This window comes from Microbacterium sp. Leaf151, from assembly GCF_001424225.1.
Lineage (GTDB): Bacteria > Actinomycetota > Actinomycetes > Actinomycetales > Microbacteriaceae > Microbacterium.
In genome coordinates this window covers 569,811-625,588 of the sequence record NZ_LMOR01000001.1, presented here as the reverse complement: position 1 = coordinate 625,588, position 55,778 = coordinate 569,811, and the positions used below count along the sequence as shown (strand labels likewise).

Sequence of the window (55,778 nt, the reverse complement as noted above, 5' to 3'; positions counted from 1 at the left end):
CGTCGCCGACGAGTATTACGACGCGCTCGACCCGCAGCGGGGCAGCGAATCGGCCGGCTGAGGGCGAGATCGGCGCGTCTTCTTGAGCCGTCTGAAAGCTGCGCCCGTCGCGCGCGGGGTGGGCGCCCCGACACCCCGCGCGGACGATCACCCCGTCACGGGCGGATGAGCACCTTCAGCGCTTCGCGCGCGTCCATCAGCCGATAGGCCTCGGCGATGTCGTCGAGCGGGAGCTCCCGGTCGAAGACCTTTCCGGGCTCGATGGTGCCGTCGATCACCTGGGGGATGGCGGCCTCGAGGTAGGCGCGCACGGTGGCGGGGCCGCCGGTGAGGGTGGCGTTCTTGCCGAACAGGGAGGCGAAGCCGACAGCGGCATCCTCGTACTGGGGAACGCCCACGCGCGAGATGACGCCGCCCGGGCGGACGATGCCGTACGCCTGCTCGTACGCGGGCATGTGTCCGACCGCTTCCAGGACGACGTGCGCGCCCTCACCGCCGGTGAGCTCGAGGACCTTTGCGATCCCCTCTTCGCCGCGCTCGGCGACGACGTGGGTGGCGCCGAACTCTCGGCCGAGATCCGTGCGGGCGGTGTGACGGCCCATCAGGATGATCGTCTCGGCGCCGAGCTGACGCGCGGCCAGGACGGCGGAGAGTCCGACGGCTCCGTCGCCGATCACGGCGACGGTCTTGCCCGCCTCCACGCCGCCGCGCACGGCGGCGTGATAGCCGGTCAGGTACACGTCGGAGAGGGTGAGGAGCGAGGGCATGAGCGCCTCGTCGGTCCCGGCGGGGATCGCGACGGCGGTTCCGTCGGCGTAGGGAATCCGCAGCATCTCGGCCTGCGTGGCCGAGGGGGCGCCGTCGAAGAATCCACCGTGCACGCACGAGGTGGTGATCCCGTCGCGGCAGAACGCGCAGGTGCCGTCCGACCAGGCGAACGGGACGATGACGGTGTCGCCGACGGCGAGGGTGGTGACGTCGGCGCCGATCTGCTCGATGACGCCGATGGCCTCATGGCCCATGTGGCGGCCTTCGGGGGTGTCGCCGAGGTCGTGGTAGGGGTGCAGGTCCGACCCGCAGACGCAGGCATAAGTGACGCGGATGACCGCGTCGGTGGGCTCTTCGATCGTCGGTTCGGGTACGTCGACGACGCGGACGTTACCGGCGGCGTACATGAGGGTTGCGCGCATGATGTTCTCCTTCATGGGTGGTGCAGGGGGCGGGTGGGTCGGACGTCGTGCATCGATGAAAGACGCTGTCAGTCGACGATCTCGACGGACACGGGGCCGCCCTCGAGGAGCGAGAGTTGCTCTTCGGTCGCGACGTACGTGCCGATGTGCAGGGTGGCATCCGAAAAGCCGATGCCGTCGGCGTCGTAGTAGAAGCCGAGGTTTCCCCACGAGGTGAAGTAGATGAGGTCTCCGTCCTCGGGGTCGGAGCCGGGCGAGCCGTAGTGGGCGAGCTCACGGGGGAGGTACGAGATCTTCTCCCGGCCGGCGAACTCCTCGAACGTCAGCTCCGTGGGGAGGAGGGAGAGGAAGTCGCGCACGCCCGGGCTGTCCTCCCCGACGGTGACGTCGACGCTCGTGCGGTCGGACGTGAACCGCACCACCGTGCCCACGATCTGCCCCGGTTCATCGGTGGGCGTCGGTGCCGGTGCCGACGGTGACTCGACGCCGGCGGCCGTCGGCGTGGCGGAGGCCGCGGGCGGAACCGACGATGCGGCGGTGGGGGAGCAGGCGGTGAGCGCCGCGGTCACGAGCGCGCCGACGGCGACGGCGAGCAGCGCACGACGTCGGTGTTCCCACTCCCTGCCGGTGGACGTGGTCATCGGCTGCGACCCTTCGCGGTCCCGGCGTGCTCGTCGTCGGTGAGGTGAGCGGCTGAGGCACCCGGCTGGGGTCGGCGAGCGAGCAGGAGGAAGGCGGCGCCGGCGAGGACCACCGCGACGGTGGTCACCACGCCGAGCGGGAGGATGCTGAGCGCCCCCGCCACCCCGACCAGGGGCGCGGCGATCCCCCCGAACCCGAACCGCACCATGCCGAGCAGTGAGGAGGCGGTGCCGGCCATCTGCGGGTAGTCGACGAGCGCGAGGGTGGTCGCGGGTGGCGACGAGATCGCGACCCCACCGGCGAGCAGGAACAGCGACACGATCACCACCCACAGCGGCATCCGGGTGAGTCCGGACGATAGTAATCCGAGCGCGCCGATGCCGGCGACCAGGATGCCGACGGTCAGGGTGCCGGTGACGCTCCAGCGTTCCGCGGCCCGGCCGGCGAGGTAGCCGAGGGTCATGAACCCCGCGGAGTTGAGACCGAAGGCGAGCGCGTACGCGAGGGGGGACAGCCCGTAGATGTCCTGCAGCACGAACGTCGACCCGGCGAGGTAGGCGAACAGGGCGCCGTAGAGGAACCCCTGGTTCAGGATCGCGCCGACGAACACCCGGTCGGAGAGCAGGGTGCGGAAGTCGCGCAGGGTGTGCGTGAGGCCGCCCGTCGCGCGGCTCTCGGCGGGCAGGGTCTCGGGGAACATCCGCAGGGCGATGACGAGGATGCCCGCGCCGATGAGAGCCAGGAAGACGAACAGTCCCCGCCAGTCGGCGACCGTGTTCAGGATCCCGCCTAGGAGCGGGCCGATGATCGCGGCGAGTCCGCCCACCACGGTGAGGCGGCCGTAGAAACGCACCAGTGCTCCACCCGTGTAGATGTCGCGGCCGGCTGCTTGGGCGATGACGATCCCGACCCCGCCGGCCAGACCCTGAACGAATCGCGCGGTGATCAGCAGTTCGACCGTGGGGCTGATCGCGCACAGCGCCGAGGTGACGATGTACGCGACGATGCCGAGGAGCAGGATGCCGCGTCGCCCGAACCGGTCCGACAGGGGACCCGCGACCAGCTGCCCGAGGGCGAGGCCGATCAGACAGGCCGTCACGGTGAGCTGTGCCACCGAGGTGGCCGCGCCGAGTTCCGCCGCCAAGGCGGGGAGGGCGGGGAGGTAGAGGTCCATCGAGATCGGACCGAACACCGTCAGCAGCAGGAGCAGAGTGGGCAGGATGCGGCTGAACTCCGTCCGCGAGGGTGAGATCTGTGCGGTCATGTCCTCCACGGTGCTCGCTCAGCACGCGGCCGGGGAGTCTCTGATGAGAGGTGTACCGGCAGGGAACCCCTCCTGAGCGAGGAGCGTGGGGTCCCCTTAGAGGGCATCCCTCCCGCGGGCGGGGCGACCTACCCTGGGGCACATGGACAATCGATCAGAGGTGCGGGAGTTCCTCATGACCCGTCGCGCCCGGGTGTCGCCGGATGCCGCCGGCATCCCCGCCGGGCCGAATCGCCGGGTCGAGGGGCTGCGGCGCAGCGAGGTCGCCGCGCTCGCCGGGGTCAGCGTCGAGTACTACTCGAAGCTGGAACGAGGGTCGATCTCCGGGGCCTCCGCGGCCGTGCTCGACGCGGTCTCGCGCGCCCTGCAGCTCTCGGATGCCGAGCACTCCCACCTGCTCGACCTCGCCCGCAACGCCGACGGCATCCCGTCGTCGGGCCGCAACCGCCGCCGTGGCAGCAAACCCGCCTCACCTCGGAACAGCTTGGAGTGGGCACTGGCATCCATCACCGATTCGGTGGCGGTGGTGCGGGATCAGCGGCAGAACATCGTCGCGTTCAACACCCTGGGCAAGGCGTTCTACTCGCCCCTGATCGGCGACGCGGGGCGCGTGCCGAACTTCGCGCGCTTCCAGTTCCTCGACCCGGCCGCGCACGACTTCTACCCCGACTGGGAGCTGTTCGCCGACATGTGCGTCGCCGTCATCCGCGCCGAAGCCGGCCGCGATCCGCATGACAAGGGCATCCAAGACCTCGTCGGCGAACTCTCGACGAGAAGCGAGGTGTTCCGCACGCTCTGGGCGGCGCACAACGTGCGCACCCACGGATCCGGTCAGAAGCGTTTCCACCACCCCGTCGTCGGCGAGGTGACCCTCGTCTACGAGGAGCTCGCGATCACGGCCGAGCCGGGGCAGGTACTGCTGATCTACTCCGCCGACCCCGGCTCGCCGTCTGCCGAGCGCCTGCGGCTGCTCGCGTCGTGGGCTGCTGAGGCGGCGGCGCAACCGGCGTCTTGACGGATGCCGGGGTGCCATCGTCGTCGCCCCCGGCGGCTGACGGCGTGCGTCGGTGTCCGCGCCCTGTCGGCGCTGCGACGGCCGCGCTACCCTGACGCCACCACCGCCCGCGTCGAGGGAGACCGCTGTGACCCAACCGCTCCGCTACGGCATCAACGTCACCCTCGACGGGTGCGTCCACCACGAGGCGGGCTTGCCTCCGGATGCCGAGTCGATGGCGTTCTGGACCGACGAACTGCGCCGCTCCGACTCGCTGCTCTACGGCCGCGTCACGTATGAGCTGATGGAGTCCGCCTGGCGCCGGCCGGAGTCGGGGGAGTGGCCCGACTGGATGGATGCCAGCGAGGTCGCCTTCTCGGAGGTCATGGACCCGATGAGGAAGTACGTCGTGTCGACGGAGTTGGATGCCGTGGACTGGAACGCCTCGCTCGTGCGGGAGGGCCTGGCTGCGGCTGTGCAGGAGTTGAAGGCGCAGCCGGGGAGGGGCATCTCGGTGGGTGGGGTGCAGCTGCCCACGGCGCTTGCGAACCTCGGACTGATCGATGAGTTCACGTTCGTCGTGCACCCGGTGGTCGCGGGGCGGGGGCCGCGGTTGTTGGAGGGGGTGCGGGAGCAGATGGTGTTTCAGCTCGTGGAGCGGCGCGAGCTCGCGTCGGGAGCGACGGCGCAGCGCTATCGCCCGGTGGCCTCGGCCTGACGGTCGGTCAGGACTTATAGAACCCCAGCGCGCACATCAGCTGGGTCTCGTCGTCGGTCGGCGGCTCGATGGCCGGCGGGACACGCAGCACCGCCGCCATTCACAGACGGATCCAGGCTGATCGACGACTCTGCGGGACGCCGTGTCGGCGAGGAGGAATGGGGCGGGCTGGGGCTCGGCGGGGTTGGCGCCGTCAGCCATCTCCACGGCGTGAATTTCGGCGAATAAATGCCCGCTTTGCAGGGTCCAGCTCGTCGGCCGATAGCTTTCATGAATGGCTACGATCACCCCGGCCCAACTTTCCATCGAGCTTCAAGTGCCGCAGAAACGAATCCGGGACCATCTGCGTTCGGTGTACGGGACTCTCGCGGAAGGTTCGACACGCTGGCTCTTGTCGGAAGAGCAGGCGGAGGGGATCCGAGAACGTTTCCGCGATGATCGCCGGGCAAGGCGGGGTGACTGGTTGCTTGAGCCGGGCGACACCGTCCGCAGGCGATCAATGCACGATGCATACGGCGGTCAGCAGCAAGGTGGGATCTCCACACCGCGGGGTCAGAACGACATCTTTATCTTCACGGACCCGGAGTCCGGAGCCAGGTACGGATACGACAAGTTTGAGGGGTTACGGGAGGACGGCTCCTACTCCTACACCGGCGAGGGGCAGTACGGACCACAGGAATTCGTGCGGGGAAACCGTGCGCTGCGTGACTGCGCCAAAGATGGGAAGACCATCCGGCTCTTCAGAACGCATGGAACGTCCGCCACGTACGTGGGTGCGTTCACAACAGGAACGCCCACTTATGAGATCGAAACGATTCCCGACGCGTCCGGAAACCCCCGCGCAGGAATCATCTTCAATCTCCTCCCGACAGTTGCGCGTGTGGAGCTCTTACCTGCGTACGGGGGTGGTTTGGGACCAGAGACTCTGATCGACTACTCGGCTGCACCGCGGTCGTGGACACCCCCTGAGTATGACGATGTGGTCGTTGCTGCGGCGGATACTGCTCCCGGCGACCGCCTCGTTTCGCGGATCGAGTTCGAACTGCAGGCCGCATTCGGCGAGTGGCTGAGAACGCAGGGGCTCTCACCGCGACGGCTTCCGCTCCGGGCAGGGAGTGCGCTGATCGAGCCAGACATGTTCGTCCCAGAACGCAACTGGATCGTCGAGGCGAAGAAATCGATCGCGCGAGGACACGTGCGGACGGCGATCGGACAGGTTCTGGACTACGCGCACGTGGCTCGAAAGGCGGGGCTGGATGCCACTCCCGTCATTCTTCTCCCGGGGCTCCCGGAGGAGGACCTCCGCGAGTTGATGCACACCGTCGGTATCACTTTGATACGGAGAATCGAGGACGGCTTCGAGGTATCTGCGCCTTAGGTTCCGCTCGCGATCAGTGTCTTCACGGCGGGCAAGTCTGGCTCCGCCCAATGCAACTGCTCAAGAACTTGGGCAGCTACCCACGCCAGGCGGTCATGATCGGTGCTCCGGGTGGGCCGGGGGCCTTCTAGTTCAGCGCGAAGGCAGGTCAACCGAATGACAAGATCGCCGACAAGCGTGTCGTCGGTCGTCAGTTCCCCCAGAACGCGAATGCCGACGGCCAGTTCTTCTTGAATCTCGCGGCGTAGGGCGTCGGCTGCGCTCTCTCCGTCCTCGACCTTGCCTCCGGGGAATTCCCAGCGTCCGCCCGCGGCTTTTTCCGGGCGGCGGCGGCATACGAGGAACTGGTCTTCATCCTGAATGACGGCTGCGACAACTTCGAGCACATTGACCATAGCAAGACCGTAGTCGCAGCTGCAGCGCCACGTGCTGTCCGCCTCGAGCCTCCGCGGCTGACTAGCGCGCGCCCCTCTTCATCGACGACAGCCCCAAAACATGACGCTGGTCGAGATCCGCGCCAAGTGCCGACGCCTGAAGCAGCGCGAGGGTCTGAAGATGGTGGTCATCGACTACCTGCAGCTGCTCACGAGCGGAAAGCGCGTCGAGTCGCGTCAGCAGGAGGTCAGTGAGTTCTCGCGCGCTGAAGCTGATGGCGAAGGAGCTGCAGGTTCCCGTCATCGCCCTCTCGCAGCTCAACCGCGGTGCCGAGCAGCGCGCCGACAAGAAGCCGGCGCTTTCCGACCTGCGTGAGTCGGGCTCGATCGAGCAGGATGCCGCCATGCTGGTGCTGCTGCACCGCGAGGCCGCGTACGAGAAAGACTCGCCCCGCGCGGGCGAGGCGGATCTGACCGTCGCGAAGCACCGCAACGGCCCGACCGACACGATCACCGTGGCGTTCCAGGGGCACTATTCGCGGCACTTCGCGGACATGGCGCCGGGGATGTGAAGCGACTGATTCTCTATGTGCAATTAGCCGCGCCACTGATTGTCATTACTCCGCCCGAGTCGTTGCACTGACCGGTGCGGGTTTGCCGGCGGTCTTAGCGGAGGGTGAATTCCGTGAGGCGGCGGGTCAACTGAGGGAGGTTTCGCCCGGTTTGGTTGGAGAGCGACAACGCTAACACTATGAAAGCTCGTCACCAGAACGGTCGGATCGTGGACGCGAACGAGATCGCTGACGGTGATCTGCTGAAACCCGGGCCCTGGTTTTGCCATACACCCGGCTGTCCGGTGCGGTATGGCCATCATCGTGTTGCAAGCTATGCGGTGGATGGCTCTCAGCGAGTGCTGCGATCGGGCACGTTCGCACATGGCGGCGATCGCAGCCACCTAACGAGTTGCTCCCTCAATCTTCGAGCCCAGAAGCAGCGGCTTCTGGCCGCGCACCCGGGAGTCTTCACTTCGGTCGGCGACAAGCTGCTACTGAGGTGGGGTGGACCCGTCAGAAAAGAACGGTTCAGCGTCGACCCGCCGGTGCGCAGAGCCGCCACGACTCGTGAAACCTATGCCGCAGTGATGGAAGCTGCCATCGATGTTACCGGGGTCATTGACCGCTCAGGCGGTGATGAGGGCGTCCTGAATGCTTACTGGGTAGTGCATCGGGGGATTCGATACACGTGGGCGGACTTCTGCTACGGGTCGGCCGCAGCGAGCCTGGCGCGCCTCGCGCCCAGCCTCGCGCAGGCGTTCAATGAAGCTGCCACAGGTCGCCCCCGATTTGTTCGCGCGCAGGTCGCAGACGCAGCCATAGAAACAAATAGCAATCGGGGGCGACTCAAGCTTCGATTCAGGGCCACGGACACTCTGGCGGATGGTCGTTATGTCCGAGGGTGGTTATTCGGGAACTCTGTAGGTCCGGCGGCCGATGCGCTGCGCGACTTGCGTAACGGCGATCGCTTCTGCGTACTCGGAGACAACTGGTTCCGCTTTGGGGATATCCCCGCGTTGAACGTCGATAATCTCGCACAAATTAGTCCCATGCCGGTGTGACCGACTGGTGTTCAGGCCGCGTACTTCACGCCGCCGATCGCCCATCGGCCGGAGTTCTGGCGCACAGAGCCGCCGGCGAACCCTGCTCAACGCCTCAACTCGAGCACGGCATCGCCCCGACGGTGACAGGGCGCCCGGATGCCGTGGCCGAGATGATCGAGGCGGTGGGCCTGCCGCGTGACGCGGTGGATCGCTTCCCGCACCAGTTCTCGGGTGGGCAGCGTCAGCGCATCTCGATCGCCCGCGCGCTGGTGTGCCGCCCGCGCATCCTGGTCGCCGACGAGCCGGTCGGCGCGCTCGACGTGTCGGTGCGCGCGCAGGTGCTCAACCTGCTCGCCGACCTCGTGGACGAGTACCGCCTCACCCTGATCTTCGTCTCGCACGACCTCCACGTCGTGCGGTACCTGTGCGATCGCGTCGCGGTCATGCGCAAGGGCGAGATCGTCGAGCAGGGTCCGACGGAGTCGGTCTACGCCTCCCCCCAGCAGGAGTACACGCGCGTGCTCATCGACGCCACTCCGACCATCAGCCACGTGCAGGAGACGCGATGACCGCGCAGCCCACCATCACCGCCCCGATCGAGATGACCGGCGCCGCCCTCACCGCCGGGTACGCGTCGGGGGAGTTCACCCCGGGGGATGCCGCGGAGTCGGTGCTCGCCGACATCGCCGCCCGCAACCCCGAGATCAACGCCTTCACCGACCTCGATCCCGCTCAGGTGCTCCAGGATGCCGCGGCTTCGGCCGCCCGATGGGAGCGCGGCGAACAGCGGGGACCGCTGGACGGCGTGCCGGTCACGGCGAAGGAGAACTTCGTGCGCGCCGGCATCCCGGCGCACGCGGGGGTCGCGGGCACCGCCGGCGTGATCCCCGAGCGCAATTCGCCCGTCGTGGAGCGCCTGCTCGAGCAGGGCGCCGTCATCGTCGGCTCGACGACCATGCCCGACTGGGGCATGCTCTCGTCGGGGGTGTCGAGCCTGTCGGGCATCACCCGCAGCCCGTGGAACCCGGAGTGGACCGTGGGTGGTTCCAGCTCGGGGGCGGGGGCCGCCGCCGCGGCCGGTTTCGGCGCCGTCCACCTGGGGACCGACATCGGCGGTTCGGTGCGCCTGCCCGCCGCGTGGACGGGGGTGGCGACCCTCAAGCCCAGCAACGGCCGCATCCCGCTCGACAACCCGTACTTCGGTCGCTCGGCGGGCCCGCTGGCCCGCACGGTCGCCGACGTGGTGCTCGGGATGCACGCCGTCGCCCGCCCCGACGAGCGCGACTACACCTCGCTTCCGGATGCCGACATCGACTGGCTCGACCTCGACACCGACGTGCGGGGTCGCCGCATCGCCGTGCACATCAATCCGGGTGCGGGCATGCCCGTCGACCCGGAGGTTCGCGCGGCCGTGCTGCGGGCGGCGGATCTCTTCTCGGATGCCGGAGCCGAGGTCGTGGAGCTGCCGGCGCTCATCGACGACGGCATCCTGCGCGACATCGACGACTTCTGGCGCATCCGCTTCTGGCGCACCTACCTGGGCCTGTCGCACGAGGCGAAGACCGCCGTGCTGCCGTACATCGCCGATTGGGTGCACCCCGGCTCAGACATGACCGGCCGCCTCGCCCTCGAGGCCTACGAGCCGTTCGGCGAGCTGCAGAAGCGCACCGTCGCGGCGACCTCGGCGTACGACGCGGTGCTGGCCCCGGTCGCCCCGGTGGCGGCGTTCCCGGCGGAGTGGCCGATGCCGGGGGGCTTCGACGCGAGTCTCGCGATGCCCCACATCGCGTTCACGCTGCCGTACAACATGTTGGGGCAGCCGGCGTCGTCGGTGAACTGCGGGTTCACGGCGGACGGGCGGCCGATCGGGTTGCAGATCTCGGGGCGGCGGTTCGCCGATCTGGAGACGTTGCGGTTGACGGCTTGGTACGAGGAGGCGCGGCCGGTGGATGCGAGGCCGGCGTTTCCGGGCTGATCGGGTTCTCTCGCGGAATCCGTCGGGCGTGCTTGCGTGCGCGACGCCTGACACGAACGAAAGCGGCGGTGCGGCGATGACTCAGTGCTTGGGACGACGGGGGAAAAGTGGTCGCCACGTGAGGGCGTCGTTGCCGGTGCGCCACAGAGCCGTGAGTGTCATCGTTGGCGTGTTGAATGGAGAGATGAGGAGCAGCCCCTCATTTCCATAGCCGAGAGCACGGCTGTCGGTCTTGTCGGAGTCGCTGTCGTGGATGAGGAGCTTCCCTACTTCCAGCAGCGCTTCCTGAAAATCGTCGACGCGGTCGGAAGGAAATTTGTCGAGAGCGCTGAAAATGGTGGGTATTTGCTCTGTGTCCCTTAGCGAAGACACGAGCGGGCTGATGCCGAGCTCGGTCAGTCTGCTTTTGATGTAATCGCGTCCGCCAGGAGTTCCAGCGGCAGTTACGATCCCGATCGGACGGGAACGCAGTAGGTCGAGGACGTCCCCCGAGAGCGCTGGTGGTCTTTCTTCATCAAGGTTCTCCGTAACAGACGCCCCAAACATGGCCTGGAATACGCTTGTGATGGAGCTCCCGCGCCCAATAAAGTCGTCGACAAATACTAACGGACGGCCGGACGTGATCGCTTCCGGCAGGGATAGCACGCTCGCATCAAATTCTCCGGCGATGTCCCCGCTGTAGTACGTGAGGATGGTAGACCCATCCTTCGCCTGGCCGATGGGAACAAATGCCGGACGGGAGAACTGTCCGCTATGTCCATTCAAGAAAGTCCGGATAGCGTTGGCAACGTCGAAGCGATCGATCAGATGGATGTTCTCCACCAGAACAAGTGCGAGTTCCGGATCGTCAAACTGCGCTACCCAGTCTCGGACGCGTTCCTCGCTAACGGAACCACCGCGCAGCCTCTCAGGCTCCTGTCCTCGCACGGGGCCCATGTATCCGGCTAGCCTTGTCGCGGCGGTGCGGATTCTTACGGTCGTTCCCGCTTTGCGAAGGAACTCGGGAAGCGGGCGAAGATCGCGAGGGAGATTGGTGTAGTAGCCTGCTTTGAAAAGCTCGTCTCGCAACTCGTCGGAATTTTCCGTACCGGCCTTGGCGTATGAGTGCATTGCTGGGGTGACGTGCACGCCGCGATCAACGCGGAAGACGACCTCCGTCGCCAGATGCACGAGAGCCGACAGCTCGCGGGGGCAAAAGACGAAACCCACGTCACGAGTGTTGATGTAGGCGTCGGCCCAGCCCCGAGTCTCTGCGCTTACCACGCCCATCGATATGAGTCGGTGATCATGGTCGATAAGGTAGGTGCGACTCTGGTCAGTATCGGTGGTCGTGGTTTTCTTCACAATCGGTGGGTCAATCCGAATGTAGGGGAACGGGTCGCCACCCGGGAACAAGGTTTCTAGATAGCTTGGTCGGTCCAACGCTTCAAGCATGGCTCGAACCTGGGCAACGATGGCATGGGTAATCTCCGCGCGGGACTCTCCGTCATCTGTGTCGCGTATGAGCAGTTCAATTGCGGAACGCTGCGCCGGATCATCCTTGTAAGGATCGGCGGGCATCTTCTGCGAGAACGCGAATGCTCGGACGAATAAGTCCCGCTCTCGAATGCGCCCCGCAAGATCCGCGGCCACCGCTACGGCAACCTCGGGCACGGCGCGGCCGGAACTCGCGATGAGGCCGTTGATTCGATCCGCATCGAGCGAGAGAAACTGGTCGTCATAGATGCTGAGCGGGATCAGCGGGCTGTATTCGTCGAGAACCACCCCAATTTGGCTGACAACCGCAGCTACCATCGCTTCGGTGGCACGCACTTTGTGATGACGGTAGATCTTATCGTGCATAAGACTGCGACCCAGTGACACTTCGTGAAGAGTGCTGGCGCCCGATCGAGCTACCGCTACTATTGTGTGTGGGCGCCCCGTCTCGTTTACGGCCCCAGCAATGCCTTCGGGCAAATCTGCCGTGGCGAGCGAGACTGCGCGAATTTTCTGTGTCAGACGGGTTACGTCTGTGACGACGGGCACGCCGCACATCATTGCGTCCCGAGTCATATAGTCGAGCTTGTCGCAGTCGAACGGTCCGCTTATAGCTTCGTGGATAAGTGGAAAATCCGAGTCGTTTGACTGACCGATGATGCAGTCTGAAATCCGGTCTGCCAGGTCTGGGTCTGCCGGCCGGCCGCCGATACGGAGTGCGTGCGCGAGCATCTCTCTGAAGGGGTCGCTACGCACCATATAGTACGCGGCCATTTCAGATAGTTGCGATGCCGTATCCTTTCCCATCTGCCGTTGGAAAGCGAGGATCAGGTTTTCGCAATTCTCATTACTCCGGAGCGCGTTCTCCACGACGTGTGACATGAGGCCGTGTCCGACGTCATGGCACAATGCAGCCATTCGGAGGCTCTGTTGCCAGATGTCGCCGAGGCTCCCGAAGTGAGGTTCGCCGGCGTGATTCGAGACGGCAGAGATCAGCCTGTCAACCTGGTGGGCGACGCCGATGCTATGTTCGAGGCGGGTGTGATTCGCCCCTGGGTAAACGAGTTGTGCCACCCCTAGCTGTCGAATGCGGCGCAACCGTTGGAGCATAGGACTGTCCAGAACGACGACTTCTGCGCTATCCAGCGCGATGGTCCCCCATACGGCGTCGTTGAATTCCTTTGCCTTGATCGAGCCAACCGACAATTCTCTCAGTCGAGCCAAGTAGGGAGCAAGGCACCCCGCGACAAACGCTTCGACTCGTTCTGAGTAGAGTGTTAGAGGCGCCGCATTCTCCACTGAAGTGCTCGCAACCGACGTGTCTTTACTCACCGGTCAAGCAGCGGCGTACGCCGACTTGAATCGGCGGGCCGCTTCGACGTAAAGGTCAGCGGACCCGGGAAGGTGGGCCAAGTACATTTCCGCGTCGGACGCACTGATCTTGAGGCGCATGTCCTGATACTCGGGGTTATCAAGACTGACAAGATCGCGCTGCACAGCGCGTGTGAGAGCGTCGCGGACATCAGGAGAGTCCCCGTAGACCCGGTTCAGGGTGAGCCAGAATCGGGGGCGAACTTTCGCCTCCACGGCTTTTGGTTCGAACTCGTTGAATGCGTCCACGACTGCGCGATAGAACGAGTTGCCTCGGATGCTCACGACTTTGATGTCGAGTTCTGCGAGACCAGCGATCAAGCCGGTCATGAAGTCGTCCAGGGTCAGGTCGGACTTGCTCATCAGTGCTCTCCAGATCGTTCTGCGTCAGCAGACGCGGTGAATCTATCGCGTGTTGGGGACTTGGTAGTACGTCACGCGCCGCATAGCTCTGCCCGCCACACCACGTCATCGCCTCACGGTAGTCGAACCCTCCGACATTCGCCATAAGTATAGCACTAAAAGTATGGTATGGTCGCGGCGTGCCAAACCGCCGTAGACGTGAGCAGAGCAAGTATCTGCAGCAGGCGGAACAGCTGTCCAAGCTGCTGCGAGAGTGCCGGGAGGGCGCGGGTCTGTCGCAGGAGGCGGTCGCGCGCAAGGCGGACCTGTCTGTGAATACCGTTCGCAACGTTGAATCTGGGCGAGCCGTCGAGCCGGGATACTTCACGGTCTTAGCTATTGCGCACGCGGTGGGTGCCGAGCTAGCTCGGGCTGGATTCAATGTCGAACCCAGATGACCTGCGGTCCCTCATCGAAAGGTACGTGTCGGGGGAGTTGGGCGCGGCAGGTGCCTCCGAGTTCGTGAATGTGCTGCCCGACTGTGGCGGGCGCCGGATGTCCTCTCGGATGCCGGGGCCGAGGTCGTGGAGCTGCCGCGTTCGTCGACGACGGCATCCTGCGGGACATCGACGACTTCTACCTCATCCGCTTCTGGCGCACCTAGCTGGGCCTGTCGCACGAAGTAACGATCGCCATGCTGTTGTGCATCGCCGAGTGGGTGCACCTGGGCTCCGACATGACGGGCCGCCGCGCGCTTGAGGCGTAAAAGTCCCTCGGCGACCTGCAGAAGCGAACGGAGCCGGCGACTTCGGCGTACGACGCTGTGCTCGCCCCGGTGGCGGCGTTCACCGATGAGTGGCCAATGCCGTGGCGCTTCGACGCAAGTAAGGTGACGTCGAACCTCGCGTTCACGCTGAAGTACAACATGTCGGGTCAGCCGGCGTCGGCATTGCCGGTGTTTCCGCGCTGAGGCTCGCCGGCGGATGGATGCCGCGGGCTCGCGTGACGGCGCCGGGTCGCGCATTCGTTGTTTGGTGCGGGTGCGGCGCTGGACGGGTCTGAGGTGTCCCTCGCTCATCGCGGGCGTGGCGTCGGCCGTGGTGAGCCACAGGGTTCGGCACCGGGGTGCCGCCCCCGGCGAGCCGGTCTCATGTGTCCGGATTACGAGTACTGGATGTGCACGATGCAGCTCGCGGGCACGTCCCCCGGGCAATCGGAGCCTCGCCGACTGCAGCGCTGCCGTCGGATACGCGATGGAAAACGTTCATGGGGCGTCGGCGGCTGCTCTCGCTGCGGCGGCGCTGCTTCGCGCCTACATCGGCTCGGGTCACGATCCCGCCTGGTGGGATGGCTGGCTCGCGACCCTAGGTGAGGGGCCGGACGAGCCGTTCGACACGACGGCCCGGCTGGCGCGCACGGACTCCGACACGGCCCCACGATCGGTTCTCGAACGGTTGCACGCGGACGTGGCGACCGACGCCGTCGACGACGGCGCGCTCAATCTCGACTACCTGGATCTGCTCGACCGTGTCCTTCTCGATCGGTACATGTCCGCGACCGAGACCGACGACCTCATCCGATCCGCCGCGGAGCCGAACCGGTCGAGCACCGCAGTTCGCCGTCTTCACCGCGCCTACTTCGACGGGCTGGTTTCTGCGGCCTGGGCGGACGACCAGCTCACCGCTGCCGAGTGGGCTGATATTCAGACGATCGGTGGCCTGCTCGAGATCGACGCAGACGATCGCGGGCGCCGCCTCGAGACCGGATGCCGCGACACCGACTCTCACCACCGGCTTCCGCCTGTCGCCGGGCGGCACCGTCGTCATCACCGGCGAGATACGCCGAGATCGAGCGTCGGGGTTCTGCATGCTCATCGAGCGAGGCCTGATCCCGAAGGACAGCATGGTGAGGAAGGCCTAGGTGCTCGTGGCCGCCGACGCCGATTCGATGTCGGGGAAGGCGCGACGGGCGCGTGCCTGGTGGATTCCGATCATCACGGAGGACGGTCTGGAGAGGTTGCTGGGACTGGCCGCCAGGTAGCGGCGCCGAGGCGCCGCAGCGTCCAGGGCGACGACCCAGCAACCCACGGCCGTTACGACGCAGCGCTGCCCGCGCGTTGTCTTGAAAACCCCAGCTCTGGACCCGTCTTGAGTGCTCCCTAGCTTGGCACATGCATCTGCACCCTTCAGCGCAGTGTTCGCGCCATGATGATCCTGCGCGATGATGGCTCGACGGCGTGGACTACGTGTATCGAAGCTACGGGCGATGTGATTCCGGCGCACCCGCCGCCTGCGAGGCGCCCGGGTCCTTGGACCAGCTGTGGGCCGCTTGGCCGGGGAGTGGCTTAGGAACTCAGAGCCCGGGGGACACTGAGACGAGCGCGAACGTCGCCTCGCGGGGCCCGCGTCCACACACCCTGATACGGTCGCAATCGTGACGAGTGAGCGTGTTCAGAGGGCTCTCGAGGAATTCGTTCGAGAGCGTGACTGGGCCCAGTTTCACGCTCCGACTAACCTGGCCAAGAGCATTGCGATTGAGGCGGGCGAGCTACTGGAGTGCTTCCAGTGGAGCGACGATGCGGACGAGGCGCAGGTGCGAGCCGAGCTTGCTGACGTCGTGACCTATTGCATGCTGCTCGCCGCACGGCTCGGGGTTGACCTCGACGAGATCGTGCTCGAGAAACTCGTCGCGACTCGGGAGAAGTACCCGGCCGATCGGGCCAGGGGACGGAGCACAAAGTATGACGCCCTTTGAGATTGAGCGCCTGAATTTCACGTCGGGCGCGATTTCGGATTGGGTGGCGGGTGACGAGCGTCGAAGAAATTGGCCCGTCGTGTATCTGCTTGATGGTGCCGACTCGGCTGGTGCCGGGGCCGTGTACGTCGGTGAGACGGTCAACGCTGCTGCACGCATACGTCAGCATCGCGCCAACCCCGCCAAGAACGAATTCCGACGCGTGCGCGTAGTCATCGACGACACCTTCAACAAATCGGCGTGCCTCGATCTGGAGTCTCACCTGATCCGCTGGCTCGCCGGAGACGGACAGTTCACGGTAATGAACGGCAACGAGGGGATCATCGATGCTCGGTACTACGAGCGCGACCTTTACCGGGACAGCTTCCGCGACATCTTCGAAAAGCTGCGTTCAGAAGGAGTCTTCCAGCGCAGTATCCCTGAAATCGAGAACAGCGACCTCTTCAAGCTGTCGCCGTTCAAAGTGCTCACGCCGGAGCAAGCGATCGCCGTCGAAGATATCGTGGAAGGGCTCCTGGCTGACATCAAGAGCGGAGCGTCTTCCGCGAGCGTGATTGAGGGACAGCCTGGCACTGGTAAGACCATTGTCGCGATCTTCCTGATGAAGCTCCTCGCGGACATCCGTGACCACGCTGATGCGGAAGAAGTCGAACCGGATTCGATGTTCGCCGACTTCTTCGTCTCCGGCAATCGCGAGTTGCTCGCGGGCCTTCGGATCGGTTTCGTAGTACCTCAGCAGTCCTTGCGTGAATCCATTAAGCGTGTGTTCAAGAAGACACCGAAGGTCACGGAGGCTCAGATCGTGACGCCCTTCGACGTGGGGTTATCAGATCAGCCATGGGATTTGCTCATTGTCGACGAGACTCATCGCCTGAACCAGCGCGCGAACCAGTCGTCGGGCGTTAACAACAAGCGGTTCATCACGATCAACCAGAAGCTCTTTCGCGTTGACGACCCATCAAAGTCGCAGCTGGACTGGATCCGCGCTCAGAGCCGGCACCAGATCTATCTGGTCGACGTTGAGCAGACTGTGAGACCGGCTGACCTGCCTCCGAGCGTCCTACGCTCGCTCGTGGACCAGGCACGGTCGACACATCGCCGGTACCCACTGTCCACCCAGATGCGCGTGCGTGCTGGCGCCGACTATGTGCAATTTGTTCGGGAGTTGCTGCGGGGACAGTCCAATGCGACGGAGGGCCCCGACTTCGGTGACTACGACCTACGGCTCTTCGACAACCTCGCTGCGATGCGACGAGAGATCCTCAATCGCAACGACGAGCATGGCCTTGCCCGACTGGTCGCCGGTTACGCGTGGGAGTGGAAGAGCAACCGCCACAAGGAAGCGTTTGATATCGAGTTGGACGGCGTGCGCCTCCGCTGGAACAGTCAAGCCAAGGACTGGATCAACAGTCCAGCATCCATCCACGAGGTTGGGTCGATTCACACCGTCCAGGGCTACGACCTCAACTATGCAGGCGTCATCATTGGCAACGACCTACGTTACGACCCAGGCTCCCGACGGCTTTACGTCCACCGCGCCTCGTATCGGGACGCCAAGGGCAAAGAGAACAACAAGCAACGCGGGATCGTCTACTCCGACGACGACCTCTTGGAATTCATCCGAAATATCTACGGCGTTCTACTGACGAGGGGCATTCGTGGCACGTATGTGTACGTGTGTGATCCGGCGCTGCGCGAGTACATGTCACATTATATTGAACGTCGTGTCACCCGCTAGCTCACCAGGGAAGCTCTCAGGGCGCACGGCCCGTCCGATCCGCCATGCCCTGACCGGCGTCGCGGGCCTCATCAGCGAGGAGCCGGTGCCCGAACTCCGGATCGTCGCGGCGCGGTACGCCTCCACCAACTCCGCCCGCGTGATGGGCTGGTTCAGCCACCGGTAGTACGGCTGGCGGGAGAGCGTGAGGACCCGGCACGTCACCGTGACAGGGATCCCGTCACAGGCGAGCTCTTTCACGAGCGGGTAGAGCCTTTTCCCGGGCCGATGCGCCTGCGACAGATACGCCGTCGCCCGGCGCAGCACCTCAACCTCCTGTTCGAGCAGTCCATTGCGCGAGGTTCAGATCGCCTCCCTAAAATTTTGCACCTGGATACCCGCACGGCGAAGCTCCCGATTGGCGCTCACACAGAACCAATCTTTCCATGCCATTTGCACTCGGCTTACACCGAGTGTTTGCACAGTGCGCTCGCGACGCGCGTCGGCCGTTAGGGCTATGCGCTGCTGTTTGCAGACCCCCGGCGCTCGCCACTCAGCTCTCCGTCGGCTCTGTTGCCTCGACTTGAATGCGCTGCCCAAACGCGCCCCGTTCTGGCGGAATCAGCGCGCGAATTTCGGGGTTGTCTAAGCCGGCGACCGCTTCCGCTACCCGTGGCGGTAACGCTTGCTCCATCGGCCCGACTCCTGTTTGCAAGCGACGCTTCAGCTCGAGGGTGGCGTCTAGGACAGGTCGACCGCTCCGGCGCGGAAAGCGATAGCGGTCTAGCAGTGCGCTGGGAACTATCACCTTATGTGCCACGATCGGATAGGCCGGGTCCGGGTCGACGCCGTCGGCCAGCAACAAACCCGCCGACCCCTTCTCGATCCAAGCGACGCCAAACTGTTCACTATCAATGGTCCAACCACGACCCCTGTAAAGCGATACCGCCGACCTCGGTATGTGTGCTGTCAAGACCAGTTCCCGCCTCGATTGTGCGTCGGCCTCGATGTGGTCAATCAGGTCGGAAGCAATTCCGCGACCTCTGTGGTCGGGAAGCACTCCGACGTACTCGAGATATCGCGCTCGCACGAAGGCCGTCCCGACCCCCTCGAGCGGCAATGGGTGGGCAAAAGCGAAGCCGACCGCCTCGTCTCCGTCCATTGCGACCAGAATCGAAGCCATCGCAGTCACCTCAAACTGGTCAAGGGGGAAGTCGGCAGCGAATACGGGATGAGCGCCAGGAAAGAGAGCTACCTCAAGCTCGAGCAATTCAGGCAAGTCCTCCGACGTGGCCGCGCGGATGCTATGTGACACGTGGAGCTCCTTCGTTGATTAGCTTCGCCACTGTACCCAGCCGCTGGCGGATGCGCACGACGCGGGCCCATGAGCGTCCGGATCCAGCGTTCAACCCACCGGCACTACTGGTGGTCAAGACGGCTCCCGGCGTCCGGCAACTGAAGGCTGACGCGAGCTGGCGCAGTGTGTCACCGGCGGCTCAACTGCCTGCTGTGCTGCCGCAGGCTGAACGCCGTGCGCGCGTCACGGCCGGACATGCGGCGTGCGGCGAGGATCTAGGAGGCATCGATCGCCCCGCCGCCGGTGAAGGGAACCTCGAGCGTGTTGCCAGGGATGGGGATGTGATGGTCGCTCACGCGACGGGTGGCGACCGGGGCAGCTTTTGGGCAGCAAGCAGGCCCCCCACCGCGATCTAACGGCGCGCAGGATCCGCCGTATCGCGTCGCATGTCTTGGCGAGCTGAGGCGGGCGTGCTCTGCGCGGCTCGCCACGGCTGCGCGTCATGCATCGCGCGTCGCCGTGTCGTACGCAACATCTCGTCGCGGAAAGGAATTTAGATGCGTAGTGTTGCTGACCATGTGTGCGAGCATCATCCGCAGGGTGACCAGGGAAGGCGACTGATGCGCGATGCAGACGTGCGGCTGGCACTTCACCAATGGCTGCGCGAGCAACACCACAACGAGAGTCACCAGACCCGCATCGTTGACGAACTGGCGATTGCTGGCCAAGTGCGAGTTGACACTGCAGTGTTGAATGGCTCCTTCGCCGGATTCGAGATTAAGAGCGCAAGCGACACCCTCCGTCGGCTTCCCCGACAGGTCGAGGTCTATTCGGCTGTCCTTGACTACGCGACCCTCGTAGTGGCACGTAACCATGCGGCCAAAGCCAGGAAGCTCCTCCCACGCTGGTGGGGCGTGATCGAGGCAGTTCCCATGACCGGCGGAGACCCTGTCGTCCTGCGGACAGTCCGCGAGCCACAGCCGAACCCTCGCGTGGAGCCGCGGCTGCTATGCACCCTTCTATGGCGGAGTGAAGCACTAGACGAACTGGAACTGCGGGGCATCGCGGCAGGTGTGCGCAGCAAGCCGAACCGTGTGCTTTGGGACCGGCTGTGCGACTCACTGGATTCCGCGGAGGTCCGCCAGATCGTACGCGAGCGCGTGAAGGCTAGGTCAGGGTGGAGAGCTGAAACGCTACCACTTCAATGTGCCTGACCGTGCCCCACTCACGCCATTTCCCGGGGTTGCCCGGAGTGGCAGAGCCGGCCACGACGGCTTCGATCCAGTCATCGGCTTGACTGCGCACGGGCGTTGCGTACTCCGCGTGACGAGTGAGTTCATCGAGCGCGGGGATGAGCGCCGCCCCACCTTTGCCCGACCCGCCCTGCCCCTTGAACAGTTCTCCCTTCGCGAGAAGGTAGTCATTAGTCACGGTGTAGCGCAGAGCCGCGCTAATGCTTATGAAGCGAGGGTCTACGCCGAGTTCAATGGTGTCCGGCTTGAGGACGAGGTTGTCGAAGAAGTCTGGTGTCGGCTGGCTCATCGACGCGAGTTTCGCACGGACGGCGCTGTAGATGCGCCACTCATCACGTGGGTACTCGGTCGTCCCGCGGGGCACACCATTCACATCTGGAAAGCCCGCGCCGCCGACTGTTATCGATCGGAATGGGCCGAGGGCGCGTAAGGAGGTCAATTCCGCGATAACTGCGACCTCGATCACGGCCCCTTCTGCGCCTTCAAAGTCGACGAACACATCGACCACGTTGGGGGCTACACCCAGGTCTCCGAGCAGCGTCGTGAGTCGGGCAGGGTCAATCGTGGTCCAGTCGATTTGACGGAGTCGGATACCGACGCCGGTTCCATGCGCAACGTGCAGGTTTGCCGCGGCCGCCTTCGCAGATGCGGAGGACGACGCCTCCACGAGCGGTGCGAGTTGAGTACCCACGACGCGCGTCTGCGCCGCTAGCCACGCCAGCGGGTGCTGGCCGTCGATGATCGGTTCCGAGTCGAGCATCGAGACGTCCACGTATCCGGACCCGCCGCCCCACACCGAGGCAAGTTTCTCCGGCAGAGGTGCCAAATGCGCCGAAATTGTCTTGCTGTACCGCTCTTTCTCGTAATCCCACGTACGTGGGGCGATTTGGAACACTGGCAGCAAAGCGCCGCTCGTTGTTCCGCTGACCCTCGCCAGCGCAGCGAGTTCCCCCGCGCGCGCGAGCGTGAATGGTCGGTATATCTTTCCCACTGCAGCCCCCCGGCCTCAAGCATCGTTGAAGGGGACACTACCGAGCATCTCCCACCCGAGAACGGCGGGAGCGAAGACGGCGTGTTGCGCGAACCGACGCGATGGCCCCGTGCTCGGAACCGAGGTACGCGGCGAGCTGGAGCCGAGCCGCCGCCATTCTTGGGATTCAGCGCTTAGTGCAATGCCGTGCGGGCCGTGCAGATCGTCACCGCCGACGGATCGCTGGTGCGCGCGAGCGCCCACGAGAACACCGATTTGTTCTGGGCGTGCGCGGCGGCGCGGGTTCGTTCGGCATCGTCGTCTCGCTCTAGATCGACATGCTGCCCCACGCCGACGTATTCGCCGGAATGCTGCTGTGGGACGCCTCGTTCACGCCGGCCGTGAGTCGCGCGTGGGCGGAGTGGACGGCAGCCGTCCCCGAATCCGTCACCTCGACCCCCAGGGTGCTGCACCTGCCGCCGCTGCCCGAGCTGCCGCCGTTACTTTCGGGGCGGTCAGTCGCCGTGATCGACGGCGCGATCCTCGAGACCGACGACCGTGCCGAGGAGCTGCTGCGTCCCCTGCGTGACCTGGCGCCCGAGATCGACACGTTCGGCCGCTTCCCGTCGGCCGCCCTCGTGCGCGTGCACATGGACCCGCCGCAGCCGACCCCCGCGGTCACCCGCCACCGGATGCTCACGTCGCTGCCCGAGGGGGCTGTTGCCGCGTTCGTGGCGGCATCCGAGGATCCGGGGCTCTTCGTCGCCGAGCTGCGCCACCTCGGAGGGGCGGCTGCACGCCCGGCGCCGGATGCCGGAGCGGTGTCGGCGGCCGTGGACGACCACATCGGTGTCGCCGCGCTCGTAGGGACCGCGTGTCCCCGGACGAAGAGTCGGATGCCGGGGATGGACGGTCGGGCGCGACCGCCGCGGCGGCGCAAGGATCGGAACATGACCACGACCGCACTCGTTCCGCTCGCTTCGACGGCCTCGATGAGGTACGGCGGGCTCATCGTCGTGATGCTGTTGAGCTTCTTTCTCGTGACGGCGGAGTTCCTGCCGAACGGGGTGCTCACCGAGATGGCGCTGTCGCTCGGGATCACTCCCGGCCAGGCGGGGCAGACGGTCACGGTCACCGCTCTCGCCGGTCTCTTGGTGGCATCGACCGTCGGGCTCCTGCTTCCGCGCCTTGATCGCCGCTCTCTGCTGATGGGGGCCGCGGCGGCCGCCACGGTGTCGAACTTGGTGGTCGCGCTGGTTCTCAGCCTGGTCGCGATCCTCATCGCCCGATTCCTGCTGGGTGCGGCCATCAGCGCGTTCTGGGCCATGTCGATCACCGTCGCCGCGCGTCTGGCGAGCCCGGACCGGATCGGTCGAGCGGTCATGTTCGGGTCGGCCGGAGTCTCGCTGGCCACGGTGGCGGGGGTGCCGATCGGAGTGGCGTTGAGCGAAGCGCTCGATTGGCGAGTTGCGTTCCTGCTCATCGGTATCGCCACGGCCCTTGTGGGCGTCGCCGTCCGCCTTGCGCTGCCTCCGGTCCCGCCCGCTGCGGCGTCGAGCCTGCGCCTGCTCGTCGACACCCTCCGCAGGCCCGGCGTGGGCGGCGGCATGGCCGGGCACGTGCTCATCGTGCTGGGGCACTTCGTCGCCTACACGTACGTGCGTCTCTCGCTGGAACGCATCCCCGACGTCGACGCCGGCACGATCGTGCTGCTGCTCGCGTTATTCGGGGTGGGCGGGCTGGTCGGTAACGTCGTCGTCGGGGTGATCGTCGACCGGGCATTCGGGCGGCTGGCGGTCGTCGGGCCGCTGGTGATCGCCCTCGCCATCGGGGTGGTCGTGCTGTTCCCCGCGACCGTCGCGGTGGCCGGGGCTGCGGCCGTGTGGGGCTTCTTCTTCTCGTCGTGGCTCATCATCGTCAACACGTGGGTCGGACACCGGATGCCCGACCGCCTCGAAGCAGGCGGCAGCCTCGCCGTCACCGGATTCCAGCTCGCGATCATGATCGCGGCCGGCGTCGGCGGCATCTTCGTCGACACGATCGGCGTCGTGCCCGTGGACGTCATCGGCATCGTGCTGCTCGTGGTCGGAGCCGCGTTGTTCGGCCTGTCGCTGAACGCGCGGCGTGCGCAGGCGGCGCTGGGTCGCTAGACAGACGCCCGCGACCGGGCGTCGGAGCGCCACGCCGAGGGTGCGATCCCGGTGTGGCGACGGAAGGCGCGGCTGAAGCCCTCGTCCGACGTGTAGCCGAGAGCCCATGACGTTTCGGAGACGGGAGTTCCGGCATCCAGAAGCTCTTTCGCCCTCCGCATGCGCACCTCGGTCACGAACGACGCGGGAGAGCTGCCGAACGCCTCGCGGAAGCGTGCCGAGAACACTGAGCGCGACATGGCGCCGAGGGATGCCAGGCTGTCGAGCGTCCACTCCTGCCCGGGGTCGTCGACCACGGCGGCGACGACCCGCGCGAGGAACGGATCGTCGGGTCGCGGCGGCCACGCCGTCGAACGGTCGCCCATCGCCCACGCACGCAGCGCCGACAGGAGAACTGTGGTCACCGTGAGGCGGCAGATCGTCTCATCTTCGGACCGGGGCCGGTCGGCATCCGGAGAAGGTGAGCCGAGGTGCGCGGCGAGGTGCGCCGCCGCGGGTTCGGCGGCAGCGAAGCCGCTGATGAACACGAGGCGGCAGGGCGCGCGTGTCGACGGTGGGCGTGATCGTCAACGGGATGACGCTCACCTCGGCGCTCGACTACGACAGCAGCTGAGGAGCGCCGCACCCAAGGGTCAAGAACGCGTCTCCGGCCAGCAGCGTTCGCGTTCCACGGGAGGCTTCGGTGGCGCCCGAGGTGGCATCCACCTCGCACGCCGAGCCCGGCGACGTGCGCCCGGTGATCTCTCCGGCGCGCACGAAGACGAGCGTCGCCGCACCCGGCGCGAGGGGGAGCGCGTCACCCGCCCCCAGGGAGAGCCGGCGCGCGTCGCCCGGCCTCACGTCCAGCGAAGCCAGAGCGCGTTCGAATGCGGGCTCGGTCGTCATAGGGGCCGGAACCGTTGGCGTGGTTCGTATTCCGGGTGGGGATCCGGCTAACCCGACGTTTCGCCCCCGGGGCCGTCGCGGTCGCTCGTACGCGACGTCGCCACAATGGCCACCCCCACGGCGAGCACGGCCGCGTTCGACCAAAAGATCGCCACGAGTCCGAAGGGGCCGGCGGCGAGGCCCACGCTCACCGGGATCAGCACCTGCAGCACGCGGTTGGCGGTCAGGCGCAGGCCGAGGGCGGCGCCGTGTACCGCGGGCGGGGTGATCGCGGTCGTCCAGGCCATGGTCAGGGGCTGGGGGAGGCCGAGGGCGATGCCGAGCGCGATCATCACGGGGATCGCGCCCCACTGGTTCGCGAAGGGCAGGGCGACGAGACTCGCGACGCCCATCAGCATCGCGACGATGAGCAGGGTGCGGCGGCCGAATCGCGCGACGATGCGGGCGAGACCGAGCCGGCTGACCACCGAGACGACGGCGCGCAGGGCGAGCAGCAGGCCGACGGTGACCGGGGCGATGCCCTTATCGACGGCCCACAGCGGCACGAAGGTGTAGAGCAGGTCGACCGTGACGAGCACGGCTCCGCTGACGGCGAGGGCCCGCCACAGCTCGGGGGCCTTCATCACCGCCGAGAGCGGGGCACGCGGGGCCTTCACGGTCGCGGCCCGGCGGTGCGCGTCGCCGCGGCGCAGGAAAAGGATCAGCGGTGTGGCGAGCACCGTGAAGGCGAGGCAGACGGCAAAGCCCGCGGTCGTGTCGGGCTCATCGCGCGTGGCGAGGGTCGCGGCGATGGTGACGGCCGGAGGGCCGATCAGCTGACCGATGGATGCCGCGGCGCTGAGGGTGCCGAAGCCGCTGTCCATCGAGCCCCCGCGACTCGCGTGCGCGACGAAGGTCTGCTGGCCGATCATCACGTAGAGGTGGCCCAAGCCGATGGTCAGGGTCGCGGCGAAGAGCAGCAGGACGGTCGACGGCAGGGCGAGCACGACGATCGCGCCGGCCGAGGCGATGAGGAGGCCGGCGAAGGCGACGGTGCTGCCGCCGACGCGGTCGCAGATGCGGCCCGCGGGAAGCGCCGCGACGATCGTCGGGACGGCGAAGGATGCCGCCAGTGCGGCGAGCAGCAGCGGATCCCCGCCCAGCTCGAGCGCCCGGTAGCCGACCATCAACCGGACGCCGACCCACGAGGCTTGCGACAGCGCCGCCTGGGTGCTGAGCGCAGCCCGCCAGGCGGGGCCGGTCACGGCCGGAGGGGGATCTCGTCGGTGCCGCCGAGCATGCGGGTGAGGCCGTCGATGTCTTCGCGCACGGCGTGGTACCGCTCGGAGTCGAGGTGATAGACCGCGAGCTGGAGCGCGTAGCAGATGGCCATCGGCACGAAGAGGGTGCGGTACTCGCTGTCGGCACTGCGGAGGGCCGCGATCAGGTGGTCGGGAGCGGGCCGGAACTGCGCGCCCGGCACGTCGGTGATGAGCAGGCTCCGTCCGCGTCGGCGCTGCGCCTCGGCGATGAGGGCGGGGAGCATGCGCGGGGTCTCGCGCAACGCGAAGCCGATCAGGATGCTGGTGGAGTCGAACGGCACGAAGCGCTCGGCGAGGTCTTTCGCCTGGGGCGAGAGGGTGACCACGACCATCCCCAACCGGCGGAAGCGGCGGGCGAGCAGTTCCTGCAGCGAGCGGGCGTCGCCGTTGGCGAAGATGTAGACGACTCCGGCGCCGGCGATGTCGCGAGCGGCCGCGTCGATCGCGGACTGGGGGACGAACTCCGACAGGCGCTCGAGGCCGGCTCGCTCGTCGGCGACGAAGGATGCCAGGTCGGCCCCGGACTCCTGCCGCATCGGTGCACCGGAGAGCGCGGGGTTCACCTCGTCGGCGCGGAGGTCGCGGCGCAGGTCGGGATACCCGCGGTAGCCCAGCTTCTGCGCGAGACGCACCACGGTCGACTCGTGCGTACCGGCCTGGGCTGCCACGTCGGCCGCCGTCGTCGACGACGTCGCGGCGCTCAACAGCACCGTCATGACCTTCTGCTCCGTGGTGCTCAGGGCGGCGGTGTTGCGAGTCGCGACGGCGCGGAAGCTCATGTTCTCTCCTTCGAGGCACGACGCCGATCGAGCGGGTCGGTTGTTGACAAGTCTGGACCATCCTGCAATCCTGTGCAAGTGCGCAAGTTCCGACAACGGTCTTGCACACACACCTAGCACGAAACCCGCAGAGAGGCGGATGACGATGGCGTCTGATGTGGTGCAAACCTCGTCCCCGACGAGGGCGCGGCAGTATCTGGAGTGGTCCGTCGTGGCTATCGGTGCCGTCGCCGGCATCGCGGTCATGGTGTCGGGCTTCGGCTACGGCCTGACGAACGTGACCGGGGTGGGCGCCGGGTTCTTCCCGGTCGTCGCGGGAGCCACGATCGCCCTCGGCGCGGTGCTCTGGGCGCTGCAGCTGCTCGGTGCGGCTGCTGCGCAGCGCCGCGAGGCGAACCGGTCGGAGCTCGACGCGCGGACGCCCTTCGAGGGCAACCGCGTCGACCCGCCCACCGACACCGCGATCGGCGTGCTCGTCGTCGACGGGATCGATGAGGAAGACGACGACATCGCCCTCCCCGACCGTCGCGGAGTGCTGCGCGTGGCCATCGTGGCGGGATCGCTCGTGCTCGCGGCGATCCTCCTGCCGGTGCTCGGGTACCTCCTCACCATGACGCTGCTCCTCTTCAGCGTGATGACCCTCGTGAGCGCTCGCCGCTGGTGGGTCGCCCTTCTCATCGCGGTCGGCGTCGCCGTCATCAGCCGGTTCGTCTTCGCCGACCTGCTCGGCACCGCCCTCCCGCACTCGAGCATCACCGTGCTCCGGATGATCGGCCTCTGACATGGAATTCGGCGCTCTCTTCCAAGGACTCCTCACCGTCCTCACCCCCGAGAATCTGCTCTTCGCCCTCCTCGGCTGCGTGCTCGGCATGCTCGTCGGCGTGCTGCCCGGCTTCGGGCCCGCCGCAGCCGTGTCGCTGCTCATCCCGGTCACGTTCGGGCTCTCGCCCACGACGGCGATCATCATGCTCGCCGCCATCCTCTACGGCGCGGCCTTCGGCGGCACGATCACCGCCGTCCTGCTGCGGATCCCCGGCGAAGCCTCGTCGGTGGCCACGACCCTCGACGGCTACGAGCTCGCCAAGCGCGGGCGCGGCGGCCCGGCCCTCGTGATCGCCGCGGTGGGGTCATTCATCGGCGGGCTGGTCGGTGTCGTCGGGTTCGTGCTCGTCGCCCCCTTTGCGCGGATCGCGCTGGAGTTCGGCGCCCCCGAGCTGTTCCTCGTGTCGTTCCTCGGGCTGCTGCTCATCACGAGCTTCGCGGGCAGCAACCCCGCCAAGGCGCTCATCAGCGCCGGCGTCGGCCTCGCGATCGCCACCGTGGGCCTCGACCCGGGCGTCGGCATCGTGCGCTTCGGATTCGACATGCCGCAGCTCTTCGACGGCATCGGCCTCGTCGCGATCGTCATGGGCGCCTTCGGCCTCAGCGAGATCCTCGCCCAGGCCCAGCGTGGCCCCGGCGGCATCGCCAAGCCCCTCTCGATCGGACGGCTCTACCCCACCCGCGACGACTTCCGCCGCTCGTGGAAGCCCTTCTTCCGCGGCTCGATCATCGGCTTCTTCATGGGCCTGCTCCCCGGCTCTCCCGGAGCCGCGACGTCGCTGGCCTCGTACGCCGCCGAGAAGCGCTTCTCGAAGAAGCACCGCTCCGAGTTCGGCCGCGGCGCCATGGAGGGCGTCGCCGGGCCCGAATCGGCCAACAACGCCCTCGCGGTCTCGTCGATGATCCCGCTGTTCACCCTCGGTATCCCGACATCGGCGACGGTCGCCATCATGGCGGGGGCGTTCACCGTCAACGGGCTCATCCCGGGACCGCTGCTGTTCCGTGACAACCCCGAGGTCGCCTGGGCCATCATCGCCAGCTTCTTGGTGGGCAACGTCATCCTGCTGATCCTCAACGTGCCCCTCGTGCGCGTCTGGATCGCCGTGCTCCGCCTGCCGTTCGCCTACCTGATGGCCGCGATCCTCGCGTTCATGTTCCTCGGCACTTACTCGATCAACGGCAGCACCTTCGAGATCTTCGTCATGGTCGCCGCGGGCGTGATCGGGTACGTCTTCCACCTGCTGCGCGTGCCGCTGACGCCGCTCGTGCTCGCGATCATCCTCGGCCCGATGCTCGAGGAGAACTTCCAGCGGTCACTCGCCCTCTCGCGCGGGGACTGGGGAGTGTTCACGAGCAGCCCGATCGCCACCGGCCTCCTCGTGGTCTGCGCCCTCGCCGTCGCGCTCGGAGCGAGCCGCCCCGCCCTCGCCGCCTTCGTGCGGTCGCGGTCGCGTTCCCGTTCCCGTGCACGTGTCGACGCCTAGTCCCGTCCCCGCACCCTCGTCATCCCGACACATTCGTCATCCCCACCAGAAGGAGAAAACAGCATGCGAATCCGCTCCCTGACCCTCGGCGCCGTTGCAGCCCTGGCTGCCGTGGCCCTCGTCGGATGCTCGTCCGCCACCGGATCGACCTCGAGCGGCGACGGCGCCGACGAGGCCTGGCCCGCCGCCGGAACCGACATCGAATGGATCGTCCCCTCGGCCGCCGGTGCCGGCAACGACATCCTGGCCCGCATCGTCGCGCCGGCCATGCAGGAATCCCTCGACGCCAACATCCAGGTCGTGAACCTCGAGGGCGGCAGCCAGGTCGTCGGCCTCAGCAAGCTCGCCACCTCGGCACCCGACGGGACGACGTTCGGCTACACGAACATCCCGTCCATCCTCGGTCGCTACCTCGACCCCTCGAAGAACGCCACCTTCGATCGCGAGAGCTTCCTGCCGGTCGGCTCGTTCGCCACCAACTCGGTCGTGATCGGCGTGGCCGCGAACAGCCCCTACAAGACCATCGACGACCTCTTCGACGCCGTCCAAGACGACCCCGGCACGATCACGGCGGGCACGGACTCGCGCGCCGGCGACGACCACGTCAACCTGCGGATCCTCGAGAATGAACTCGACCTGGGGTTCAACATCGTCCACTACAACAGCGGTGCCGACAAGGTGGCCGCGGTCATGTCGGGCGAGGTGAACTTCGCTCTCGGCGGGGTGTCGAGCTTCTACGGCCCGTACAAGTCCGGCGACATCCGCCTGCTGGCGATCGTCGACGACGAGCAGAGCGAACTCATGCCCGACGTGCCCACGCTGTCCGGCGAGGGCTTCGAGGTGGCGCCGATGAACAGCCGCTTCACCCTGTCGGTGCCGGCGGAGACGCCCGAGAACATCCGCTCCTCGCTGGAGGCCGCCCTCGAGGTCGCCGCGGCAGACCCCGCGGTCATCGAGAAGCTCACCAACGCCGCCACCGTCGCATCCTGGATGCCGGGAGCCGAGGTCGCGAAGCTCTGGGAAGAGCGCGAAGCCACGATCTCGCCCATCATCGACGAACTGCTGCAGGTCTCGCCGTGACCTCGGCCGTGGCGACGAACGTCATCGAGCGCGCTCCCCTCAGCGCCTCCGAGCGCGAGCGCCTCGCGCCCCTGGCCGCCTCGGCGGTCGTCGACTCGATGCAGCGCCTCGGGTCTCCGGATGCCGGCATCTCACCGACCTGGGTGGGTGCGCGTCTGGTGGGACCGGCGCTGACCGTGCTCACGGCGGCGGGCGACAACCAGATCGTCCACGCGGCGCTCGACGTCGTCCAGCCGGGCGAGGTCATCGTGCTGAACGGCTTCGGCGACACCACGAGGGCGCTGATCGGCGACCTCATCGCCGAGCGGGCCCTGAGTCTCGGGGTGGCGGGCTTTGTCGTCGACGGGTGCGTGCGTGACGTTGACGCCATCCGCGAGCTCGGGCTCCCCGTCTTCGCCCGCGGGGTGACGCCAGCCGGTCCCTACAAGAACGGTCCCGGGGTGATCGGCGGCGCAGTCGCGATCGGGGGAGTCGCAGTGCTCACGGGCGACGTCGTGGTCGCCGACGCCGACGGCGTCGTGTTCATCCCGCGCGCACAGCTCGACACGATCGTCGACCTCGCGGAGCGGAAGCTCGAGAGCGAGGCCCGGAAGCGGGCGAGCATCCGGGCGTCGGTGGGCTGAGCCCCACCGGGGCCGGCGTCACCGGACACGAGGAAGGGCCTCGCGCGAACGGCATCCACCGTCCGTGCGAGGCCCTTCGGCGCGAGTCAGCCCTGGAGGAACGGGTAGTCGGTGTAGCCGCGCTCGTCGCCGCGGTTCAGCGGGCCTGTCCCAGACCGATCTCGACCGGCGATGCTCACGCTGATCGCTCGGCGGAAGAAGATCTCACTACGGGCTCGCTGCTCCCCACCTTCGACATGTCCGCACGCGCCCTCACCGGAGGGGCGAGCAGAATCAGACTCGTCGTCGCGAGCAACAGCGCGGTCCACAGGCCATTTCCGGGGACTCCATCGGCGCTTCCCCACTGCACCCAGAAGGCCCCAGGATCGAGAAGCGGACATGCCATCGCGATCATCGCCACAGCCGCGAGGCCGACGGGAACGCGAGATACTCCGCGGAAGATGACGACGGCCGCGACAAGGGCTGTCAAGACGACCCACAGATCGAACACCGGAGCGGATGTGTACGAAGACATCGCTTCAGCGCATGGCGGGTTCACGTTCTCCCTGTCAGCGCCGGCGCACTCCGCCCAGTGCGTCGCAGACTGCCAGGTCAGCCACAGCGAACTTCCCATGAGGAGCGCCGCACAGGCGATGACAGTGAACCGACGAACCCGCGGACGAAGCCCCATGTTCAGGATGCTAGACGCTTCGATCACAGGACGATCAGCCTTTCGATCGGGTGAATTGGTCAGCACGAGCGCAGCGCAAGGATGCTCGCGCCAGCGTTGGCTCGGCTCAGATCGACCGCATTGAGGTTCACGCGCCAACCGCGGATGCGGCGGCCTACTCGCCCGCCGCTGAGACCGGGTCCTTCACGCTGGGCGAAGTGACGACCGGCTCCGAGTATGACTGGATGACCGTCAACGGCGCCGCCACCAGCAACTTCACCGAAGACCAGGACATGGTTCGCATCGATGTGATCGCCCGTGACGGCGGCGGGAAGATCGTCGGAGTCGACTTCACCTACACGGACCGAGTCCCCGCTGACGGCACTGCCGCGTGGAACGTCCCGTTGTGGCGGGTGCCGCTGGACAGCAAGGTCGAGGCATTCCCTCACCCCTGAGGGCTAGCTGCTTTCAGGCGGAGAGGGCCACAAGGGGCCGCCTTCGGGCGCCTTCTTGTGGCCCTTGTCGTTGATGGCCAATTGCGGTCGACTCCGGCTCAGGTTGTCGTGTAGGAACGTTTCACAGACTGATGCAAGGAGCGGGTCGGCACTTCGGGCTCGACCTGACTCGTCCATGGGGGCGACGGCATCCACGTGAGTCTGATCACAGGGGGCTCGATGTCAGTTGAGATTGTTCCATTCCGACGCAGTATCCGGCGCGACGGCTTCCGGTGCGGAAAGCCCGACCTCGACGAGTGGATCGAGCGGTACGCAGGACAGTCCGAGCGCAACGACACAACTCGCACGTTCTTGGCGCTCACAGATGATGACGAGCTTGTCGGGTACTACGCGACGAAAGCGTATGAACTGGATCTCGATGATGCGGCCTCCGTCTACGGCGTGGGGCGGCGGCGGTACCCCGTTCCCGCAATGCTGATTGCGCGTCTCGCGGTGCATGAGGACGTGCAAGGGCAGGGCATTGGAAGTTTCCTGTTGGTCGATGCTCTGCAGCGACTCATCGAGGTCTCGCGCTCCATCGGGTTCGAAGTCGTGGTAGTCGATGCCATCGACCGCGATGCATCCGTGTTCTACCGCCGTTCCGGCTTCACGGCCTTCGAGGACGACGAACTGCACCTCTTCCTCACGACGAAGCAGCTGAAGTTGACTTTCGAAACCGCGTGATGCACGCTGTACATACCAAGTGAGTACAAACGTGAGGCCCATCGTGGATATCCAAGAGACTGGTCGCTCTGAGCGCCTGAACATGCGCATCTCGCCGGAAGCGCTCGAGTTGCTGAGGGCAGCTGCCGCCAAGCAGCAGCAGGATCTGTCCGCCTTCGTGCTGGGAACTGCGATGGAGCGTGCACGCGCTGTTCTCCTTGAAGACCACGTGCTTCGCTTGAGCCCACACGCCGTGCTGCAGCTCGAGAAGGCGCTGGATGAAGAAGCCGCTGTCGTACCCCAACTCGCTGAGCTCGTTCGTCGTGTGCGTGGCGGCCATGATGGCGCGCCGGCACAGACCCGAGATGACACGTTTGCCACGCATTAATCCGTCATGCGCTGAAGCGGGTAACTGACGCTCTCGGATTTGTGGACAGATGCTGCGAGCAGCCGTATCGGGCGAAGGTAAGCGCGTTTCAACCGCCCACGGTCTGGAACGTATGTCGAAGGGCCTCGCGCGAACGGCATCCACCGTCCGTGCGAGGCCCTTCGACGCGAGTCAGCCCTGGAGGAACGGGTAGTCCGTGTAGCCGCGCTCGTCGCCGCCGTAGACGGTGGGCTGGTCGACCTGGTTCTCGTCGGCGCCGTTCTGCCAGCGGGTGACGAGGTCGGGGTTCGCGATCGCGGGGCGACCGACGGCGACCAGGTCGGCGATTCCCTCGTCGACGGCCGACACGGCCTCGTCGCGGGTGGTGATGCTCGAGAAGCCGGTGTTGACGATGACGGTGCCGCCGAACGCGCGGCGGAGGTCCTGGATCAGCTCGCCGGCGGGGTCGGCGTGCAGCACGCTCAGGTACGCGAGGCCCAGCGGCGCGAGGCCGGCGATCAGCGCCTCGTAGGTGGCGCGGGTCTCGGCGTCATCCTTCTCCCACACGTCCTGGATGTTGTGCGCGGGCGAGATCCGGATGCCGACGCGACCGGCGCCGATCTCGGCCACGACGGCCTCGGCGACCTCGATCACGAAGCGGGCGCGGGCCTCGGGCGATCCGCCGTATCCGTCGGTGCGCTGGTTGGAGGCGGGGGAGAGGAACTCGTGCAGCAGGTAGCCGTTGGCGCCGTGCAGCTCGACGCCGTCAAAGCCGGCATCCACTGCCTTGCGGGCGGCGGCGACGAACTCGTCGCGCACGGTGGCGAGTTCATCGGTCTCAAGCGCGTGGGGTGTGGCGTAGGCGACCTTGGTGCCGTCGGCCAGGCGGGTCTCGCCCTCGATCGCGATCGCCGAGGGGGCGACGATGCGGTCGGTGCCGGTGATGTCGGGGTGCGTGACGCGGCCGCCGTTCATGAGCTGCATGAAGACCGTGCCGCCCTCGGCGTGCACGGCGTCGGCGACCTTCGCCCATCCGGCGGCCTGCGCGTCAGTGACGATGCCGGGCTGACCCGGGTAAGCACGCGACTCGGCGCTCGGGAACACGCCCTCGGTGACCAGCAGGCCGATGCCCGCGCGCTGCGCGTAGTACTTCGCGACGATGGGTCCGGGGACGCCGTTGGCGTCGGCGCGGAGGCGGGTCATCGGGGCGAGCGACACGCGGTTGCGAACGTCGACATCGCCGACGGTGGTGGGGCTGAACAGGCTCACGGGGGTCCTTTCGTGGGGAACGGGGGCCACGCCATCCCAACGAGGGGTGGCGGCTGCCTATTCCACCGGGGTGGCCTGCGCGTTCTGGGTGGGTTGACGCGCGAGCGACATCGGCTTCGCCGCTGATCGGATTCAGAGGGCAGGCAGAACCTCGCCCGCGAGATAGTCACGGAGGCGTGGAACGTCCCGCGTGATTGTTCGCCACACACGGTGAGGGTCGAGATCGTCGTACTGACGTGCCGCGAAATTGCGCATGTCGATGATCTGCCGCCACGGTTGGCCGCCGAAGCGCTCGCGAACGGGCGTGGGGATCTTGGCGACGGCCTCGCCGATTCGAATGAGTCCCATCTCAGCAGCCCACTGCGCCTGGATGTCATCGAGGAAGTGCTGCTCCCCCTGCGAGACGATCTGCGCGATCACGTCGCACACCGCGACGACGCGCGCCGCGGCATCCCGAGTCTTCTGACGGTCGGCGGTCACAGCGCGACAGCTTCGCGCAGCACTCGCTCGCGGAACTCGCCACGCAGAGTGTCGGATGCCACGACATCCACCTCGACGTGGAGAAGGTCGGCGAGGGCGAGGCGTAACCCGATCTCGTCCAGAAGCCCGGCCTCGGGGGTGAAATCCACGAGCAGGTCGACGTCGGACGACCCGGTCGCCTCGCCGCGGGCGACGGACCCGAAGACGCGCGGGGCGGTCGCGTGATGCTCGGTGACGAGGCGGTGAATCTCATCGCGGTGACGGAAGAGCCGGTCGTTCAGATTGCCGACCAGGGCGCTCCGAATGCGGTCGAGGACCTCGGCGCTGGGCTGACGACGGCCGTTCTCGTAGGCGGAGATGTTGGGCTGCGGCACACGCGCGGCGCGAGCGAGCTCGGCCTGGCTCATGCCCGCCGCTTCCCGGCCCGCTCGGATGTTCACGGGACCAGTGTACGAGAGGGGTTATCGGGGGCGATATACCCACCCAACGCCTCGGCGCTAGTGCATCAGGGGAGGACGAGCACGTCGCCCGGGTTGATCTGCGTCTCGTCGGGGATGACGGGGTCATCGTCGCGGGTCAGTCCGCCCGCGTCGACGGAGAAGCGCTCGCTGATCCCTGTGAGGGTGTCGCCGTGCACCACGACGTACGACACGACCTTTCCGCCTGAAACGACGGCGAAGCCGTTCGCGCCGGGACGGGATCCGGGGTCGGCCCCGGGAGCGGCCGCCGGGAAAACCGAGAACTTGCCCGGGTTGGCGGGGTCATAGTCGTGCGTGGCCGGATCGTAATACTCGACGTTGGCGGGGAGCACGTCTCCGGGCTCACCGATCAACGCGCGGTAGTCGTTGGGGCAGCCTTCGGTGCCCTGGCACCGGAAACCCTCGGGGTAGATGATCCACGGGCCCGAGTTCTTCGCCCAGTCGGGGAGTTCGGGCGCGGCGGCCGGTTCGGCCGGAGCGACGGCTGCCGCAGCGCCGACCGCCTCGGCGGGGGCCTCGGGCTCCGTCGCGCCGAAGCCCGAGAAGGCGGGCACCACCAGAGCGACGAGGCCCACGATGACGACGGCCGACGCGGCGAAGGCGATTTTTGCGGCGCGTTCCATTCGTCCACCCTCGCACGGCGAGTCGGTGAGGCGCGATGCGGCATGCCTCCAAATCCGCGCGGGAGGAGGGTGGATCCCATCCCCTGGCATCCACCCCCTACGCCCGCCGCCCCCCACAGTCACCGGCCGCGCTTACGCAACGAGAGTGACGGCTGCCGGTTCGTGTGGAGCGACCTTCGCGGCGTGTCGACCAGCTCACATGGGTGAAGTTGCGGGTGAAACGAAGCCACGCTCGCGTCGACCCCTCGAGCACCCATCGGCGGTGAGTCGAGCACGTTCGCCGCCTGGCCGCCCGATTACTGCTGCAGGGCCACGCACGTTGACCCGTCCCGCCCGCATCACGCTTCTCACCCGGCGCCGGATCCAGCTTTGTCCCCCAATTAGCCGACGCAACGTCGGAGGTAGAACCCAACCAATCCAACGCCGTTGGAAGGACGCTCAAGCTCGAAGGAGAGAAATGCGAAAGAACATAATGCGATCCCGGGTCGGGGTTGTAGTCATCGCCGCGGTCGTAACAGTTTCGACTCTCATCGCCCCGCCGTCATATGCGGAAGAACAGGGCGCGGCGGACGCCGTCGCCAACCTCGTTCAAACTGCTGCTGCGGCGGCAACTGCGTCGCAGGATCCGAACCCCGCGATACTCACCACGGACGCAGCGGTCGACGTTCCGCGAGACCCGTACGCGAACGTGATCGTCGGGCAGCAAGGGGACCCCGTCCTCGAGATTCCTCTTCCCGATGCTGTGGATCTGGATGCGGGGGTGGAATCGTCCGACGGCGTTATGGTCTTCGCCGGCAGGGGGGATAGCCCGGACGTAACGGTGGAAGTGCTTCCGTCGGGCGCTCGCATCACGACGGTCATCAACAGCCACACGGCCGATCGGTCGTTCGAATATGCGCTGCCAGACGGGGTGACGGCGGAATTGCGCAGCGATGGCCGTATCGAACTGACCGAGCAGGTCGAGGTCGACAACGGCAAGGCGGAGATCTTCAAGATCGTCGGATATGTGGAACCCGCGTGGGCGATCGATGCAGCGGGGCGAGACGTCCCCACCTCCTACGAGATCGAGGACGGTGTGCTCACGCAACACGTGCAGACCGATTCCGCGACGACCTATCCGGTCGTTGCTGATCCGCAGTGGTCCGTGACGAGCTGGAACCAGGTGCGCGTCCGCTGGAACCGTGCCGAGACCGCGACAATCGCTGCGGGCGGGTGGGGCGCGACGGGAGCAGCCGGGGCGTGCGGCCTCGCGGGCTCCGCGCTTGCGGGTCCTCCCGGAGCAGCCATCGGCAGCGCAGCGTGTCTGGCTGCTGGCGGCGCTGCGGTGTACACCGCTGGAGTGGCGCAGAACTCCCGGCCCCAACGATGCCGGGAGATGTATGCGACGCTTGTATTCACAATCCAGCCGTCCTTCCTTCCTTGGTTCGGAACGTACTCCGGAGGGTCGTGCCGCTGATGCCCCCGACCTACCGCACCTCCCTCCGAATACGGCTGTCGCTCCTCTTCGCGCCCACCCGCCTGCTGCTCTGCGGCGCATCGTTCGCGTGGTTCGCGGGAGTGAGCGCGCTGTATATGGGCCGCGGGCAGGGGGCTGACGTGTGGGGGCCTTTGTCGGTGATCCCTCTGCTGACCTTCACGGCCTGGACGGTCGCCACCGACATGCGGTACCGACGAGAGGAAGCGGAACAACCTCCAACGGATACAGGAGATCGCAACAGCTGATCTCGACGGAGGGGAGCGGATGCCGACCTCCCGGCATCCGCTCCCCTCCCACCCCCGCTACGGCCGCCGCACCACCGCCGCCAGCGGCTTAAAGCTCGACGACCTCTCCGTCCGCCGTCCGAAGCGTGAGCCGCAACCCCGACTCCTCGCCCTCGATGACCTCGGCGACACCGTCGCCCAACCCGAAGGCGTTCAGGATGCCGATCAGCGGCGTCGGGTCGGGCTCGGTGCGGACGAGAGAGACGAGCTCGATCGTCGGGATGTCGCTCAGGCCGGGCTGCGCCGAGTGTCCCCAGTCGATGAGGAACGGGACGTCGATGCGGTGGTGCTCGCCGCGGGTGAGGCGCCATTCGAGCAGGGTTCCGTCGGGGGTGCGCCGCGACAGGTCGGTGACGTCGCCCGGGTCGTAGCCGTTCGCGCGGGCGGTGGCGACGGTCGCGTCGATGTCGTCGGGGTGCACCGCGTACGCCTGCACGCGCGGCTCGGTGAGCGCGTCGATGCCGAACGTGGTCGGTACCGCGGGCCGGGTGCGATCGGGATCGGGGCCGATCAGCTCGATGTACTGCGGGCCGCGCGAGCCGTCGACGGTGAGGGCGACGAGCGCGTTCGCCGTGCCGGTCGGGTGCGCGCCCCCCGGCGCTGCGACGACGCCGGTGCGCTCGGCGAACCAGTCGATCAGGGACGCGAGGTCGGGGCCGGCGATGACGACGTGATCGAGAAGGCGGGGGATGCTCATGACTGTCCTTGCTGTCGGGTGGGGACTTCGGGCTCGCCGAGCGACAGCATGAGCCGGTTCGCCCAGTTGAAGAAGGCGGCCCCGCCGATCACGTCGACGATGTCGACGTCGTCGAGGCCCGCTGAGCGCAGACGCGCGTCACCGCCCTCGCGTCATGGATCGCTCGGATACGGAGGGCCCGCCTCTGGCGGGTGAGGCTCGCCCCGATGCGCCGCCGCCCTACCGCATCCAGAACCCCAGCGTGCAGAGCAGCCGCGTCTCGTCGTCGGCGTCCGCCGGCGAGTCGATGGCCGGAGGGAACACGCCCCACTGCCGCCACTCGTCGGCGTGCGGGGTGACGTGCTCGTTGAAACCGTCGACCAGGTCGGGGGAGAGGTGGAACGGGATGCCGAAGTGCTTCGCAATCGAGTACGCCTGGAATGCGCGATAGGTCGCGAGGTGCGCGAACCCCTCGGCGGCGGGATAGTCGCCGTACGTGAAGTGGAAGGTCTCAGCGATGTCGCCCTTCTGCACGGCGGCGGTCGCGGTGTCGTTGAGGGCGTCGTAGGCGGCGATCGGGTCGTCGCCGAGCAGATCGGCGTCGGCGAACGGGTCGCCGTCGGCCGCCGCGCGACCGGCGATCACGTCGGGAATCCACGCTTCGTCGTAGGCGTGGCGCCCGAGGATGTCGCGCAGGGTGGGCGCCTCGTGCTGACTCCATTCCGGCGGCACCGGGGTGGAGAAATCTGCGGGATCGAGCTGGTCGACGACCTCGCGCAGAGCGGCATCGGAGTGGAGGAAGAGTTCGGCGGGGCTCATGGCGACGACGGTACTCCCGGCCACCGACACCGGCTAGAGGGGGCGTGGGCGGGGCGCCGGAGGGGCGCGGGCGCACGTGTCGGGCGGAGCGCGGGCGATGCGCCGCGGGGGCGCGCACGTGCCGCGCGGAGGACGAGGGAGGAGCGGAGGATGGATTCCGCGCACGCGTCCTCCCGCGGTCCCGTCTCCTCCGCTGGTCACGGCCCAGTCTTCAGCGCGACCCCACGCCGCGCATCACGACCCCGCCGTACCATGGGCCTCCCGCAACCGGAGGACCGCGATGACCGAGAACCCCCTCGCCCACCGACTCGACTACACGCTCGACGAGCTCGACGACTCCGCGCTCTCGGCATCCCCTCTCGCTCTTCTGCGGCGCTGGCTGGAAGACGCGGCCGACCTGCCGGAGCCGAACGCGATGGTCGTGTCGACGGTGGATGCCGAAGCCCGACCGACTTCGCGCACGGTGCTTCTGCGCGGGATCGATGACGACGGAGCGCTGTGGTTCTTCACCAACCGTGACTCGCGGAAGGGACGGGCCCTGGCCGCGAACCCGTCCGTGTCGGTCCTCTTCCCCTGGTACGCGCTGCAGCGCCAGGTCATCGTCCTCGGCACCGCGACGCCCCTACCGCCCGAGCGCGACGATGCGTACTTCGCCTCGCGTCCGCGCGGCTCGCAGCTGTCGGCCTGGGCGAGCCACCAGTCGGAGCCCGTGGCATCCCGAACCGCCCTCGAGGAGCAGATGGCCGAGGTCAGCGCCCGCTTCGGCGACGACCGGCCCGTGCCGCGCCCGCCGCACTGGGGCGGGTTTCGGGTGGAGCCTCGCGAGATCGAGTTCTGGCAGGGCCGGCCGTCCCGGCTGCACGACCGGATCGTGTTCTCGCGACCGGATGCCGCGGGGGAGTGGGCGGCGGTGCGGCGGCAGCCGTGACGCGCTTCTCGCGGGAAGCGGAGGAGGGCCGGTGCGGCCGTGAGCGATCTCTCCGCGCGGAGCGGAGGGCGCCGCGGCCGTGACCCGTTCCTCCGCGTGGAGCGGAGGAGATTCGGCGGGCGGAGGACCGGCACCGCGGGCGAGGTTCCTCCGCCCGCCGAATCTCCTCCCGTCGCGACCGTGAACGCAAGGGGAGGCGCCGAAAACGCCGCGAAGGACCCCGGGCCGTAGATTCGTGGCATCCGCATTCCCGCGGGAACAACGCGCGATCTCGATTTCCTTTGGGGTAAGGAGACACCATGGCGAAGAAGAACGCGGACAAACCCGACCTCGACCAGAAGGCCTTCGTCGAGGCGACGTCCGAGGCGAAGTCGCGCTACGGCCGGTTCAATCTCGCCATCGTCGGGAGTTCCGGCGTCGGCAAATCGTCGCTCGTGAACGCGGTGTTCGGTCGCGACTGGGCGAAGGTCGGCCGCGGCCTCCCCGTCACGCGGGGTGTGCAGTTCTACAGCGATGACTCGCTCGGCATCTGGGACGTCGAGGGTTTCGAGATCGGTTCGCCCGTTCCCCCCGACCAGCAGTTGCGCAACCACCTGAACGCCATCGCGGCGCACTCCGGCGATCACCAGATATCCGTCGTCTGGTACTGCGTGCAGGCCAACGACGACCGACTCACTCCCGCCGACATCGCCATGATCCGCGAACTCGACACGCGGGGTCTGCCGGTGATCCTCGTGCTCACGAAGGTCGATTGGATCAAGAACCCTCTCACCGGTCATCAGGGTGTCGCCAAGGACGTGCAGGCCTTCGTCGACTGGCTCAACGATCCGGTGGATGCCGCGACCGGCGAACGCCTGCACGTGCCCTACCGGCGCGTCATCCTCACCTCGACGCGAGACCGGCACGGGAAGGGGAAGGGGCACGGCCTCGGTGACCTTGTCACCGAGACGCTCGACCTCGCTCCCGAGCGTGACAAGGATGCCTTTCGCATCGCACAGCGCCTCAACCTCCCGTGGAAGCGCGAGATGGCTCGCCCGATCATCGCGACGGCGGCCGCGGCAGCCGCGGGAGCGGCGACCGTTCCGCTTCCTGTCTCGGATGCTTTCACTCTTGCGCCGATCCAGCTCACGATGATGGGGCGGATCGCCGCCATCTACGACCTCGAGGTCAAGACGATGCTGTCGGCGGGAGCCCTCGCCCAGTTCGGCGTGCAGGTCGCGGGACGGGCCCTGGCAACGAGCTTTCTGAAGCTGATCCCGGGCGCCGGGATCGTGGTGAACGCCGCGGTGGCGGGCGCCCTCACCGCGGCGACCGGGGAGAGCTGGATGAAGATCTGCGAGCTCCTGCACACGGGAAAGATCGACGTGCGCAAGCTCGACAAGGAGTGGGCCAAGTACGCGCCGAGCTTCATGGACGTCGCGCGGAAGCTGGTCGAGCGCCGCGTGGGCAGGAAGTAGCCGCCGCGCCACCACGCGATGGCCGCGCAGCGCCGAGGCCGTGATGAGCGGAGGGCGAGGCGCGTGCGGAGGATGGATGCCGCTGACGCGTCCTCCCGTCGTCCCCCCTCCTCCGCTGGTCACGGTGCTCGTGCCGTGCGTGGGGAGCGGAGGAGATTCGGCGTGCGGAGGATGGATGCCGCTGACGCGTCCTCCCGTCGTCCCCCCTCCTCCGCTGGTCACGGTGCTCGCGCCGTGCGCAGGGAGCGGAGGAGATCCGGCGAGCGGAGGATGGATGCCGCGGCTGAGGTCCTCCCTCCGCGGGATCTCCTCCTCCCCCCCCGCGACCGTCCGCGGTGCCCCGCCGCGCCCGCCGCGGCGCCCACCGCCGCCCCGACGCCTCCCGCGCCGTGGAACGCTAGAGGCACCATGACCGACACCACCCCCGCCGAACGCCTCCGCGCAGCCCTCGCGCAGTCCGACGCGTCGGGCCGGTTGCAGGCCGCGCTCGCCGCGGGGACGCGGCCGCACGACGACTACATCGTCGAGCTCGTGGCCCGGTGCGCGGTCGAGACCGACTTCTTCGTACGCGACATGCTGACCTGGGCGCTCACGCGGCACGACCCCGCTCGGGCCGTCGCGGCGCTGCTGCCCGAAGTGGGGTCGGAGATTCCACAGGCGCGCAGCCAGGCGCTCCACACGCTGTCGAAGATCGGCGATCCCGCCGCGTTCGCGGTGATCACGCCGGCCGTGCTGCGCGACAGGCACCCCGAGGTGGCGCGGGCGGCGTGGCGGACGGCATCCGGTCTCGTTCCCGACGACGCACACGAGTCGCTCGCCGAGGAGCTCGCGACCCAGTTCGGACGCGGTGATCACGACACCCAACGCAGCCTCAGCCGAGCGTTCGCGGCGATCGGATTCCGCGCCGAGGCGGTCGTCGAGCGGGCGGCCGCGTCGCCCTACGACGTCGTGAGCGCGCATGCCCGGGCCACCGCGATCGTGATGGACGACCCCGACACCGAGTTCGCCGAGGCGGTGGTCGAGGCGCGACGGGTCGTGGCGCAGCGGGCGCTGCCGGCCGAAGACTGAGTCGACCGCGCCGCCCGCGTGCCCCGGGTCAAGCCCCACCCTTTTCAGGAACCTCCAGACCGAGGAGGAGTACCTTCTCGGAAGGTCTGCGCGACTCCACGTGCTCAGGTCGACTCCAACGGTGTCGTCGATGATCACGCGGTCGCGCTCGCACACGACGAGGGGAGGCGACCATCACCAGCACGATGACCGCGCCCGTCGCACCCCCGAAGGCAGCCGCTCCCGGTCCCCTCGATCACGTCCGCAACCTGCCGTCGCTCACCGGCCTGCGCTGGGCGACGGCGATGCTGATCTTCGGCCACCACCTCATGGCCGTGAACTACTTCGGCGGCAACGCCGGGGTCGCGTGGGGCGTGCTGTTCGAGGCCGGGAAGACCGGCGTGACGCTGTTCTTCATCCTCTCGGGCTTCGTGCTCGCCTGGGGGTACCGCCCGCAGCAGACCGTCCGTTCGTTCTGGTGGCACCGCGTCGCGCGCATCTACCCGCTGCACGTCGTGGGTGTCGTGCTCGCTCTCATCGCCGCGGCGACCCTCGTGCCCGAGATCCGCACCGACGGCGCGGCGCCCCTCGTCGCCAACGTCTTCCTCGTCAACGGCTGGGTGCCGGATTGGTGGCAGGCCGGCAACCCCGCGAGCTGGTCGCTCGTGTGCGAGGCCTTCTTCTACCTGAGCTTCCCCTTCCTCATCCGCCCCCTCGTGCGGGCGTCGAACCGAATGCTCACGGTCGTGGCCGTGGCATCCCTCGTGCTCGTCGCGCTCGCCCCGCAGATCGCCGCCTTCGCGCCGGGCGTGCTGTCGTCGGCATCCACCCCCCTCCTGCGCCTGCCCGAGTTCGTCATCGGCATGACCCTCGCCGTGATGATGAAGCGGGGGGAATGGATGCCGTTGCGCCTCAGCCTCGCCGTGCCCCTGGCCGTCGCGGGCTACGCGCTGTCGGAGGCGCCGATGGTGCCGGGCACCGACATCCACCCGGGGCTCGCCGCCACCGTCGGGTTCTACGCGCTGCTGGTCGCATCCCTCGCGAACGCCGACGCGCGGGGACGGTCGACGTTCCTCGCCCGGCCGCTCTGGCAGGAGCTCGGACGCGTGTCGTTCGCGTTCTACCTCGTGCACCTGCTCGTCATCGCCTCGGTGTCGTCGGGCTGGCCCGAGGCGCACCCCGAACTCCCCTGGCGGCAGGCGGTGCCGCTCGCGCTCGCCGCCTTCGGCATCGCGCTCGCCATCGCGTGGGCGATGCACAGGCTGATCGAGATCCCCGCGCAGCGGTGGCTGCTGCGGTACGACCCCGACCGTGCTCGGCGTGACTCTTCTCGGCAGGCGGCGGAGGTCGGCGCAGCGCGATAGACGCATCGCTGTGTGCTGCGCCTGCATCGTGTCGCGGACGCCGACGCGCGAGACGGCCCGGCCGGGGCTCCGCATCCTTGAATCGCCGTCGCCCGCGTGGCTAGGCTCGCCGGATGTTCTCCGGACTCGCTGGACCGCACCTGCTCATCATCATCCTCACGTGGGGGCTGACCCTCGCCGTCATCGGCGCAGTCGTCTACCTCGTCGTCCGCCTGGCAGTGCTTCACGCGCTCAAGGCGCACACGCGCTGGGTCGACGGCGGGAAGCAGTAGCCCGCCGATCACCAGAACACCAGATGCGTCGAGAACAGGGGGATCGGCGCCGCTCCGGCCTGTTCCCGGGGCATCCCCTGTTCCCGTCGCCGCCGTGGCGACCCGCGACACGCCCGGCCCACCCCGCGTTCAGCAACGCTCCGATACGATGCCCCGTGCCCGAAACACTGCTGAATCCCGATCGCGAGGCCGGAGCCGTGGCATCCATAGACCCGCACGAGCTCGAGATCGCGCTGCGCGTCATCGACGCGGCGTCCTCGCTCGACCCCGAGGACCCCGCCTACATCGCCCTGCGTCGCCAGACCGGCAAGCTCTACAAGGACGTCAAGCGGCAGTCGCGCAAAGAGAAGCGTCAGCGCATCGCCGATGCGGACCGCGCGGTCGTCGCCGCCACCGCCACCGGAGCCGCCGATCGCATCGACGACGAGACCCGCGGCATCCCGCTGGCCGCCCGCACCTCGATGCCGTTCGCGGGCGAGCTGATCAAGGCGCGCGCCTGCTACATCTGCAAGCAGGACTACACCCTCGTCGACGCGTTCTATCACCAGCTCTGCCCCGACTGCGCGGCGATGAGCCACGAGAAGCGCGACGCCCGCACCGACCTCACCGGTCGTCGGGCACTGCTGACCGGCGGCCGCGCCAAGATCGGCATGTACATCGCGCTGCGGCTGCTGCGCGACGGCGCGCACACCACCATCACCACGCGCTTCCCCCGCGACGCCGTGCGCCGGTTCTCGTCGCTGCCCGACAGTGCCGAGTGGATCCACCGGCTGAAGGTCGTCGGCATCGACTTGCGCGACCCCGCCCAGGTGATCGGACTCGCCGACTCCGTGGCATCCACGGGTCCGCTCGACATCCTCATCAACAACGCCGCGCAGACCGTTCGGCGCTCGCCGGGTGCATACAAACCCCTGGTGGATGCCGAGTTGGCGCCGCTCCCCGACGGTCCGCTGCCCGAGCTGCTCACCTTCGGCCACACCAACGACGCCCACCCCCTCGCGCTCGCGCAGTCGGTGTCGGCGCACCCGATCCTCGCGTCGGCGGCGCGCACGGCCGACGAGCTCACCGCCGAGGCCATGGCCGCGGGCTCCTCGTCGCTCGACCGTCTGGCCGCGGGCACCGCGATCGACGCCGGCGGCCTCGTGCCCGACGAGGACCGCATCAACAGCTGGACGCAGCACGTCGACCAGGTCGAGCCGCTCGAGATGCTCGAGGTGCAGCTGGCCAACATGACCGCGCCGTTCCTGCTGGTCAGCCGCCTGCGCCCCGCGATGGCGGCATCCACGGCCGACCGCAAGTACATCGTCAACGTCTCGGCGATGGAGGGCGTGTTCGGCCGAGGTTACAAAGGCCCCGGCCACCCGCACACGAACATGGCCAAGGCCGCGCTCAACATGCTGACGCGCACGAGCGCCCGCGAGATGTTCGAGAACGACCGCATCCTCATGACGGCCGTCGACACCGGCTGGATCACCGACGAGCGCCCGCACTTCACCAAGGTGCGGCTGGCGGAAGAGGGCTTCCACGCCCCGCTCGACCTCGTCGACGGTGCCGCCCGCGTGTACGACCCGATCGTGCGCGGCGAGGCCGGCGAAGACCTGTTCGGCATCTTCTTGAAGGACTACCGCAAGAGCTCCTGGTGAGGTCGCGTTCCACCGCGGTTGAGTGTCCAGAACACGCCGCGCGGGCGGGGGCTTTGTGGTGTGTCCTGGACACTCAACCGCGGTTGGGCCGCGCGCGGGCGGTCAGGCGGGCAGGAAGTACTCGCGGGCGAGCGGGGCGATCTCGAGTCCGGATGCCGACGCGGCTGTGACCCAGCGGAGTTCGGCGATCTCGGCATCCGGGATCGGCTGCTGGTCGCCGATGTCGACGCGGAACACGTCGGCGACCACCTCGAAGCCGGGCTCGTTCGCGGCGCTCGCGGTGAAACGCCCGAGGGGCTCGAGGTGCTCGGGCGCGACGCGCAGGCCGACCTCCTCGGCGAGTTCGCGAGCAAGGGTCTCGGCGGGCGTCTCGTCGGGCTCGGGCTTGCCGCCGGGTTGCATGAACGCCGTGGTGCCCGCCTTTCGCACGACCAGCAGTCGGCCGTCGGCGTCGGTGATCACCGCGGCCGAGACGTGGATGCGGCGCGGGGGGATGGCATCCGGAGTCACATCGGCACGGTAGCACCCGCGCTCGCCGCGTCGAGGAGGGCGATGGCCGCCGTGCCGGGGCGGTCACGGGTTCAGAACCTCCTCTCGATCGGGCCTCACCGCGTCGGTGGAGACCGCCGCGGGCGGGCGGAACGCCTCGGAATGGATGCCATCGTGCGCAATTCATCGTGCATCGTTGTCGATTCCTTGCGCAGTACGGGCGTTTCACGGCATCCTCGACAAGGAGGTTGATCGCGTGATGACGAAGACGTTGGCGGCGGTAGTGGTGGCATTGGCTCTGGGGGCTCCCCTGGCCGCGCCGAATACGCCCGGAGAATCGACGGGCGACTCGTTGCTCATCTCGGTCGAGATCCCCGCCCGCACCGGCGCCCCGACGCCCCCGCCGACGACGGCGCCCACCGCGACCCCGTCTCCGACGGAGGTCCCCACCCCGTCGGCCCCGACGTCGACCGCGAGTCCTGCCCCGGCCGACCCGGGATCGGATGCGGCGAACCCCCGACCCGGTGCGCTTCCGGCCACGGGCGGCGAGATCGCCGTGGGCGGCGCTGTGGTCGCGCTCCTGGCGCTCGCAGCCGGACTCGCGATCCGCGCCCGTCGTCGCCGACGCGTTTGAGGCGAGGGGCGGCGGACCCACTGATTCGCCGTCGAGGTTCCGCGGAGGCCGCACAGGTGCCGAGGAATACACTGGATCCCATCCATTCCGCTCTTCGGGGACCCTCCGTGACCTCTTCCTCCACACCGCGCGCCTTCGACGTTCGCCACCTGCAGCTGGCGCGCGCCGCCTTCGCGGCGCTCGCGGCCATCATGGTCACGTTCTCGCCGGATCACTCCGCCGTCCTCGGGCTCGGCGTCTTCAGCGGTTTCGCGCTCGCGACGGGACTGGTCTTCGCGCTTTCCGCGTGGCTCGTGTTCCCGCGCGGGGAGCGCATGATCCCGGTGCTCCTGGCATCCGTCTCGATCCTTGCCGGCCTCGTGTCCAGCGTCGGAGCGTGGCGCACGACGGGCGTCTTCTTCGGCGTCGTCATCGCCTGGGCGCTCGTGTCGGGCCTCATCGAACTGCTGGGGGCCCTCCGCGACCGCAAGGCGGGGCGTGCCGCGGGCGTGCGCGACGGGGTGCTCATCGGCATCCTGAGCATTGTGCTGGCGGCTGTGCTGCTGCTCACCCCGGCGCAGTACGCGCTCCACTACGACATCACCGGTGCGGGGTCCTTCACGCTGACCGGCATCACCATCGCCGTGGGACTCTTCGGCGGATACGCGGCGGTCGTCGCCGTGTTCCTCGCGATCGCGGGCTTCTCGCCGCGCCGCCCCGAGCCCGTAGCGGCCGTATCCCCTGAGGAGGCCGCGTCATGACCGACAAGCCCACCACGCGCAAAGACCTGATGAAACCCGTTCAGCTGCTTGGGCTGGCCTTCGTCGCCGCCCTGTTCGCCGGCTTCGTCACGCTGATGTCGATGGGGTTCTTCCAGACGCGTCCCGCCAACGAGATCCAGAACGCCCTGATCGTCGCGCTCGTCGCCGCCGGTGCGACGTTCATCGTCGTGCTCGTGAGCGTCGCCCTCATGCTTCTCGCCGTCGACCCCGCCAAGGTCACCGCCACCGTCGATCGTCCGCTGCTCCTGCCCAAGGACGCTCCGGATGCCACCACCCCCGGCGCCCCCACGGCCGGCCCCGCTGCAGGGGCTGCGGCCACCGCGGCGTCCGAGCCGCCCGCGCGGCCGTCGGCCGAGAAGCCCGACGACGACGCGGCGCCGAAGGCCTGACGCCGGCTGCGCGCGCTGCGCTTGCCCTCGCGCGGTGACGGGCGGAGGGCGCGGCGCGGCGCGGTGCGTGACGCGCGAAGGGCTCGGCGCGGCGCGGTGACGAGCGGAGGGCTCGGTGCGGTGACGGGGGTACGGCGCGGCGCGGCGCGGTGACGAGCGGAGGGCTCCGTGCGGTGACGAGCGGAGGGCTTCGGGTGAGCGGAGGACTCTGCGGGGGGAATTCGTCCTCCCTTCGCCGTATCTCCTCCGCTCCGCACCAGTTCGCGTGGCTGTGTGTCGCGCCCGTGGCTCGCTCTGTTCCGTGATCGACCGCGCGCGGCGTTCAGGCTGCGCGCGTGCGCCCGGCGGTGACGAGCGGAGGGAATCCGGTGAGCGGAGGACTTCGCGAGCGGATCTGATCCTCCCTTGGCCGCATCTCCTCCGCTCCTCACCGGTTCGCGTGGGCTGTGTGTCGCGCCCGTCGCTCGCTCCGTTCCGTGACCAACCGCGCGCGGCGTTCAGGCGCGACGCGGTGACGGGTGAGGGACGCGGCGCGGCGTGGCGGTGATGGGCGGAGGACTTCGGGCGAGCGGAGGACTCTGCGAGCGGAGTTGATCCTCCCTTCGCCGCATCTCCTCCACTCCTCACCCGACCGGCACCGCGCCGGCCGCCCCGCGCACCGTCCGCACCGCTCCGGCACCGCCCGCACCGCTCCGGCCGCGCACCGCACCGCCCCGAGCCGGCCGCCCCGCACCGCTCCGGCCGTCGGCGTGGGGTCAGTCGCGCCGAGGGTCGATCATCGTCATGCCGGCCGGTGACGCGGAGTCCATGGTCGGCAGCAGCCGGGCCGCCTCGCCGAGGCCGACGACCCGCTCGATGAGCTCCTGCGGGCGCAGGGCACCGCTCTCGATGAGCGACAGCATCTCGGGGTAATCCACCGCGGCCATGCCGTGGCTGCCGAGCAGGTCGAGCTCCCACGCGATCACACGGGCCATGGGCATCGCGCTCATGCCGTCGGGCGTGGGCAGCAAGCCGATCTGCACGTGACGACCCCGTCGGCGGAGGCTCAGCACGGCGTCGCGCGCCGTCTGCGCGCTGCCCACCGCGTCGACCGAGACGTGGCTGCCACCGCCGGTGAGCTCGTGGACGGCAGCGGCGATATCCGACCCGGCCACGAGAGTGTGCTCGGCGCCCAGCCGTTGTGCTGCCTCGAGCGCCGCCGGCGTCCGGTCGACGGCGATCACGCGGGCCCCGAGGGCCGCGCCGATCATCACCGCGCTCAGACCCACTCCACCCGCGCCGACCACCGTGATCCACTCGCCGGCCTGCACGCGCGCGCGGCCGGTGAGCGCGCGGTACGCGGTGGCGAAGCGGCATCCCAGGGCCGCCGCCGCCTCGAACGAGACCCCGTCGGGGATGCGGACGACGTTGGTGTCGGCGGCCCGCAGCACCACCCGCTCGGCGAACGAGCCCCACTGCGTGAAGCCGGGCTGCTGCTGGTCGGGGCACACCTGCGCATTGCCGCTCAGGCACCACTCGCACGCCCCGCACCCCATGACGAAGGGGACCGTGACACGATCACCCACCTGCCACCGCTGAACGCCGGCACCGATCTCGACGATCACGCCCGCCAGTTCGTGGCCGGGGACGTGCGGAAGGGCGACGTCGTCGTGCCCGACCCAGGCGTGCCAGTCGCTCCTGCACAGCCCGGTGGCGAACACCTCGACGACCACGCCTCCGTCCGGGGCGCTCGGCGCCTCGACGTCGCGCACCTCGAGGGGTTCGGCCAGGGCATCCATGATCATCGCGCGCATGGCATCCATTGTCCCGCCCCGGTGCCGCGGTCGCCGTCCGGCGTCGGGAGGGAGCGCGCTCGGTACGCAGCACCCGCCCGGGTGCCGCGGTCGCCGTCCGGCCTCGGGGAGGGAGTGCGGTCGCTACGCAGCACCGCTCCGATGCTCCGGTCACCGTCGCCCTCCGGCGTCGGGAGGGAGCACGGTCGGCACCCATCAACCCGCTCCGGTGCCCCGGTCATGGCGGCCGTCCGGCAACGGGGGAGGAGGCGAAGCACGGTTGCCACGCAGCAACCCGCCCCGACCGGGGGGTGGTCGGGGCGGGTCGCGAGGGCGGGAGGACGAGGCGTCGGGTCGCCTCGCCCGCCGGTCAGCTGCAGCTACGCGCCGTGAACGGCACGCTCTGCTCTCCCTGGGCGCCGTCGACCGAGGTCTTCACCGTCACCGCACCGGCGACGATGGAGGCCGCGCGGGTCGACTGTGCGATGGAGGTGGTCGAACCGGGAGCCATCGCGGTGAGGGTCTTGCGGCCCCACTGCGAGGCGACCTCGACGGTCGCGGGAGTCGTCTCTTCGTTGCGCACTGTGATGAGCAGCGTCACCTTTCCGGCGATGCAGCGAGAGGTCACCGTGGTGGTGGCCTTCGGTGCCGCAACACCCTCGGGAACGACGATCTCGGGGATCTTCAGGTACGAACCCGGGGTGGCGAACGTCAACCGCAGGCCGGTCGCGGCCACCTGGGTGAACGCCAGGGTCGTCTCGCGGCCGTTCGTCACCGTCGGGGCGGCGCCGGTCAGGGTGACCGGCTTCCACTCGTTGGAGGTCGTGCGGTACTCGGCGGAGACGCCCGTGACCGAGCCCTCGATGTTGGTGAACTGCACCTTGTCCAGACGGTGTGTGGCGCTCGTCTCGAGGGTGAACGTCGCGGAGTCCTTGAACCCGGCGTCGGTCCACGTCGACCACTGCGTGTTCTGCCGGCCGTCGCAGGCGTTGCCCGCGGGCAGAGTCGCCCACTTCGTCTGGGAGAAGGATGCCGAGACGGTGGCGTCGGTGCCACGGCAGACGTTGGCGGCAAGGGCGTTGCCCCAGATCTCCACCTCGGCGATCGACTGCCACGTGTTGGCATCGCTCGTGAGGCGCAGGCGCAGAGCGCTGGATGCCGGCAGTCCCTTCCCGTCGAGAGTCACAACGGGCGCGGCTGAAGCGGCATCCTGAGCCAGGGTCGTAGCGACCGACGTGTCCTGCCAGGCGCCCGCGGCGTCGCGGTACTGCACCTGGATGCGCGACGGCCAGGTCGCGGTGGCGCCGTCCTTGTAGGTGTACACGGCGAGGGAGTCGAAGGTGCGGTTCGTCCCCCAGTCGAACTGGAGCCAGCTGTTGCGCGGGTAGCCGTTGCCCGTCCAGTCGTCCCAACCCTTGCCGGCGCGGTTGCCGTCGGTGATCGTGCCGACGAGGTCGTTCCGGCTCGAGGCCGTGACCGTCGCCTCGGGGGCGATGTTGGCGATGCCCGGCGTCGTCACGGTGATCGTGCGCTGGAAGGTGCGCCCCACCGTGAAGTTCGCGTCGGCGGCGAGGGTGCCGGTGAGCTTCTGGGGTCCGAGCACGCTGGTGTCGACGGTGCTCCAGGTCACGGCGACGGCGGAGGCGGTGCCGTCGGTGTCGACCGACACCGTGCTGGGCAGCTGCGGCGCCTGACCGCGGAGGACCGTTGTCGGCAGTGCCGTGGTGACCTTCCACGTGCCGTGGCCGAAGCCCTTGTCGTCCCAGTACGAGGCGTCCCACCCGGTGCCGTAGCGCGCGGGGTCCTCGGCCGCGGGGTTGTGCATCTCGAGGCGACCGTTCTCGCCCACCGTCAGCGGCAGCCAGACGTAGGTCGAGTCGGCCTCGCCCTCGTTCCAGCGATCGCCCATGTAGATGAACTTGCCCGGCTCGAGCTCGAACACGTTCGTCGTCTGCGAACCGAAGGTCGTCCGCCGTGCATCGCCGATCGAGAGCAGCCCGTCGCCGCCGTCGGGGATGGAGTTGTACAGAACCTTCTCGTTCACGTCGTTCGCCTCGATGCCGCGGATCCACGTGCCCATCAGGTTCTTCGTCGTGTAATACGTCTGCGGGTTGGGTGCCCATCCGGTGGCGCCGGAGGTGACGACGCTGTACGTGCCGTCGCGCTCGAAGATCGCGGGGGCCTCGAGGTGGCCGCACTCCTTGACGATCTGGAAGTCCTCACCCCGCACCGGCGCCTCGGGAGTGCCGTCGGCGAAGATGTAGGGGTAGCGGCCGTCCTCGGAGTACTGATTCACGTCGAGCGTGTCCGTGCCGGTGGTGTGGGTGACGTTCGTGTACGAGTCGTCGAGCTCGGCGACGTAGAGGCTGTAGTTCTCCTCCGACGAGTACGAGATGTACGCCTTGCCGTCGTCGTCCTTGAACACGGTCATATCGCGCGCCTGGCCGGGCACCGCGTACTGCGTGCACGCCTGGTAGTTCGAGCGGTTGGGCATGCGGAAGGCGCCCGTCATGCGGAACGGTCCGGCGGGGGAGTCCGACACGGCCACGGCGGCCATCGAGCGGGCGTAGGTGCTGCCGCCGGGCTCGATGCGCCCGTCGGCGTGCCACCACATGACCCACTGGCCGGTCTCCTCGTTCTGCAGCACCTTCGGCCGCTCGAAGATCGCCGTGTAGTCGGAGTTTCGCGTCGAGTTCAAGTGGTACGCGAGGGCATCGATCTTGTCGTTGCGAGGCTGGCCGGCATCGTCGAGGGTGTCGTAGAGGTCTTCGAAGTACGGCGTCAGCAGGTCGTCGCGCGTGCTGATGCTGCGCAGGGCGTCGCCGAGGTTGGTCCAGTTCTTGGCATCCGTCGACCGGTACACCGCGACGCCGGGGCTGTTCCAGTAGCCGTTGGTGCGGTCTTCGCCGTACCAGTAGTAGACGGTCTGACCGTTCTCCTCGGTCGTCACGACCTGGCCGCCGTGCGCCTGGATGTGCCGCCCGTCGGTGTCGTACCACTTCGGCTGGAAGTAGTCGGCGGCGCTCATACCGGGGTCGGCGAGGGACTGGAATTTGTCGTAGGTCACGGGTGGATCGATCCGGGGCACCCCGTCGTTCGGGTTCGTCGGTACGCCCGTGGCGGCGACCGCTGCTAGCGGGGATGCCAGGGCGGCGGCCAGAACAGCGGCCGTTGCGGCCGCGAGGAGGCGGCGTGCGGTCAAGGGGCGTCGATGCGTCATCGCGTCTTTTCCGATCCGCGCCGCGACGATGCGGCGCACGGGTGACCCGGGGGTCGGGGATGTTGACGTCAACACCCTACGGGGAGGTGCTGGCCCGCGTCCAGCCTCGTCTTGGCCGGCGCATGCGGCAGCACCTGCCGAGTGTCCAGGACGCGCCGCTTCGTCGTGCCGGGGGCGGCGTGTCTTGGACACTCAACGGGGGGAGGGGTGCGGGGGTGTGGGGCACGCGCCGGAGACCCGTCGAGTGTCCAGGACGCGCCGCTTCGTCGTGTCGGGTGCGGCGTGTTCTGGACGCTCAACAGGGCGAGGGCGAGGGCGAGGGCGAGGGAGCGGTGCGGGGGTGTCGGGCGCTCGACAGGGGGTACTCACGGGTGCGGGGCACGCGTCGGAGACCCGTCGAGTGTCCAGGACGCGCCGCTTCGTCGTGCCGGGGGCGGCGTGTTTTGGACGCTCAGCAGGAAGAGCGGCGCAGCGGCAGGCGCGCGCGACCCACCGGTCGAGCGACCGGGGGTGAGGCGCGCGCGACCCACCGGTCGAGCGACCGGCGGTGAGGCTGGCGCCACCGAGGGGTGAAGCGACCGGGAGTGAGGCTGGCGCGGCGCGCGGGGAGCGGACGGGCCTACAGCGCGTCGACCACTCGCGACGCCAAGCCCGCGTAAGCGGCGGGCGTCAGGGCGAGCAGGCGCTGCTTCGCGGCATCGCCGATGTCGAGTCCGCGCACGAACTCGGCCAGCTCGGGAGCGCCGACGCGGCGACCGCGCGTGAGGTCCTTGAGCAGCGCGTAGGGGTCGGTGATCTGCGAGCGACCGGCGGCGATCTCGGCGCGCACCACGGTCTGGATGGCTTCGGCGAGCACCTCCCAGTTCACGTCGAGGTCGGCGAGAAGCACGTCCTCGGCGAGCGAGATCTCGGTGAGACCGCGCTGGAGGTTGTCGAGCGCGAGCAGGGAGTGACCGAACGCGACGCCGATGTTGCGCTGCGTCGTCGAGTCGGTCAGGTCGCGCTGCAGACGGCTGGTGACGAGGGTGGATGCCAGGGTGCTGAAGAGTCCGCCGGCGATCTCGAGGTTCGCCTCGGCGTTCTCGAAACGGATCGGGTTGATCTTGTGCGGCATCGTCGACGATCCGGTGGCTCCGGCCACGGGGATCTGGGTGAAGTACCCGAGCGAGATGTAGGTCCAGATGTCGGTGGCGAGGTTGTGCAGGATGCCGCCCGCGTGACGCGCGCGGTCGTACAGTTCGACCTGCCAATCGTGCGACTCGATCTGCGTCGTGACCGGGTTGAAGCCCAGGCCGAGCGACTCGATGAACTCCCGCGTGAGCGCCGGCCAGTCGACGTCGGGCTCGGCGGCGACGTGCGCCGACCAGGTGCCGGTGGCCCCGGAGAACTTCGCGAGGTACTCCCCGGCATCCAGCTGGCGGATGACGCGCTCGAGTCGCCACGCGAAGACGCCGATCTCTTTGCCCATCGTTGTGGGCGTGGCCGGCTGACCGTGCGTGCGCGAGAGCATCGCGGCGTCGCGGTGCGCGACGGCGAGCTCGGCGAGGGCGGCAGTGACCGAGCGGAGCTTGGGCAGCCACACGCGCTCGACCGCGCGCTGCACGGTGAGGGCGTAGGCGGTGGAGTTGATGTCTTCGCTCGTGCAGGCGAAGTGTGTCAGTTCGGCGAGGCCGGTGAGCCCGAGGCTGTCGAGACGGTCGCGCACGAGGTACTCGACGGCCTTCACGTCGTGGCGGGTGACGGCCTCTTTGGCGGCGAGCCAGGCGATCTCGTCGGCGCCGAAGTCCTCGTACAGCGCACGGAGGCGCCCCCGGTCGGCGTCGGACACGGGCGAGGTGCCGAACAGGGAACGGTCGGTCAGGGCGAGCAGCCACTCGACCTCGACCTCGACGCGGGCGCGGTTCAGGCCCGCCTCCGACAGGTAGTCGCCGATCTCGGACACGGTGGCGAAGTACCGACCGTCGAGCGGGCTGAGGGGCTGCGGAGGCAGAGAGGACACGGGTCTCCCGGGGGTCGCGCGAACGGATCAGCCCGCGGAACGGATGGCGGGCTCGAGCTGTCGGAACAGGGCTCGGCTTGCGCGTTCGATCATACCGAGCACCTCGTCGAACATCGGGGCCCCCGCGTAGTACGGGTCGGGTACGTCGGGGGTCTCGGCATCCGGAAGGAAGGACTGCAGCAGCGCGATCTTGTCGGTGTCGTCGTCGCTCTGCGCCCAGCCGCGCAGCACCCGTTCGTGGCTGCGGTCGAGCGCGACGACGAGGTCGTTGCGGGTGAAGTCGGCGTACTGGAACTGCCGCGCGCGATGGGCCGCGCCGTCGTAGCCGAGGCGATCGAGGGCGGCGATCGTGCGGTGGTCGGCGCGCTCGCCGACGTGCCAGTCGCCGGTGCCGGCGGAGGTCGACGAGACGTGGGCGCCGAGTCCCGCGGTCTCGGCGAGACGGCGGAAGACCACCTCGGCCATCGGCGACCGGCAGATGTTGCCGCTGCACACGAACACGACGCGGAAGGGCGCGTCGGCACTCGCGGTCATCCCTCCATCATGGCGGGGACGCGTCGTGTCCGCACCCGTCGATTCCTGGCGGAGCACGCCGAGCCGCATCCCGGACGACGGATGCTGAGCGTGTCGAAGCCTCCGGGCACACGCGGGTTGCGGTCCCCTCGACGGGCTCAGGGACCTGGGTGGGCGGCATCCCGGACGACGGAGGCTGAGCCCGTCGAAGCCTCCGAGCACACGCGGGTTCCGGTCCCTTCCACGGGCTCAGGGACCTGGGTTGGCGCGCGGGTTGCGGTCCCGTCGACGGGCTCGGCGACCGGGGCTGGCGTGCGGATTGCGCTCCCTTCGGCTCGGGAACCGCGGACGCGGGGACTCAGCGGCGCTCGCGCTCCTCGCGGCGCGGGCGCAGGATGCCGCCGAGCACAGCGTTGATGATGCCGATCAGGAGTGCGGCGACCACCGTCAGCCAGAACTCGCCGGTGCGAAGGCCCCAGTCCCAGTTCTCGGTGATGACCGCCGTCAGCCACAGCAGGAAGCCGTTGATGATCAGCGAGATCAGTCCGAGCGTGAGGATGTAGAGCGGGATGGC

The 55,778-nt window shown here is 68.1% G+C and carries 55 protein-coding genes and 4 pseudogenes (2 of these 59 cut by a window edge); 32 read left to right on the top strand and 27 right to left on the bottom strand.

Annotated features, from left to right (window positions below):
• Positions 1–61, top strand: partial view of a cupin domain-containing protein gene (locus ASF76_RS02805; RefSeq protein ID WP_055952568.1) — the 3' end only. Its footprint begins 371 nt before the window's first position; only the last 61 of its 432 coding nucleotides appear in the window; its start codon lies off the left edge, out of view; it ends in the stop codon at positions 59–61.
• Positions 62–155: 94 nt separating this feature from the next.
• Here ASF76_RS02805 and ASF76_RS02800 read toward each other — a convergent pair whose 3' ends face one another.
• The 3 genes from ASF76_RS02800 to ASF76_RS02790 form a co-directional block, all read right to left on the bottom strand.
• Entirely contained in the window at positions 156–1,190 is a 1,035-nt protein-coding gene (locus tag ASF76_RS02800; protein WP_082484850.1) for a zinc-binding dehydrogenase, read from the bottom strand.
• A gap of 68 nt (positions 1,191–1,258) precedes the next feature.
• Positions 1,259–1,831, bottom strand: coding sequence for a cyclophilin-like fold protein (locus ASF76_RS02795; RefSeq protein ID WP_055952565.1), 573 nt, complete (start codon positions 1,829–1,831; stop codon positions 1,259–1,261).
• Positions 1,828–3,096: a multidrug effflux MFS transporter gene (locus ASF76_RS02790; RefSeq protein WP_055952561.1), complete on the bottom strand. Its 1,269-nt coding sequence runs from the start codon at positions 3,094–3,096 to the stop codon at positions 1,828–1,830. Before ASF76_RS02790 ends, ASF76_RS02795 begins: the two co-directional genes overlap by 4 nt.
• A 142-nt stretch (positions 3,097–3,238) precedes the next feature.
• On the opposite strand from ASF76_RS02790, the gene ASF76_RS02785 reads away from it, so the two are divergent.
• The 3 genes from ASF76_RS02785 to ASF76_RS02775 all read left to right on the top strand — a co-directional run bounded on the left by ASF76_RS02785 (position 3,239) and on the right by ASF76_RS02775 (position 6,186).
• The gene (locus ASF76_RS02785; protein WP_055952556.1) at positions 3,239–4,111 is read left to right on the top strand and encodes a helix-turn-helix domain-containing protein; all 873 of its coding nucleotides are present in this window, start codon (positions 3,239–3,241) and stop codon (positions 4,109–4,111) included.
• 127 nt (positions 4,112–4,238) lie between these two features.
• Positions 4,239–4,808 (top strand): dihydrofolate reductase family protein, encoded by a 570-nt coding sequence (locus ASF76_RS02780; RefSeq protein ID WP_055952551.1) that lies wholly within the window; start codon positions 4,239–4,241, stop codon positions 4,806–4,808.
• A 274-nt stretch (positions 4,809–5,082) separates the two neighbouring features.
• The gene (locus ASF76_RS02775) at positions 5,083–6,186 is read left to right on the top strand and encodes a hypothetical protein (RefSeq protein ID WP_055952548.1); all 1,104 of its coding nucleotides are present in this window, start codon (positions 5,083–5,085) and stop codon (positions 6,184–6,186) included.
• Here ASF76_RS02775 and ASF76_RS02770 read toward each other — a convergent pair.
• Positions 6,183–6,581, bottom strand: a complete 399-nt coding sequence (locus ASF76_RS02770) for a (deoxy)nucleoside triphosphate pyrophosphohydrolase (RefSeq protein ID WP_055952545.1) — start codon at positions 6,579–6,581, stop codon at positions 6,183–6,185. The genes ASF76_RS02775 and ASF76_RS02770 overlap by 4 nt on opposite strands.
• Before the next feature lie 68 nt (positions 6,582–6,649).
• Between ASF76_RS02770 and ASF76_RS02765 the strand changes: the two are divergent.
• The 4 genes and pseudogenes from ASF76_RS02765 to ASF76_RS02755 all read left to right on the top strand — a co-directional run.
• A pseudogene (locus ASF76_RS02765) lies at positions 6,650–7,132 on the top strand (DnaB-like helicase C-terminal domain-containing protein); the annotation flags it as partial.
• 179 nt (positions 7,133–7,311) lie between these two features.
• Positions 7,312–8,175, top strand: a complete 864-nt coding sequence (locus tag ASF76_RS16965; protein WP_156459099.1) for a hypothetical protein — start codon at positions 7,312–7,314, stop codon at positions 8,173–8,175.
• Between the two features lie 143 nt (positions 8,176–8,318).
• Positions 8,319–8,726: pseudogene (locus ASF76_RS02760) on the top strand (ATP-binding cassette domain-containing protein); the annotation flags it as partial.
• A complete protein-coding gene (locus tag ASF76_RS02755; protein ID WP_055952543.1) occupies positions 8,723–10,132 on the top strand; it encodes an amidase in 1,410 nt (469 codons plus the stop codon). The pseudogene ASF76_RS02760 and the gene ASF76_RS02755, both read left to right, overlap by 4 nt.
• A gap of 81 nt (positions 10,133–10,213) precedes the next feature.
• On the opposite strand, the gene ASF76_RS16960 is transcribed toward ASF76_RS02755, so the two are convergent.
• Positions 10,214–12,940, bottom strand: a complete 2,727-nt coding sequence (locus ASF76_RS16960) for a phosphoribosyltransferase-like protein (RefSeq protein ID WP_156459098.1) — start codon at positions 12,938–12,940, stop codon at positions 10,214–10,216.
• A 3-nt stretch (positions 12,941–12,943) separates the two neighbouring features.
• Positions 12,944–13,342 carry a hypothetical protein gene (locus tag ASF76_RS02745; RefSeq protein WP_055952535.1) on the bottom strand — a complete coding sequence of 133 codons (399 nt, stop codon included), beginning with the start codon at positions 13,340–13,342 and terminating at the stop codon, positions 12,944–12,946.
• A 179-nt stretch (positions 13,343–13,521) separates the two neighbouring features.
• Here ASF76_RS02745 and ASF76_RS17715 point away from each other — a divergent pair, with 179 nt between their 5' ends.
• From ASF76_RS17715 to ASF76_RS02720, 5 genes are all read left to right on the top strand, one after another.
• Positions 13,522–13,779 carry a helix-turn-helix domain-containing protein gene (locus ASF76_RS17715; RefSeq protein ID WP_200936069.1) on the top strand — a complete coding sequence of 86 codons (258 nt, stop codon included), beginning with the start codon at positions 13,522–13,524 and terminating at the stop codon, positions 13,777–13,779.
• A gap of 377 nt (positions 13,780–14,156) precedes the next feature.
• The gene (locus tag ASF76_RS17590) at positions 14,157–14,291 is read left to right on the top strand and encodes a hypothetical protein (RefSeq protein ID WP_268774176.1); all 135 of its coding nucleotides are present in this window, start codon (positions 14,157–14,159) and stop codon (positions 14,289–14,291) included.
• A 283-nt stretch (positions 14,292–14,574) separates the two neighbouring features.
• On the top strand, positions 14,575–15,483 hold the full coding sequence (locus tag ASF76_RS16955) for a hypothetical protein (protein ID WP_156459097.1): 909 nt from the start codon (positions 14,575–14,577) through the stop codon (positions 15,481–15,483).
• A gap of 271 nt (positions 15,484–15,754) precedes the next feature.
• Positions 15,755–16,075, top strand: a complete 321-nt coding sequence (locus ASF76_RS02725) for a nucleotide pyrophosphohydrolase (protein ID WP_055952523.1) — start codon at positions 15,755–15,757, stop codon at positions 16,073–16,075.
• Positions 16,062–17,813, top strand: a complete 1,752-nt coding sequence (locus ASF76_RS02720) for a DUF2075 domain-containing protein (protein WP_055952520.1) — start codon at positions 16,062–16,064, stop codon at positions 17,811–17,813. Before ASF76_RS02725 ends, ASF76_RS02720 begins: the two co-directional genes overlap by 14 nt.
• 67 nt (positions 17,814–17,880) lie before the next feature.
• On the opposite strand, the pseudogene ASF76_RS17710 reads toward ASF76_RS02720, so the two are convergent.
• Together ASF76_RS17710 and ASF76_RS02710 are read right to left on the bottom strand one after the other, a co-directional pair.
• Positions 17,881–18,140, bottom strand: a pseudogene (locus ASF76_RS17710) (IS3 family transposase); the annotation flags it as partial.
• Positions 18,141–18,345: 205 nt separating this feature from the next.
• Positions 18,346–19,107, bottom strand: a complete 762-nt coding sequence (locus ASF76_RS02710; RefSeq protein WP_055952514.1) for a GNAT family N-acetyltransferase — start codon at positions 19,105–19,107, stop codon at positions 18,346–18,348.
• 539 nt (positions 19,108–19,646) lie between these two features.
• Here ASF76_RS02710 and ASF76_RS17705 point away from each other — a divergent pair.
• Entirely contained in the window at positions 19,647–20,303 is a 657-nt protein-coding gene (locus tag ASF76_RS17705) for a sce7726 family protein (RefSeq protein ID WP_442922749.1), read from the top strand.
• Here the strand turns inward: ASF76_RS17705 and ASF76_RS02705 are convergent.
• Positions 20,257–21,333, bottom strand: a complete 1,077-nt coding sequence (locus ASF76_RS02705; RefSeq protein WP_082484803.1) for a beta family protein — start codon at positions 21,331–21,333, stop codon at positions 20,257–20,259. The two genes, ASF76_RS17705 and ASF76_RS02705, sit on opposite strands and share 47 nt — an antisense overlap.
• A gap of 317 nt (positions 21,334–21,650) precedes the next feature.
• Here ASF76_RS02705 and ASF76_RS02700 point away from each other — a divergent pair, with 317 nt between their 5' ends.
• Positions 21,651–23,462, top strand: a complete 1,812-nt coding sequence (locus ASF76_RS02700; RefSeq protein ID WP_235561217.1) for an MFS transporter — start codon at positions 21,651–21,653, stop codon at positions 23,460–23,462.
• Here the strand turns inward: ASF76_RS02700 and ASF76_RS02695 are convergent.
• The 4 genes from ASF76_RS02695 to ASF76_RS02680 form a co-directional block, all read right to left on the bottom strand.
• Positions 23,459–23,866: a helix-turn-helix domain-containing protein gene (locus tag ASF76_RS02695; RefSeq protein WP_162240798.1), complete on the bottom strand. Its 408-nt coding sequence runs from the start codon at positions 23,864–23,866 to the stop codon at positions 23,459–23,461. The genes ASF76_RS02700 and ASF76_RS02695 overlap by 4 nt on opposite strands.
• A gap of 193 nt (positions 23,867–24,059) precedes the next feature.
• Positions 24,060–24,347 (bottom strand): hypothetical protein, encoded by a 288-nt coding sequence (locus ASF76_RS02690; protein WP_055952504.1) that lies wholly within the window; start codon positions 24,345–24,347, stop codon positions 24,060–24,062.
• A 47-nt stretch (positions 24,348–24,394) separates the two neighbouring features.
• Entirely contained in the window at positions 24,395–25,591 is a 1,197-nt protein-coding gene (locus ASF76_RS02685; RefSeq protein WP_055952501.1) for an MFS transporter, read from the bottom strand.
• A complete protein-coding gene (locus ASF76_RS02680) occupies positions 25,588–26,427 on the bottom strand; it encodes a MurR/RpiR family transcriptional regulator (protein WP_055952498.1) in 840 nt (279 codons plus the stop codon). The genes ASF76_RS02685 and ASF76_RS02680 overlap by 4 nt, the downstream gene beginning before the upstream one ends.
• Positions 26,428–26,638: 211 nt before the next feature.
• Here ASF76_RS02680 and ASF76_RS02675 point away from each other — a divergent pair, with 211 nt between their 5' ends.
• From ASF76_RS02675 to ASF76_RS02660, 4 genes are all read left to right on the top strand, one after another.
• On the top strand, positions 26,639–27,208 hold the full coding sequence (locus tag ASF76_RS02675; RefSeq protein ID WP_055952495.1) for a tripartite tricarboxylate transporter TctB family protein: 570 nt from the start codon (positions 26,639–26,641) through the stop codon (positions 27,206–27,208).
• A 1-nt stretch (position 27,209) separates the two neighbouring features.
• Entirely contained in the window at positions 27,210–28,733 is a 1,524-nt protein-coding gene (locus ASF76_RS02670) for a tripartite tricarboxylate transporter permease (protein WP_055952492.1), read from the top strand.
• A gap of 63 nt (positions 28,734–28,796) precedes the next feature.
• Positions 28,797–29,813: a tripartite tricarboxylate transporter substrate binding protein gene (locus ASF76_RS02665; protein WP_055952488.1), complete on the top strand. Its 1,017-nt coding sequence runs from the start codon at positions 28,797–28,799 to the stop codon at positions 29,811–29,813.
• Entirely contained in the window at positions 29,810–30,436 is a 627-nt protein-coding gene (locus ASF76_RS02660; protein WP_235561216.1) for a methyltransferase, read from the top strand. The genes ASF76_RS02665 and ASF76_RS02660 overlap by 4 nt, the downstream gene beginning before the upstream one ends.
• 175 nt (positions 30,437–30,611) lie before the next feature.
• On the opposite strand, the gene ASF76_RS16945 is transcribed toward ASF76_RS02660, so the two are convergent.
• Positions 30,612–30,950 (bottom strand): hypothetical protein, encoded by a 339-nt coding sequence (locus tag ASF76_RS16945; protein WP_156459095.1) that lies wholly within the window; start codon positions 30,948–30,950, stop codon positions 30,612–30,614.
• Positions 30,951–31,303: 353 nt separating this feature from the next.
• Here ASF76_RS16945 and ASF76_RS16940 point away from each other — a divergent pair, with 353 nt between their 5' ends.
• From ASF76_RS16940 to ASF76_RS02640, 3 genes are all read left to right on the top strand, one after another.
• Complete coding sequence (locus ASF76_RS16940; RefSeq protein WP_156459094.1) at positions 31,304–31,540, top strand: hypothetical protein; 237 nt, start codon at positions 31,304–31,306, stop codon at positions 31,538–31,540.
• Between the two features lie 195 nt (positions 31,541–31,735).
• On the top strand, positions 31,736–32,263 hold the full coding sequence (locus ASF76_RS02645) for a GNAT family N-acetyltransferase (protein WP_156459093.1): 528 nt from the start codon (positions 31,736–31,738) through the stop codon (positions 32,261–32,263).
• Between the two features lie 43 nt (positions 32,264–32,306).
• Complete coding sequence (locus ASF76_RS02640) at positions 32,307–32,630, top strand: type II toxin-antitoxin system TacA family antitoxin (protein ID WP_156459092.1); 324 nt, start codon at positions 32,307–32,309, stop codon at positions 32,628–32,630.
• Positions 32,631–32,801: 171 nt separating this feature from the next.
• Here ASF76_RS02640 and ASF76_RS02635 read toward each other — a convergent pair whose 3' ends face one another.
• The 4 genes from ASF76_RS02635 to ASF76_RS02620 form a co-directional block, all read right to left on the bottom strand.
• Positions 32,802–33,878 carry an alkene reductase gene (locus ASF76_RS02635; RefSeq protein WP_055952473.1) on the bottom strand — a complete coding sequence of 359 codons (1,077 nt, stop codon included), beginning with the start codon at positions 33,876–33,878 and terminating at the stop codon, positions 32,802–32,804.
• Between the two features lie 132 nt (positions 33,879–34,010).
• Positions 34,011–34,358, bottom strand: a complete 348-nt coding sequence (locus ASF76_RS02630) for a HepT-like ribonuclease domain-containing protein (protein WP_055952471.1) — start codon at positions 34,356–34,358, stop codon at positions 34,011–34,013.
• A complete protein-coding gene (locus ASF76_RS02625; RefSeq protein ID WP_235561215.1) occupies positions 34,355–34,798 on the bottom strand; it encodes a helix-turn-helix domain-containing protein in 444 nt (147 codons plus the stop codon). Before ASF76_RS02625 ends, ASF76_RS02630 begins: the two co-directional genes overlap by 4 nt.
• Before the next feature lie 65 nt (positions 34,799–34,863).
• A complete protein-coding gene (locus tag ASF76_RS02620) occupies positions 34,864–35,460 on the bottom strand; it encodes a LysM peptidoglycan-binding domain-containing protein (protein WP_055952468.1) in 597 nt (198 codons plus the stop codon).
• 457 nt (positions 35,461–35,917) lie between these two features.
• Here ASF76_RS02620 and ASF76_RS02615 point away from each other — a divergent pair, with 457 nt between their 5' ends.
• Positions 35,918–36,916, top strand: a complete 999-nt coding sequence (locus tag ASF76_RS02615; RefSeq protein ID WP_156459091.1) for a hypothetical protein — start codon at positions 35,918–35,920, stop codon at positions 36,914–36,916.
• Between the two features lie 354 nt (positions 36,917–37,270).
• Here ASF76_RS02615 and ASF76_RS02605 read toward each other — a convergent pair whose 3' ends face one another.
• The 3 genes and pseudogenes from ASF76_RS02605 to ASF76_RS02600 all read right to left on the bottom strand — a co-directional run bounded on the left by ASF76_RS02605 (position 37,271) and on the right by ASF76_RS02600 (position 38,716).
• Complete coding sequence (locus ASF76_RS02605) at positions 37,271–37,918, bottom strand: VOC family protein (RefSeq protein ID WP_055952459.1); 648 nt, start codon at positions 37,916–37,918, stop codon at positions 37,271–37,273.
• Positions 37,915–38,028: pseudogene (locus ASF76_RS17390) on the bottom strand (alkylhydroperoxidase domain protein); the annotation flags it as partial. The pseudogene ASF76_RS17390 and the gene ASF76_RS02605, both read right to left, overlap by 4 nt.
• A 109-nt stretch (positions 38,029–38,137) precedes the next feature.
• Positions 38,138–38,716, bottom strand: a complete 579-nt coding sequence (locus ASF76_RS02600) for a hypothetical protein (RefSeq protein WP_055952456.1) — start codon at positions 38,714–38,716, stop codon at positions 38,138–38,140.
• Positions 38,717–38,996: 280 nt separating this feature from the next.
• On the opposite strand from ASF76_RS02600, the gene pdxH reads away from it, so the two are divergent.
• From pdxH to ASF76_RS02575, 6 genes are all read left to right on the top strand, one after another.
• Positions 38,997–39,644 (top strand): pyridoxamine 5'-phosphate oxidase, encoded by a 648-nt coding sequence (pdxH, locus tag ASF76_RS02595; protein WP_055952454.1) that lies wholly within the window; start codon positions 38,997–38,999, stop codon positions 39,642–39,644.
• 299 nt (positions 39,645–39,943) lie between these two features.
• Complete coding sequence (locus tag ASF76_RS02590) at positions 39,944–41,101, top strand: GTPase (RefSeq protein ID WP_055952450.1); 1,158 nt, start codon at positions 39,944–39,946, stop codon at positions 41,099–41,101.
• Between the two features lie 408 nt (positions 41,102–41,509).
• The gene (locus ASF76_RS02585; RefSeq protein WP_055952447.1) at positions 41,510–42,169 is read left to right on the top strand and encodes a HEAT repeat domain-containing protein; all 660 of its coding nucleotides are present in this window, start codon (positions 41,510–41,512) and stop codon (positions 42,167–42,169) included.
• A gap of 185 nt (positions 42,170–42,354) precedes the next feature.
• Complete coding sequence (locus ASF76_RS02580) at positions 42,355–43,512, top strand: acyltransferase family protein (protein WP_055952445.1); 1,158 nt, start codon at positions 42,355–42,357, stop codon at positions 43,510–43,512.
• A gap of 113 nt (positions 43,513–43,625) precedes the next feature.
• Positions 43,626–43,784 carry a hypothetical protein gene (locus tag ASF76_RS16930; RefSeq protein WP_156459090.1) on the top strand — a complete coding sequence of 53 codons (159 nt, stop codon included), beginning with the start codon at positions 43,626–43,628 and terminating at the stop codon, positions 43,782–43,784.
• A 155-nt stretch (positions 43,785–43,939) separates the two neighbouring features.
• Complete coding sequence (locus ASF76_RS02575) at positions 43,940–45,427, top strand: SDR family oxidoreductase (protein WP_200936068.1); 1,488 nt, start codon at positions 43,940–43,942, stop codon at positions 45,425–45,427.
• Between the two features lie 102 nt (positions 45,428–45,529).
• On the opposite strand, the gene ASF76_RS02570 is transcribed toward ASF76_RS02575, so the two are convergent.
• On the bottom strand, positions 45,530–45,937 hold the full coding sequence (locus ASF76_RS02570; RefSeq protein WP_055952442.1) for an NUDIX hydrolase: 408 nt from the start codon (positions 45,935–45,937) through the stop codon (positions 45,530–45,532).
• Between the two features lie 238 nt (positions 45,938–46,175).
• Here ASF76_RS02570 and ASF76_RS02565 point away from each other — a divergent pair, with 238 nt between their 5' ends.
• From ASF76_RS02565 to ASF76_RS02555, 3 genes are all read left to right on the top strand, one after another.
• Positions 46,176–46,550: an LPXTG cell wall anchor domain-containing protein gene (locus tag ASF76_RS02565; protein ID WP_055952438.1), complete on the top strand. Its 375-nt coding sequence runs from the start codon at positions 46,176–46,178 to the stop codon at positions 46,548–46,550.
• Positions 46,551–46,657: 107 nt separating this feature from the next.
• On the top strand, positions 46,658–47,290 hold the full coding sequence (locus ASF76_RS02560; RefSeq protein ID WP_156459089.1) for an acyl-CoA synthetase: 633 nt from the start codon (positions 46,658–46,660) through the stop codon (positions 47,288–47,290).
• On the top strand, positions 47,287–47,700 hold the full coding sequence (locus ASF76_RS02555; protein ID WP_055952436.1) for a hypothetical protein: 414 nt from the start codon (positions 47,287–47,289) through the stop codon (positions 47,698–47,700). Before ASF76_RS02560 ends, ASF76_RS02555 begins: the two co-directional genes overlap by 4 nt.
• A gap of 755 nt (positions 47,701–48,455) precedes the next feature.
• Here ASF76_RS02555 and ASF76_RS02550 read toward each other — a convergent pair.
• From ASF76_RS02550 to ASF76_RS02530, 5 genes are all read right to left on the bottom strand, one after another.
• The gene (locus ASF76_RS02550; protein ID WP_055952434.1) at positions 48,456–49,493 is read right to left on the bottom strand and encodes a zinc-dependent alcohol dehydrogenase family protein; all 1,038 of its coding nucleotides are present in this window, start codon (positions 49,491–49,493) and stop codon (positions 48,456–48,458) included.
• Between the two features lie 349 nt (positions 49,494–49,842).
• Positions 49,843–52,692: a discoidin domain-containing protein gene (locus ASF76_RS02545; protein ID WP_055953374.1), complete on the bottom strand. Its 2,850-nt coding sequence runs from the start codon at positions 52,690–52,692 to the stop codon at positions 49,843–49,845.
• A gap of 619 nt (positions 52,693–53,311) precedes the next feature.
• Entirely contained in the window at positions 53,312–54,691 is a 1,380-nt protein-coding gene (gene purB, locus ASF76_RS02540) for an adenylosuccinate lyase (RefSeq protein ID WP_055952432.1), read from the bottom strand.
• 27 nt (positions 54,692–54,718) lie between these two features.
• Positions 54,719–55,225, bottom strand: coding sequence for a low molecular weight protein-tyrosine-phosphatase (locus tag ASF76_RS02535; protein ID WP_055952429.1), 507 nt, complete (start codon positions 55,223–55,225; stop codon positions 54,719–54,721).
• A 337-nt stretch (positions 55,226–55,562) separates the two neighbouring features.
• Positions 55,563–55,778, bottom strand: the 3' portion of a protein-coding gene (locus ASF76_RS02530; RefSeq protein WP_055952427.1) for a phage holin family protein. 189 nt of this gene lie beyond the right edge of the window; only the last 216 of its 405 coding nucleotides appear in the window; the start codon falls outside the window, past its right edge; its stop codon occupies positions 55,563–55,565.

Excerpts from the sequence above, each read along its gene's own strand:
- ASF76_RS02800 (WP_082484850.1), bottom strand. The coding sequence starts at position 1,190 with ATGCGCGCAACCCTCATGTACGCCGCCGGTAACGTCCGCGTCGTCGAC.
- ASF76_RS02795 (WP_055952565.1), bottom strand. The coding sequence starts at position 1,831 with ATGACCACGTCCACCGGCAGGGAGTGGGAACACCGACGTCGTGCGCTG.
- ASF76_RS02790 (WP_055952561.1), bottom strand. The coding sequence starts at position 3,096 with ATGACCGCACAGATCTCACCCTCGCGGACGGAGTTCAGCCGCATCCTG.
- ASF76_RS02785 (WP_055952556.1), top strand. The coding sequence starts at position 3,239 with ATGGACAATCGATCAGAGGTGCGGGAGTTCCTCATGACCCGTCGCGCC.
- ASF76_RS02775 (WP_055952548.1), top strand. The coding sequence starts at position 5,083 with ATGGCTACGATCACCCCGGCCCAACTTTCCATCGAGCTTCAAGTGCCG.
- ASF76_RS02770 (WP_055952545.1), bottom strand. The coding sequence starts at position 6,581 with ATGGTCAATGTGCTCGAAGTTGTCGCAGCCGTCATTCAGGATGAAGAC.
- ASF76_RS16965 (WP_156459099.1), top strand. The coding sequence starts at position 7,312 with ATGAAAGCTCGTCACCAGAACGGTCGGATCGTGGACGCGAACGAGATC.
- ASF76_RS02755 (WP_055952543.1), top strand. The coding sequence starts at position 8,723 with ATGACCGCGCAGCCCACCATCACCGCCCCGATCGAGATGACCGGCGCC.
- ASF76_RS02745 (WP_055952535.1), bottom strand. The coding sequence starts at position 13,342 with ATGAGCAAGTCCGACCTGACCCTGGACGACTTCATGACCGGCTTGATC.
- ASF76_RS16955 (WP_156459097.1), top strand. The coding sequence starts at position 14,575 with ATGGAAAACGTTCATGGGGCGTCGGCGGCTGCTCTCGCTGCGGCGGCG.
- ASF76_RS02720 (WP_055952520.1), top strand. The coding sequence starts at position 16,062 with ATGACGCCCTTTGAGATTGAGCGCCTGAATTTCACGTCGGGCGCGATT.
- ASF76_RS17705 (WP_442922749.1), top strand. The coding sequence starts at position 19,647 with ATGCGTAGTGTTGCTGACCATGTGTGCGAGCATCATCCGCAGGGTGAC.
- ASF76_RS02700 (WP_235561217.1), top strand. The coding sequence starts at position 21,651 with ATGCTGCCCCACGCCGACGTATTCGCCGGAATGCTGCTGTGGGACGCC.
- ASF76_RS02690 (WP_055952504.1), bottom strand. The coding sequence starts at position 24,347 with ATGACGACCGAGCCCGCATTCGAACGCGCTCTGGCTTCGCTGGACGTG.
- ASF76_RS02680 (WP_055952498.1), bottom strand. The coding sequence starts at position 26,427 with ATGAGCTTCCGCGCCGTCGCGACTCGCAACACCGCCGCCCTGAGCACC.
- ASF76_RS02670 (WP_055952492.1), top strand. The coding sequence starts at position 27,210 with ATGGAATTCGGCGCTCTCTTCCAAGGACTCCTCACCGTCCTCACCCCC.
- ASF76_RS02665 (WP_055952488.1), top strand. The coding sequence starts at position 28,797 with ATGCGAATCCGCTCCCTGACCCTCGGCGCCGTTGCAGCCCTGGCTGCC.
- ASF76_RS16945 (WP_156459095.1), bottom strand. The coding sequence starts at position 30,950 with ATGTCTTCGTACACATCCGCTCCGGTGTTCGATCTGTGGGTCGTCTTG.
- ASF76_RS02620 (WP_055952468.1), bottom strand. The coding sequence starts at position 35,460 with ATGGAACGCGCCGCAAAAATCGCCTTCGCCGCGTCGGCCGTCGTCATC.
- ASF76_RS02615 (WP_156459091.1), top strand. The coding sequence starts at position 35,918 with ATGCGAAAGAACATAATGCGATCCCGGGTCGGGGTTGTAGTCATCGCC.
- ASF76_RS02605 (WP_055952459.1), bottom strand. The coding sequence starts at position 37,918 with ATGAGCATCCCCCGCCTTCTCGATCACGTCGTCATCGCCGGCCCCGAC.
- ASF76_RS02600 (WP_055952456.1), bottom strand. The coding sequence starts at position 38,716 with ATGAGCCCCGCCGAACTCTTCCTCCACTCCGATGCCGCTCTGCGCGAG.
- pdxH (WP_055952454.1), top strand. The coding sequence starts at position 38,997 with ATGACCGAGAACCCCCTCGCCCACCGACTCGACTACACGCTCGACGAG.
- ASF76_RS02590 (WP_055952450.1), top strand. The coding sequence starts at position 39,944 with ATGGCGAAGAAGAACGCGGACAAACCCGACCTCGACCAGAAGGCCTTC.
- ASF76_RS02585 (WP_055952447.1), top strand. The coding sequence starts at position 41,510 with ATGACCGACACCACCCCCGCCGAACGCCTCCGCGCAGCCCTCGCGCAG.
- ASF76_RS02580 (WP_055952445.1), top strand. The coding sequence starts at position 42,355 with ATGACCGCGCCCGTCGCACCCCCGAAGGCAGCCGCTCCCGGTCCCCTC.
- ASF76_RS16930 (WP_156459090.1), top strand. The coding sequence starts at position 43,626 with ATGTTCTCCGGACTCGCTGGACCGCACCTGCTCATCATCATCCTCACG.
- ASF76_RS02565 (WP_055952438.1), top strand. The coding sequence starts at position 46,176 with ATGACGAAGACGTTGGCGGCGGTAGTGGTGGCATTGGCTCTGGGGGCT.
- ASF76_RS02555 (WP_055952436.1), top strand. The coding sequence starts at position 47,287 with ATGACCGACAAGCCCACCACGCGCAAAGACCTGATGAAACCCGTTCAG.
- ASF76_RS02550 (WP_055952434.1), bottom strand. The coding sequence starts at position 49,493 with ATGCGCGCGATGATCATGGATGCCCTGGCCGAACCCCTCGAGGTGCGC.
- ASF76_RS02545 (WP_055953374.1), bottom strand. The coding sequence starts at position 52,692 with ATGACGCATCGACGCCCCTTGACCGCACGCCGCCTCCTCGCGGCCGCA.
- ASF76_RS02535 (WP_055952429.1), bottom strand. The coding sequence starts at position 55,225 with ATGACCGCGAGTGCCGACGCGCCCTTCCGCGTCGTGTTCGTGTGCAGC.